Genomic DNA, 53,061 nt, shown 5'->3' with positions numbered 1-53,061 from the left:
ATCTAACCCGATGTACAACCCTTCTGTGAGATTTCCGCGAGAGAGGCATATTTTTGTGCGTCAGCTAAAAAAATATGTGTTTGGTATATTGCAACCGTATATTACAGCCTGTTGAAAAAATTGATCGGCCTGATGTGCTTTAACTTCTGTCTTTTCAATCAACCAATTAAGAGAAAAAGTATTCTTTCCTGCTGCGTGTATAGATATAAAAGGCAGCAAGTCAGGGATCTGTGGTTGGGTCTTTTAACCAAGGAAAATATTTTTGCCTGTTTCAGCTCTACCCTCTCTTAGTGTGGTTGTGCCTTGCTATAACGAGCAGGTTGTTTTGCCAGAATTCCACCAGCGGTTATCGGCCGTGATGGATCGTATCGGGCGGCCGTGGGAGGTGGTGTATGTGAACGATGGTTCCAAAGACCAGACTCTCACCATTATGCGTGGCCTGGAGCAGCAGGATAATCGGGTCTCCAGCGTAAATCTTTCCCGTAATTTTGGTAAGGAAATAGCGCTGACAGCCGGACTGGATCACGCGCGCGGAACTCATGGCGTTATTGTGATTGATGCGGACCTACAGGACCCGCCAGAAGTTATTCAAGATCTGGTGAGCGCATGGTCTGACGATGTCGATATGGTCTATGCCCGCAGGCGTGCGCGGGAAGGAGAGAGTGTTCCCAAGCGCTTGACGGCATGGATGTTTTATCGCGTCATGGCGAAACTGGGGAACCGTATTGTCATTCCTCCAGATACTGGCGATTTTCGACTTTTAAGCCGCCGGGCGCTGGATAGCCTGTTGCAGATGCGTGAACGGCATCGGTTCATGAAGGGGCTGTTTGCGTGGGTGGGGTATCCCTCCAAGGCGGTGTTGTATGATCGTGCGCCACGGGCCGGTGGAACCACCAGCTTCAATTATTGGTCCTTATGGAACTTCGCGCTGGAAGGCATTACCTCGTTCTCCGTTGTGCCCTTGCAGTTGGGAACATATCTGGGGTTTGTCATTTCCTTGCTGGCTGTCCTGTATGGGGGATGGATTGTGCTGAACACACTTTTGTTCGGTTCCCATGTGCCAGGCTATCCAAGTCTGATGAGTGTGATCCTGTTTCTGGGCGGTGTTCAACTCATGACGTTGGGGCTGATAGGCGAATATATTGGTCGCATTTTCAACGAGACAAAAAATCGTCCTCTCTATTTTGTTGAGTCCTACCACGTGGAGGGGGTGCGACAGGAAGGCGTGAAGACCGTTTGAGCCTTACCAATAACAGAGTTGCCGCAGGTGGGGTTTATCGGTCCTGTTTCAGAAGGTTTACTGCTTGAAAGGAAGCAAAGGAAAAGGGTGGTTCATTGTCTGAAGGAGCAGAACTGGCGGAAACGCTGACACTTATCGTGCCCTGCTATAATGAACAGCCCATCCTGTTGCAGTCTGCTCATGTTCTGGAAAAACAGCTTCAGGCACTGATTAAGGCTGGCTTGGTGGCGCAGCAGAGCAAGATCCTGTTTGTGGATGATGGCAGCACGGACCAGACATGGGCCGTGATTGCTGATCTGGCGGCCCGGTCCTCTTCTTTTTCTGGCGTGAAGCTGTCACGCAATGTAGGGCACCAGAATGCGCTTCTAGCTGGGCTGATGGCCGTGCAGGTCGGGGCCTGTATCACCATAGATGCAGACCTGCAGGACCCTGTAGATGTAATGAATGATATGGTCGCGCATTATCGGGGTGGCTGCCAGGTTGTGTATGGCATTCGTCAGGACCGAACCTCTGACACGTTTTTCAAGCGCACCACTGCGCGCTTTTTTTATCGGTTCATGACCATAATGGGCGTGGAAAGCATTGAAAATCACGCGGATTATCGGCTGTTGGGGCCGAAGGCCCGCAAGGCAGTCCTCTCCTTTACGGAAGAAAATCTGTATTTGCGCGGTATTGTTCCCTTGGTCGGGTTCCAGACAGCAAGCGTCTATTATACGCGAGCCCCCCGAGTGGGCGGAAAGTCCAAGTATACCTTGCTTAGAATGGTGGCCCTGGCCCTACGGGGCGTGACATCGTTCTCTGTCGTGCCGTTACGGATGATAGCTCTTCTGGGTGTCAGTGTTTTTCTGCTGGGGCTTTTGAGTATGGTCTGGAGTGTGGTGGACAAGCTGTTTTTTCAGCCTGCGGTGGGATGGGCTTCTCTTAACGCAGTAATCTGTCTGATTGGTGGGTTACAGATGCTGGCGCTGGGGATTGTTGGAGAATATATCGGCTGTATCTATACCGAGGTGAAGCGCCGCCCCCGTTTTTTTGTGGAGCAGACCCTCTGAGAGCGGGCTGAACGCCTTTTCCCACTCCGTCTCTGTTTTCGGTGCAGGGCGGGGGGAAGGGGCTCTGATGGTCATGCGGTATGCCATTTTCCGCCTTGACGCCGCACGGTTCCGGCCTCATTCCTCCCGTCATGCGAGTTGCTGCCATTCTTCTGGCTGCCGGAACAGGCAGCCGTTACGCCGCTACCAGCGGGTCTGATACGCCAAAGCAATATGTGCTTCTGGCGGGCCTGCCGGTTATCCGTCACGCTGCGGAAGCCCTGATGCCGCATGTGACCTGCCTGCAACCAGTCGGGCATCCGGACTCCCTGCGGGATGCGCTGGACGGGCTTGAAACCCTGCCGCCGGTAGCGGGGGGAGAAACCCGCCAGGCCAGTGTACGGGCCGGGCTTGAAGCGCTGGACAATCTGCCGGAAGATCAGAAGCCTGATCTGGTGCTGGTGCATGATGGTGCGCGTCCCTATGTGACCGCGACCGTAATCCAGAACGTGATTTCAGCTCTGAGCGAACATCCGGGGGCAATACCGGCGGTGCCGGTGGCTGATACGCTCAAGCGGGAAGAAAATGGCGTGATTGCGGGCACAGTCTCGCGTGATCATCTGTTCCGCGCGCAAACACCTCAGGGGTTCCGCTTCGGGCTGTTTCGTGACCTGCATCGTTCGGCTTCTTCCCAGAGTGCGACGGACGATGCCAAGCTGCTGGAAGATGCCGGGTTCAGCGTGGCGCTGGTGCGTGGCGATGAAGACAACATCAAGCTGACTTATGAGGATGATCTCGTGCGTCTTGAACGATTGATCGGCCCGACCCTTTTGCCGCGCGTGGGGCTTGGATATGACGTGCATGCGTTTGAAGAAGGGCGTCCGCTTATTCTGTGTGGCATTACTGTGCCGCACACCAAAGGGCTCGCTGGTCACTCTGACGCAGACGTTGGGATACACGCGCTGTGTGATGCCATTTATGGTGCGCTGGCTGAAGGCGATATCGGGCGCCATTTTCCGCCTAGCCAGAACGAATGGAAAGATGCCGACAGTGCGCGTTTTCTGGTGCATGCCGGTCAGCGTATTCGTGAGCGCGGGGGCATGCTGATTAATGCGGATCTGACGTTGATCTGCGAGCGTCCCAAAATTGGCCCGCATGCAGAAGCCATGCGCCAGCGGTTGGCGGATTTGTTGCAGGTGGATATTGGCCGCATTTCCGTGAAGGCGACAACCTCCGAGCGTCTGGGCTTTACGGGACGTGAAGAAGGCATTGCCTGCACGGCGGCGGTTTCCGTTCTGGTGCCCTGATCCGAAGGGCATTTTTGCGCTGCTTGAGGCCAGAAAGGCACTCTGCTCCGTAAGGAGGAGTGCCTTTTTTCTGTTGAAGAGGCCTGAGCAAGATAGTCTTGAAGCTGGCTGGCCAGGTGACTATAACCCGCGTTACAACATGTAAGGCCCGGTTATAAAACCGTTGGGAAACTGAGCTTTTTGTTGTCCTGAAGCGTTAGAATGTTTCGGATATAAAAGATTGATTCCGGGGCGGGAAAACGCTATTCCTGCCTAAATCATAGGCAATGTGGAAAAGATAGTGCAAACGCAACCGTTAGTGCGGCCTATTGAGTTGGGCGGCGGCATCCGTATTGAAACGCCTGTTATTCTGGCCCCCATGTCTGGCGTGACAGATCTGCCGTTTCGGCGTCTGGCGCGCAAGCTGGGTGCTGGGCTTGTGGTTTCAGAAATGATCGCCTCCTGGGCCATGGTGCGTGAGAACGACACAACCCTCCGCATGGCCGAGGTTGCAGACGCGGGCGGCCCCAATGCCGTGCAGCTTGCCGGGTGTGATCCTGATGCCATGGCGGAAGCAGCACGCATTGCCGTTGGCCGCGGTGCGGACATGATTGATATCAATTTTGGCTGCCCGGTGAAGAAAGTGGCCGTGGGCCAGATGGCCGGTTCGGCCCTTATGCGGGATGAGGTGGCTGCGGGCCGCCTGCTGGAAGCCACGGTCAAAGCCGTAGATGTGCCAGTAACCCTGAAAATGCGGATGGGGTGGGATCATCAGCATCTGAATGCGCCGGTTCTGGCCCGTATTGCGCAGCAGGCTGGTATTCGCATGATCACGGTGCATGGGCGTACCCGGCAGCAATTCTATAACGGCACGGCAAACTGGGCCTTTGTGCGCACAGTGAAGGACGCCGTTGATCTGCCTGTTATTGTGAATGGCGATATCCTGACCCTTGATGATGCCAGAACCGCCCTGGCGGAATCAGGTGCGGATGGAGTGATGATCGGCCGTGGCTGCTATGGACGGCCGTGGTTTCTGGCACAGGTGGCGCAGGCCCTGCTTACGGGTGAAAATGTGCCTGACCCTGACCTGCCTACAGAAAAAGCCATTGTGCTTGAACATTATGACATGATGCTCCGCCATTTTGGCGAACGTCCGGGCCTGCGGTTGGCCCGTAAACATGTGGCCTGGTATTCTGCTGGCCTGCCGAATTCCGCCGGTTTCCGGGCTGCGTTCAACCGGGTTGATAACGCGCCAGAAGCCATTGCCATGATGACTGATTTTTACGATCAGCAGATTGCAGCAGGCGCCGTGCGTGAGCCACGCGTTTCCCGCCATGCAGAAGCGGCGGAGCAGGCTCAGGCCTGCGCTGCGTGATCAGGTCTGCATGAAACCCGGCGCTCTTTCAGCAACAGAAAGGTCAGACCCCGGCATTCTTCTGGATAGTCTGCCTGTGCCAGTGCTGGAACTTGGCCCGGATGATGGCATTCGTTTTGCCAATTCAGCGGCGGAAGAGTTTTTTGCCATGTCCCGGCATCAGTTGTGTCAGGGCGCCTTGCAGGATCTGGTTCCTTCTGATCACCCGCTTTTTCTGTTGGTGCAGCATCTCCGGCGTGAAGGTGGAAGTGTAACCGAGCATGAACTGGCCTTCAGCAGTCCGCGCTTCCATCGGGAAGGGGTGACGGTGCAGGGGGCGGATGTGCCCGATTGCCCGGGTTCCATCCTGTTGACGGTGTATGACTCCTCCACGGCCCGCACGCTCGACCGGCAGATGGCGTTTCGGTCTGCGGCGCGTAGTGTGTCAGGCATGGCGGCCATGCTGGCGCATGAAGTGCGTAATCCCCTTTCAGGCATAAAAGGGGCGGCGCAAATTCTGGAAAATGCGGTTTCCGATCAGGATCGGGAACTGGCTACCCTGATCTGTGATGAAGTGGACCGCATTGATGCGCTGGTTGAGCGGATGGGGATGTTTGGAGAAGCGCCAACCGAATATCGTTCCCTCAATATCCATCGTATTCTTGAGCATGTGAAGCTGCTGGCCAATCAGGGTTTTGCGGCCGGTATTCGTATTGTGGAGCGGTATGATCCCTCCCTGCCACATGTGTGGGGTGACCGCGACCAACTTGTGCAGGTGCTCATCAATCTGGTGAAAAACGCGGCCGAAGCCATTCGGGAAACGGGCAAGCCGGGCGAGATTACGCTGATGACAAGCTATCGCCCCGGTATTCGCATGGCCGTGCCGGGCACCACGCAATGGCGGCATTTGCCATTGGTGGTCACTGTGCGCGATACCGGACCGGGCATCTCCGAGACTATTCGTCCCCATCTGTTTGAGCCGTTTCTGAGTACCAAAATGAGTGGAAGCGGCTTGGGGCTGGCGCTTGTGGGCAAGATCATGGATGACCACGGCGGCGTGATCGAAGTGGAAAGCCGTCCTGGCCGAACGGAAATAAGCCTGTATCTGCCTATTGTGTCTGAAGATCACGTAATCGCCTGAACGGGGCCTTTTCCCGGCTTCCCGAGTTAACTGATTTCAACGTTGCTGAATGTGACCCTCCCGCCATGACGCCTCTGCCCACTATTCTTGTTGCTGATGATGACCGCTCCATTCGTACCGTCTTGGGGCAGGCTTTGGGCCGGGCCGGGTATCAGGTGCAGTCCACCCCCAATGCAGCCACGTTGTGGCAATGGGTGGAGGAAGGCGAGGGAGATCTGGTGATCACGGATGTGGTCATGCCGGATGGTAGCGGTCTGGATCTCATCCCGCGTATCCGACAGGCCCGGCCTGATTTGCGCATTATTGTCATGAGTGCGCAGTCCAACCTGATGACTGCGGTGAAGGCTACTCAGCGGGGAGCTTTTGAATATCTGGCAAAGCCCTTTGACCTGAAAGAACTTCTCAGCGTTGTGGGGCGTGCCTTGGCTGCCCCTGCGCAGGAAGCAGACAAACCTGCGGTAAGCGCCAGCCCGGAAGAGCGCCTGCCATTGATTGGTCAGTCCGTGGTGATGCAGAGCATTTATCGCAGCATTGCCCGCCTGACCACGTCTGATCTGACCGTAATGATCAGCGGGGAAAGTGGCACGGGCAAGGAACTGGTGGCTCGCGCCCTGCATGAATACGGGCGCAGACGTGGGGGAGCATTTATTGCTGTCAATATGGCTGCTATCCCCCGGGACCAGATTGAAAGCGAACTGTTCGGGCAGGAACGGACAGCAGGCGGACGCAGTCCCGGTCGGTTTGAGCAAGCTGCTGGCGGCACGCTGTTTCTGGACGAAATTGGCGATATGCCGCCGGAAGCCCAGACACGTTTGTTGCGCGTGTTGCAGGATGGTGAGTTCACAACCGTGGGGGGGCGCGCGCCTATTCGGGCCGATGTGCGGATTATTGCTGCAACGCACCGTGATCTGCGGCAGGCCATTCGCGCCGGAACATTCCGTGAGGATCTTTACTACCGTCTGAACGTGGTGCCGGTGCGTCTGCCGCCGCTGCGGGAACGGTTGGAGGATATTCCGCTGCTGGCCCGTCATTTTCTGGTGCAATGCCGGGATGCAGGCGGTCCCTCCAAAGTGTTGGATGAGTCCGCTATCGAGCGTTTGCAGTCCTGGCGCTGGCCCGGCAACGTGCGGGAACTGGAAAACCTCATCCGCCGTATTGTGGCCCTTTATCCCCAGGAAACAATCGGCAGTGATCTGATTGATGCGGAACTTGCCGAACCTCTGGCAAACGAAGCTCTGGTGGAAAAACCGGCCGTGGAGGAACCTCTGACGGATGCGGTTTCCCGCCATATCCTGCGCTATCTTGTCGCGGGGCGGGAGGGGATGCCTCTGAACGATCTGTACTCCCGCGTGATTACGGAAGTGGAGCGCCCTCTTATTCAGATGACGTTAGCTGAAACGCGCGGCAATCAGATCAAGGCTGCTTCCATGCTGGGCCTGAACCGCAATACGCTGCGCAAAAAGATACGCGAACTGGAAATTCCGGTTGTGCGCGGCGTGGTCTGACGCTGGCGCATGAAGCATTTTCTCTCCGTGCTGAAGGCGCTACTCTCCCGCACCCGGCTACATTGGCTTCTGCGGTCTCTGGAGCGGAAGAGTGTGGCGCTGACATTGGCCGCACTGGCTCTCTGTCTGGGTTTTGCAACCTTTGTGGCCCTTTCTGGCGGAATGTCTTTTGGGCATTACGCCATCATAGAGCCGCTCATTCTGCTGGTGAACAGCCTTGTGCTGGGCTTGCTGGTGCTGGCGTTGGTAATGCGCGTTGGGCCTATGTTGGCAGAACACCGCAAAGGGTTGGCGGGAGCACGCCTGCATGTGCGGCTTGTCACCCTTTTTGGTATTGTGGCGGTGGCCCCCACGCTGGTTGTAGGCGTGTTTGCCACATTGTTCTTTCACTACGGTATTCAGATCTGGTTTGCAGACCGGGTCAATACGGCGCTCACAGAAGCTCTTGAGGCATCCCGCGGCTATCTGACGGAACATAACGCCAATATCCGGACAGATGCGTTTTCAATGGCCAACTATATTACCAGTGCGGAAAACGAACTGGCGGCCAGCGGCATGAACCTGTTGCAGGACCCGGATGCGCTGGGCCAGATGCTGGATAGTCAGGCGACAATGCGTGGGCTGACTGAAGCCTTGGTGTATGATCCCATCACCAACAAGGTGGTGGCAGCGGGTGGGTTAATGAGCCGTACCGGCTATATGCAGGACCTCCCACCGCCGGCTGCTACGCTTATGGCGCGCACCAATGATGTGGCTATTCTGGATTCACCCGATGAGCGGCGCGTGCGGGCCGTTGTGGAACTCTCCCAGACTCCGGCGCTGATGCTGGTGATTACCCGGTTGGTGGACCCCACCATTCTGGAGCACATGCACCGTACTGAAAAAGTGGTGGCGGATTACAAGCGCCTGAATGACAACAAGGCGAAAATCCAGCTTACCTTCATCATGATTTTCGCGCTGGTGGCGTTGCTGGTGCTGGCTGCGGCGGCGCTGATCGGGCTGGCGCTGGCTAACCAGATTGCCAAGCCGCTGGGGCTTTTGATTCTGGCGGCACGCCGTATCAGTGAGGGCGATCTGGGTGTACATGTGCCTGAAGCCAACCGGGATGATGAAGTCACCAGCCTGTCCCGCGCCTTCAACCGCATGACGGAGCAGCTTGCCAGCCAGCGTTCAGAACTGATGGCGGCCTACGGACAGATTAATGAACGCCGCCGGTTTACGGAGGCGGTTCTGTCGGGTGTGTCCGCCGGTGTGATCGGGCTGGATGTAGAGCAGCGGATTGAACTGCCCAACCGTGCGGCCTGCCTGTTGCTCCAGACAGACCTGATGGATGCCATTGGGGAGCCTCTTTCCGTGCGCGTGCCGGATTTTGCGGATATTCTGATGGAAGCGCGCCATGCCCCGGATCAGGTCATTACGCGGGAAGTGCAGACAGGCCCGATAGCCAATCGCCGTATGTTGCTGGTACGTGTAGGCGCAGAGTTACGAGGTACGGTGACAGAAGGCTACGTGATCACGTTTGACGACATTACAGCCCTGCAGCTTGCGCAGCGCAAGGCGGCCTGGGCTGATGTGGCCCGTCGTATTGCTCATGAAATCAAGAATCCGCTCACTCCTATTCAGCTTGCGGCAGAACGGTTGAAGCGCCGCTTCCTGAGAGAGATTACGTCCGACCCTGAAACATTTGCCCAGTGTGCGGACACCATTGTGCGGCAGGTGGGCGATATCGGGCGGATGGTGGATGAATTTTCCGCCTTTGCGCGGATGCCTCAGCCTGTGATGACACAGGAAGATCTGTCCCGGATTGTGCGGGAAGTTCTGGTGCTGCAACGCAATGCCCACCCTGAGATCACCTACCATGTCAGGCTACCAGATAGGGGACCGATTGTCCGGTGTGACCGACGTTTGATCAGTCAGGCGTTAATCAACCTGTTACAGAATGCGGCAGATGCCATTGCCATGACGGCAAAACAGGGTGATGCTGAAGAACATGGCGTAAACGTGGCAGGCGCGATATGGATTGGTCTGCTAGAGGAGCAGGACGAGGTTGAAATTTCAGTTGCGGATAATGGCGTGGGGCTGCCTTCAGATGACAGGCATCGCCTGACGGAACCCTATGTGACACACAAGGCCAAAGGCACCGGACTGGGGCTGGCCATTGTGAAAAAAATCATGGAAGACCATGGGGGTGCAGTGCGTCTGGAAGACAGGGCGGAGGAAACAGGAACTGTGGCTATTCTGATGTTGCCGATGAAGGACGACCATGGCTCATGAAATCCTGATTGTTGATGATGAGCCTGATATTCGGATGCTCATTGAGGGCATCCTTGAAGATGAGGGATACGAAACGCGGGTTGCCGGGAATTCCGATGCGGCAATAGCGGCGTTTCGTGCACGCAGGCCGTCTCTGGTTGTGCTGGATGTGTGGTTACAGGGCTCCAAGCTTGATGGGCTTGGCATTCTCAATGTCCTGCACGCGGAAGAACCTTCCGTGCCGGTGATCATGATCTCCGGGCACGGCACGATTGAAACAGCCGTGGCGGCGTTACAGCACGGCGCTTATGACTTCATTGAAAAGCCGTTTCAGGCGGACCGGCTGCTGGTTGTGGTGCGGCGAGCGCTTGAAGCGTCCCGGCTGGCCAAGGAAAATGAAGAACTGAGGCTGCGTGCCGGGCAGGACACGGAACTGTTTGGTAACAGCGCCCTGATTTCAGCCGTGCGTGGGCAGATTGAACGGGTAGCCCCCACAGGTTCCCGCGTGTTGATTACGGGTGGCCCCGGTTCTGGCAAGGAAGTGGCTGCGCGGATGATCCATGCGCGCTCACGCCGGGCTGATGGTCCTTTTGTGGCCCTGAACTGCGCGATTCTGGCTCCGGGCCGGTTTGAGGAAGAACTGTTCGGGCTGGAAGGCGCGCCCGATGGCACGGGCCGCCGCACCGGGGTTCTGGAACGCGCCCATGGCGGCACGCTGGTGCTGGATGAAGTGGCGGATATGCCGCTTGAGACACAGGGCAAGATTGTCCGTGCCTTGCAGGACCAGACATTTGAGCGGCTGGGCGGTTCTACGCGTGTAAAGGTCGATGTGCGTGTTCTGGCGACCACAAACCGGGATTTGCAGGCCGAAATCATGGCGGGGCGCTTCCGTGAGGACCTGTATTACCGGCTGGCGGTTGTGCCCCTGAGCGTGCCGGGCCTGCGGGAGCGGCGGGATGATATTCCGGGCCTTGCGGAACTGTTTCTGCGGCGGGCCGCTGAAATGGCCGGGTTGCCCAAACGGGAACTCTCGGCCGATGCCATAGCCGCCCTTCAGGCATATGACTGGCCCGGTAACGCGCGTGAACTGCGGAACCTGATGGAACGGGTGTTGATCATGCTGCCGGGCAATACGGTGGAGCCCATTCGGGCGGACATGTTGCCCTCCACCATCGGGGAGGGCGCGCCAGCCCTGCTGAAGTTTGATGCCGCGGCGGATGTCATGAGCCTTCCGCTGCGTGAAGCGCGAGATATGTTTGAAACCCAGTACCTTCAGGCGCAGTTATTACGTTTTGGCGGCAATATCAGCCGTACGGCCATATTTGTTGGCATGGAACGCAGCGCATTGCATCGCAAACTGAAACAGCTTGGTGTAACATCTGAAGAACGAGGGGCGGGCTAGGGCGATTGCAGCGTACACTGCACGCGGGTTCCGACTTTAACAAAAAACGAGAATAGGGCCTCACACTGTGGAAAAGGAAACCGGGTATAACGTGCAAGATGCGTTCTTGAGCCAGATTCGTCGCTCACGTGCGTCTGTTACGGTATTTTTGGTCAATGGCGTCAAATTACAGGGCAACATTACGTGGTTTGACGAGACGACCGTTCTGCTAAAGCGGGACGAGCATACCCAGCTCATTTACAAGCATGCCATCAGCACGGTCATGCCTTCCATACCAGTCAATATATTTGAAACCCCGGCGTCTGGCGCGTCGGCAGACAGAGAAGCAACTCTTGGCGACGACTTTATCTGATACAAAACCCTCCGCCACGCGCGGCGCCGTTATCCTGCCGTGGGAAAAATCCTCCCATGATCAGGATATCCGGGCGGCAGAAGCCCGGCTTGAAGAAGCTGTGGGCCTTGCAGCCTCCATCGGTCTGGTCATTGTCCGGCAGGCAGTGCTGCTGGTACGGGCCAAACGGTCTGCCACCCTGTTGGGAAGCGGGCAGGTCGACTCGCTCAAGGTCGCCGTCAAAGCGGACAAAATTGATGTTCTGGTGGTTGATGCCCGGCTTACCCCCGGCCAGCAGCGAAATCTGGAAACGGAATTTGGCTGCAAGGTGATCGACCGGACGGGCCTTATTCTTGATATTTTCGGGGCGCGTGCTGCCACCAAGGAAGGCACGCTTCAGGTTGAACTGGCGCATCTGGAATATCAGCGCTCGCGGCTGGTGCGGCTGTGGACTCACCTTGAACGTCAGCGCGGGGGCTTCGGCTTTCTTGGTGGCCCCGGTGAAACGCAGATTGAAGCTGACCGCCGGATGATTGGTGACCGCATTGTGCGGTTGAAAAAGGAGCTGGAGCAGGTTCGGCGTACCCGCGGCTTGCACCGGCAGGCCCGTAAGCGTGTGCCTTTCCCGGTTGTTGCTCTTGTGGGCTATACCAACGCAGGCAAATCGACCCTGTTCAATGCCCTGACCGGGGCTACGGTGTATGCCAAGGATCAGCTTTTTGCCACGCTGGACCCTACCATGCGGGCCATTACGCTTCCATCTGGCAGGCGTATCATCCTTTCCGATACTGTGGGCTTTATCAGTGATCTGCCAACAGAACTGATTGCGGCGTTCCGTGCCACGCTGGAAGAAGTTGCGGAGGCAGATATCATTCTGCATGTGCGCGATATTGCTCACCCTGATAGTGCTGCCCAGAAAAAAGACGTGTTTGGCGTGCTGGATGGCATGGCGCGGGATGACATGATTGAGTCTGACTGGGCCAGTCGCATGATTGAAGTCATGAACAAGGCCGATCTTCTGGGCGGGCCCGATGCCGTGCCCCAGACAGAAGATACCGTTGCTATTTCCGCCATTACAGGGGATGGCCTGCCTGCTTTGATGGACGTAATCGATCGGCGCATTACCTCTTCCATGGAGACAGTGCGGTATCGGCTTCCACTTTCTGATGGGGCTGCTTCAGCATGGCTCTATCAGCATGGTGAAGTGACGGACCGGCAGGATGATGACGCTTTCACAACCATTACGGTGCGATTATTGACAGAAGACCGTGCCCGGTTTGAAAGCCTTTTCAAACATGCTGAACCACTGATTGCCTGATTTTTCCCTCAAGGTACGACAATAGGAATACAGCCAGTTCCTATAGGAGCTGGCTGTTTTTTTGTTCTAGGCTCTCCATAACGTCTGCCTGATGTCCGAGCGTGGAACCGCCGGATGAGAGATCAGTTCATCCGAAGGGGGCATGTACAACCAACATCAAGGTCTCCCATGCAAGGGAAGATGGTTATGACGCTAGCAAAAAAGCATTGAGCGCACGCAGCACATTGCCGTCGATATGGATAGCCGACTGATTCTGGTCAGGCTGACCACTGCCGATTATTTTTCGGAGCGTGCAGGGTGACTGATAATTTGGGATGCCATCCGTAAATGTTGGCCGTCAAAAGTTTCATGCCGCGCCGAAACACTCATCTGTGAATTTCCAAAAGGGTTCTTAGGCAAAGAGGGTTTGCCCTTGAACAGAGAAGGCCTCTTGCCTCGATGTTTTTGGTATTCACACAAAAGCAAAGAGGAGGGCTGTTTTCATGGGGAATGGCAAGCTTGCCTCTTGTAAAATGGGTGTAAGGTTTTTCTGAAAACTTGACAGCAAGGGAGAGAAGCGATGCGCATTGCAGTCATAGGGGCAGGGGCAGTTGGCTGTTACGTGGGTGGCCTGCTGGCCCTTGCTGGGCATGATGTTACGTTACTGGGTCGTGCCGTGCATGTTGATGCAATTCAGGCGCATGGGCTGTCGCTGGATATGCCTGATGGTACAAGGCGAATTGACGTAAAGGCTGTAACCAGCGCGGCTGATCTTTCTCCTGCAGATGTTGTGCTGGTGTGTGTCAAATCAGCAGATACGGAAGAGGCCGGGCGTGAACTTGCCCCCGCTTTGCAGGAGGGAACCGTTATTCTCAGCCTTCAGAATGGTGTTGATAATGCTGAAAAGCTGAGCGCTGTTACCGGGCGTTTGGTTATCCCCGCAGTAGTGTATGTGGCGGTGGATATGACGGGGCCGGGCCATGTGGGGTACCATGGAGGAGGCCGGTTGTTGATTGGAACCACTCCGCAAAGTGAGGAGATTGCTTCTGTATTTACGCAGGCTGGGGTGCCGACCATTGTGTCGGGTCATGTCATGGATGCGTTATGGACCAAGCTGACAATAAACTGTGCTTATAACGCCCTTTCTGCGGTAGCGCAGATTTCCTATGCCTCTATGCTCACAGTGGAAGGTGTGACCGGAGTCATGGCGCAGGTTGTGCAGGAATGTCAGGATGTGGCGGCTGCATGCCAAGTCTGGCTACCCGAAACACTACTTGCGCAGGTACTGGATATTGCAAAGCTCATGCCAGATCAGAAGTCCTCCACTGCGCAGGATCTCAAACGAGGCAAACCTACAGAAATTGATTTTCTGAATGGCTATGTTGTTCGCAAAGGCGCGGAGTTTGGTATTGCTACTCCTGTCAATCAAGCCTTGCAGGTGATGGTCAAACTGGCAGAAAAAAGCCGCAGTGTTGCCAAGCCGTGAGCCGTAAAAAGAAGAATAAGCACGCTCAATTTTTAGGGTGGTGGAAAAAAGTTCTCTGCTTTATGCGCCCGTATCCCGATGCGGGCTGGTGCACTTTCCCTGAAGAGAAGATCATCCTTTTTAGATAATGACTTCTGAAATAATGGTGCCTCCTACCTGACAAAATAAACGAACTGCTCGCCGTTGGGTGGGGTTTTGCCTCTTAACAGCAGGTGTATAGCCTTACATAAGCAGGGTTGGCGTTAAGGCTTGTGGGAGTCTGACATTCCTCTGTAATCAGTCAAACTCTGTGGGCAAGCTTGGGTCTGCGTGGTGCGCAAACAGGCGTTCAATCTGGTGCGGTAAGATGCGGCCTGTAGAAAGATCTTGTGGAATCTGATCTTTTGCAAAGAAGCGGACTTCACTGGTCTCAACGCTGGTTGTGGCTTCTCCGCCTGTAATGTGGCCCAGAAAGAAAAGCTTGGTTACGGAAAATCCTTCTGGCGGCTGGTGGTCTTGGGTTGAGCGGTCAAGCACCATAGCCAGTTTTGTTATGTGCACGGTGTATCCCGTTTCTTCCCACACTTCCTTGGCGGCACATTGGCTTGCGGTCAGGTTCACATCTGTCCAGCCGCCCGGCACGGTCCACCGGTTTTTATCCAGCACTTCACGCACCATCAGAATGCGGCCCTCAGCGTCAAACACGCCAACACGTACTTCCAGCTTGGGGGTAGCGTATCCATCCTGCTGGCTGAACAGGGTGAGAAGCGTATCTTCCAATTCTGCACTGCCTGCCGTCATCATGCGGGCAGATAAAGCCCGCAGCATTTCATAGCGTTCTTTGTCAAAGGGATCTGTGGCGTATGTCAGCCCGGTTTGAGAAATGGCCTGAATTTCACGTGCCCAGACAAGCCATGCGGGTTCTGACATTCTTCTCTCCTTAAAACAGGTCAGTGGTGCATCATGGTGTAAGGCAAGGATAAGGCACTTGCGCGCTACAAACAAAAAACGGGAAGGCCGAGGCCCTCCCGTTTTACTAGACATATCTGGCTGATCTTATCAGGCCATAACGGCTGCGGCTTCCTGACCGTTGATCAGCAACCCATCTCCGTTAGCCGAGATGGTGATGGTTTCACCATCATGGATGGTGCCTTGCAGCAGCAGTTCAGCCAGCGGGTTCTGCAGGCTGCGCTGTATAACCCGTTTGAGCGGACGGGCACCGTAAACCGGATCATACCCTTCATTGGCGAGCCATGCGTGGGCCAGTTCATCCAGCTTGAGCGTAATCTTGCGATCATCCAGCAGTTTCTGAAGACGACCGATCTGGATATCGACAATCTTCGTCATGTCCGCTTTCTGCAAGCGCGAGAACAGGATGATTTCATCAAGCCGGTTCAGGAATTCCGGGCGGAAGTGCTCACGCACCACCTTCATGACCTGCGCCTGCACCATATCCGTAGATTCACCATCTGGCTGATGAGCCAGAACATCCGAACCAAGGTTACTGGTCAGCACAATAATGGTGTTACGGAAGTCCACTGTCCGACCCTGACCATCCGTCAGGCGACCATCATCAAGAACCTGAAGCAGAATGTTGAAAACGTCCTCGTGGGCTTTTTCAACTTCGTCAAACAGGATGACCTGATACGGCCGCCGCCGCACGGCTTCTGTCAGCACGCCGCCTTCTTCATACCCCACATAACCCGGAGGCGCACCAATCAGACGGGCTACTGCGTGTTTTTCCATGAATTCACTCATGTCCACACGCAGCAGCGCTTTTTCGTCATCAAACAGGAAGCGGGCCAGCGCTTTGGTCAGCTCGGTTTTCCCGACACCCGTTGGGCCGAGGAACAGGAAGGAGCCAATCGGGCGATTGGGGTCCTGCAAGCCTGCACGCGCACGGCGCACCGCGTTGGAAACAGCCTTGAGGGCGGGTTCCTGACCAACCACGGATTTCCGCAGTTCATCTTCCATACGGAGCAGTTTGGCGCGTTCGCCTTCCAGCATGCGGTCAACCGGCACACCCGTCCAGCGGGAGACAACGGAGGCCACACCCTGGTCTGTCACGGCTTCAGATACAAGATCGGTCTTGCCGGCTTCAGACTGGGTTTCCTGCGCCTGCGCAATCTGGGCCTGAAGGTTGGGAATAACGCCATACATCAGTTCGGATGCTTTGCCGAGATCGCCTTTACGTTGCGCGACTTCCACTTCAGAACGCGCCTGATCAAGCTGTTCCTGAAGTTTCTGCACAGCGTTCACACGGTCTTTTTCCGCATGCCAGGATGCGCTCATGGCATCGGATTTTTCTTCAAGGTCGGCCAGTTCCGCTTCCACGGCTTCCAGACGGTCCTTGCTGGCGCTGTCATCTTCCTTGCGCAGAGCTTCCCGCTCAATCTTGAGCTGGATGATACGCCGATCAAGTTCGTCCAGTTCTTCCGGCTTGCTGTCAATCTGCATGCGCAGGCGGCTGGCCGCCTCGTCAATCAGGTCGATGGCTTTATCCGGCAGGAAACGGTCTGTGATGTAGCGGTTGGAAAGCGTTGCCGCTGCCACCAGTGCGCCATCCGTAATACGGACCCCGTGATGGAGTTCATATTTTTCCTTGATGCCACGCAGAATGGAGATGGTGTCCGCAACTGAAGGCTCACCTACAAATACAGGCTGGAACCGGCGGGCAAGAGCCGCATCCTTTTCAATGTATTTGCGATATTCATCCAGCGTGGTCGCGCCAATGCAGTGCAGGGTGCCACGGGCCAGTTCCGGCTTGATGAGGTTGGAGGCATCCATGGCGCCATCCGTCCGGCCAGCGCCCACCAGCGTGTGCATTTCATCAATAAAGAGAATGATCTGCCCCTCGGCGGATTCAATCTCTTTCAGCACGGCTTTCAGGCGTTCTTCAAACTCACCGCGGTATTTGGCACCTGCTACCAGGGCGCCCATGTCGAGTGAGAGCAGCTTCTTGTTTTTCAGGGCTTCCGGAACGTCACCGTTTACAATGCGCTGGGCAAGCCCTTCCACAATGGCGGTTTTACCCACACCGGGTTCCCCAATCAGCACGGGGTTGTTCTTGCTGCGGCGGGCCAGAACCTGAATGGCACGACGAATTTCTTCATCACGACCAATAACAGGGTCCAGCTTGCCTGCCTGAGCAACTTCCGTCACATCGCGGGCATATTTTTTCAAGGCATCAAAATTGGCTTCAGCGTTTTCGCTGGTCACGGTGCGTCCTTTACGGATGGCGGCAACGGCTTTTTCCAAAGCATCAGGCGTTGCGCCGTTTTCTTTTAAGGCACGGCCTGCTGGCGTGTCAGACTGGGCAATACCAATCAGCAGACGGTCCTGTGCAACAAAGGAATCCCCTGCTTTCTGGGCGGCCTGTTCGGCTCCATCCAGCACGCGCACAAGGTCTGGTGTGGCCTGAGGCTGGCCTGCGCCGCCGCCCTGTACCTTGGGCAGCTTGGCCAAAGCCTGTTCCGTTGCGGCCTTTACGGCTTCCGGCTTACCACCTGCCGCGCGGATAAGAGAGGAGGCAGCGCCTTCCTCATCATCCAGCATGGCTTTCAGCAGATGTTCGGGTGTAAGCTGCTGGTTGAAGTCACGAATGCAGATGGTTTGCGCAGCCTGCAGAAAACCCCGTGACCGTTCTGTAAATTTTGCGATATCCATAGTTCCCTCGTGTCCCTTTCTCTTAGGCGACTGAAGGCCGTATCACCGCCCCATTCTGGCAACGGCAACATGGTCTTTTCTCGCTAACAAAGATTGGAACGCTCGTTGCAACAATCAAGAGGGAAGTGGGCAGGTCTGACCAGAAGAAAATGAGGGCAAAGGCATGCCCCATACCCTGCGCGCTTCTGCTTCCGGCCTATTCTGCGGGCCGGAAGTGACTGAGATCATAGAAAAAAATCCGACATGCTTGATAGTCAGAAAATCAGGCGTGTTACTGGCCGGGCTCTCCAAACAGGGTGCCGACAATGTGTGCGATATCTGTTTTGCCGGGCTGTAACCCCTCTGGATTGACCTGAGCCAGAAGCATTATCCCCTCTACACATGCCAGCAGAAATGTGGCGCGGGCGGCATCATTTTCCGGGCTTTCCTCCGGGTTGGAGACAAGGCGGCTGTTTATCCATGTGGTCCAGGACCGCACGACCGTTCGGGCGATGTCATCATACGGTTTCAGGCCACGTGCGCCGTGGGCAATGACATCTGTCCATATCTGCATGAAAGGCGCAATGGCGGGATCAGACACCATGGGCATAACGCGGGAGAGAAACTGGGTAGCCGTTACACGTGGCCCGGTACTCTGCGCTGCAAGGATGGTGGTCAGCCGGTTATTGACTTCGTCCAGAACTGTACGGACCAGAAGATCTTTGGTCTTGAAATAATACAGCAGCATTCGGTCGCTTGTGTCCATCCGTGCGGCCAACGCCCGCAAGGACAGATTATTGAGCCCCTCGGCCAACACGATATCCGCCATCTGCGTGATCATCTGTTGCTTGCGCAGCGTGGGGTCGGTGTCTGACTGATGGCGTGGCGAGATGGGAGAGGAGGATGTCTTGTGCATCGGAATCTTGTAGCACGTGCTACATGGCGTGTGCTATGTAGTGACTGCTACATTGAAAGGAAATGATGATGACGCTCACATTCCGGCAGGTCTGCATCTGCGTTCTTCTGGCGACCATTTTCTGGGGGCTGGCGACGTTGTTCATACGGTTTGTTCCAGACTCGTTCACTGATCCTGTCTGGGGAACAATGGGCTTTATAACGGCGCTTCCTGTGGGGTTCTTCTGTGTCTGGCTGATATGCCGGCTGGCGAATCTGTCACCTGAGCAAAGTCTTGCCGGATGTTTTGTGGTTATTGCCGATTCCATGCTGATGGACGGTATCGCCCTACGCTGGTTTCCGGCCCTGTATGCGGCAGATGATCATGTGGCGCGGCTGGGGGCTGCCTGGTTGCTATGGGGTTACGGTGCCAGCGCATGGATTGGTTTGATGAGCGCAACCTTCCGGCAGAGGATGGCATCAAGTGGGGTCCATGCAGGTGGATGATCCTGTTCTACCTGTTGTTGGTTCCAGCACATGCATGGACGGCCCACGTCAGGCTTGAGGTTCTGTGCTGTAGCGCGGCAGGAAAAATCCTGCCCGTTGGCAGAGCAGAAAAATGCGTCTGCCCTGTAAACTGATGCCTATCATGACGCCAAGGCTGACAGTGCCGATAACGGAACTGAGCATCAGGGCGCGGGGCAATGGAAAATAGGTTAGAAGCCAGAAATACAAAATGGCCTTGGCTGCGAAATAGAAAGCCCAGACAAGCGTAAGAGATTTAAAATAAGCACGGATTTCCTGCCGCTCAGGTGGAAAAGGAAAACCTTGCTGTTCCTCTACCAGTTCCTGAATGGGCGTAGTTGCACCGAACGCACCAATAGCAAAGGAGAGGGCGATAATCAGGTTTGTCAGCACGCCTTCATACCGGATCATGAAAGGGGTGATCGAGATCAGATCAATCACCCCAAACACGATGGCCAGTGTATTGCTGATAATCCATAAGCGCGGAAAAGTCCGCTTGCCCAGATAACGGTGCACGCCATCACACAGAATGAAAATAAATGTGCCGGCAATGGCGATACGCACGGAATAAAGCGAGGCCAGCACCCAGAACACCAGCAAACTTCCGAAATCCAGTACTATTCTGGAAAAAAGAAAAAAGCGGGCCATGACTATTCCTTTGACGACTTTGAGGCGTGCCTGTTCCTCGTGGCGCGGGGTATGGAGATGTGACCGTGTGTCTGTCATATTTACATTGTAAAGACTAATGGTGCCTTGATGGGTGTCAAGAAAAATATACACTGTAAAGTTTGAGGGGGAAGCTGAAAAAATATGGTCAGAGCGACGACGGAGCGTAGCAAGGAAGGGTATCATCACGGCAATCTGCGGGTTGCCCTCTTGGCTTCAGCGCGGGAAATGCTGGAGACGCAAGGTGTCGGTGCGCTGAAACTGCGCGCCATTACCCGGCAGGTGGAGGTGTCTCCCATGGCCGTAGCACCGCATTTCGGGAACTTACGCGGTCTACTGACAGCACTTGCCACCCAAGGGTTTGAGGAACTGGCTCATGCCATAAAAACGGGGAAGGCTCGGTCCCTGAAAGATGCGGGATTGGCCTATATTTATTTTGCCATCCGTAATCCGGGCTTGTTCACGCTGATGTTTCGGGGAGATGCAATAGACAGAAGCGATCCTGCATTTGCTGGGGCTGCGAGTGACAGCTTTGCGTTACTGGACACTTGGGCAGGCACAAGTGGCAAAGCGGCAGGGTTTGCCCCTCAGATTGCGGAAGCGGTGATGTGGGGGAAAGTGCATGGACTGGCGATTCTCGCCATTGATGGGCTGCTTACACCGTTGGTGCAGGCTACAGATCCACACATTGATCTGGAACAGTTTCTTGAACAGGCGCTGGATTATATGAATACAGCAACCAGCGGATAATCTGCCATCAAGATCAAATTATCAGAGAATAATAATACCAAGGGCGTTTATGGCCCCGGAGGGGCCGGACTCCGATAGCGGAGTCCGGCTTTGACTCAAGCAGCGCTCAGTTGCGCTTCAGCGAATTCATAGTTCGCCAGCTTGTCCAGATAGTTGGTGATGTAGTCCGGGCGACGGTTGCGGAAATCAAGGTAGTAAGCGTGTTCCCACACGTCCAGACCCAGCAGCACCTTGCCCTGGCCTTCGGCCAGCGGGTTGGAGCCATTGGCCGTTTTGGTCACAGCCAGCTTGCCGTCCTGACCCAGAACCAGCCATGCCCAGCCGGAGCCGAACTGCGTGGTGGCGGCCTTCTTGAATTCTTCCTTGAAGGCATCAACGCTGCCGAAGTCACCGTTGATCTTGGCGGCCAGTTTGTCCGGAATGGCACCACCAGCCGGGGAGAGGTTCTGCCAGAACAGAATGTGGTTCCAATGCTGGCCAGCGTTATTGAAGACAGGAGCCTGGCTGCTGTCGCCTTTTACGGCCAGAATGATTTCATCCAGGGACTTGCCCTGAAGTTCGGGCTTGGATTCAACAAAATTGTTCAGCGCCGTGACATAAGCCTGATGGTGCTTGTCATGATGCAGTTCAAGCGTTTCCTGGCACATGCCACGTGCGGCCAGTGCATTGTAGGAATAGGGAAGAGCTGGCAGTTCAAAAGCCATGACATACTCCGTTAAAAATCAGGGCGCAAATACGCCGTCCCCCAGAGCTATGGGGCGATGGCGGATGCGTCAAGGGACCACGGCGTGACAAATGCCGCTTAATGGCCGCCTCACACATTCTTGCCCATGGGCGTGGTGTGTCCTGCTAACGCATAAGGTAGAAAAAGGATGCGGCAGGGCTGGTCTGCCTTTGGCGCGGTGAAAAATGCCTATGAGGCAGGAAAGACAGGTGCGGGAGCAGAATGACAGGGTCCAGACAGCAAAAGAAGGCTCTGACAGCCATGCCGCAGGGGCAGGAATTGGAAGATCGTGTAAGGCGGGTTGATCCTGACCGGGCCCTGTGTGCCCGCTTTTTGCCAGATACGGTGCAGCCAGCCGTATTTGGGCTGATAGCGTTTCATGATGAGTTGGTGCGGGCCTTGGCACCTGCGCGGTCCGCTGCGGTAGCAGGCCCTATGGCAGGATTCGTACGGCTGCAATGGTGGCGCGATGTGCTGGAAGGTACGCGCGCGCCGGACCATGAAGTAGCCCCTCCGATTATATCGGCTCTCAGAAACGGCACCTTCCAGCCGGACACTCTGCTCCGGGTGATTGACGCGCGTGAAGCTGAACTTGCGCCGAAAGCGGATGTTTGCATTTGGCGGAACATGATGCGGAACGGGGCAGGCGCTTTGCAACGGGCGGTGGGAGAAGCTCTTGGTATTGAAGATGAAGCCCTGTTGGACCGAATTGAGGCGGCAGGTGCGGCATATGGTGCAGGAGCCATGGCCCGGCATTGGCCGAGAATGCAGCAGAGCGGCCGGTATCTTTTTCCGGGTGATGAGGCTGCCCTCATAAAGGAGGGGCATGCGTTTCTGGTAGAAGCGGATGTGCGGTCTCTGCCCCGCAACGCACGTCTTGCCGCGTTGTCCGCAGTGTTAGCCGCGCGGGATTTGGGGCGGGACAGCAGGCAGGCAGGCCTGCCGCGTGGAGTGGGGGACAGACTGGCCGTTATGGTGGCAGCGTTGAAGGTAGGCTGAGAAGGGGGCTTTCACTTAATGAGCAAACATGCCTGATAGCCGTTATCTGTAAAGGTAAAGCGGCCCAGTCCTGCATCAGGTCTTTCCTGCATGAGCCAGCCATTGCTCATGGGGGAGAATGGCTGGCGCCTCAATCAGGCATCGTTGGCGACAATTTTTTCCATCACGCCAATCAGAGCGGAATAATCAGCATCTTCGGCGGCGCGGCGGGTGAGGGAAAGCTGTTGCGTGGTGGCGGCCAAGGTAGGCGCCGGTACAGCCAGACGGGCTGCGGCATCCATCAGCAGCCGCATATCTTTCTGCATGAGGCGGGTTGGGAACTGCGGGGAGAAATCTCCAGCTTTGGCTGCGCGGATTTTACGTTTGTGGTGCGGGGAGATCACGGCCACTTCATCCAGCGCATCAAAAAGCATGGAGCGGTCAAGCCCGGCAGCCAGACCATAGGCAATGGTTTCTGCCACAGCCGCCAGCCCGGCGCCCATAATGCCGTTGATAACCAGCTTCAGCCGTGCGCCGCTGCCAGACGGCCCTGCATGGATAGTGGTTTTGCCAATGGCGTCAAAAATGGGTTTGGCGCGGGCAATGGCAGCATCTTCGCCCCCGGCAAGCACCACCAGGTTGCCGCCCTCGGCTTCAGGCGTGCTGCCGGAAACCGGACAGTCAATAACAACATAGTTTTTCTCTTGTCCGGCTTTTAACAGGGCATCCGCTGCTTCCGGTGAAACAGAACTGGTATTGAGCAGAAGCTGATCAGCCTTCATGCCTGCCAATGCGCCTGTGGGGCCATACATGGAGGCCGCCAGTGCGTCATCATCCGGCACGCAGACAAGAACAATATCTGCTTTCTGTGCCACCTCGGCAGGAGAAGCCAGGAAAGGCGTGTTCCCATTTCCACCTTTGCCGGAGGGAGTATAGGCAATGGCTGCGTATCCGGCTTTTTCAAGGTTGGCAGCCATGCGGCTGGCCATAGCGCCAAAGCCAATAAAGCCAATGGTCTGTTGAGTAGTCATTTTTGAATAAATCCTTTCTCTTTCTGCCTTGGTTTGTGCCACAAACGAAAGATACGCCAGCCGGGTTTCTTGTCCAGCATGCGTGGCTCAGGGGCGTCTGCCTTTTCCTGAGATGTAATTTTATAGTGAATTAAAGGGCTTACAGCTATGGCGGCTTATCGGTACCCTCAACCGAGGGCTTCAGAAATTACGCCACGCTCATATTTTCTGTCCCGCCGGGCAGTTATGGCCGGGGTTGTCGGCACCACACTTGCTCTGGCAGGCAGCGAACAGGTTGCACAGGCTGCTACCGGGACGGCACAGAACGCCTCCGGCTGGCCCGCACCAGAAAAACCCACACCTCAGAATGATGTTACACACTATAACAATTTTTACGAATTTGGTACGGATAAGGGAGATCCTGCCGAATTGTCAGGTGCGTTCAAACCTCTGCCGTGGAGTGTGCAGATAGATGGTCTGGTGGATAATCCGCGCACATGGGCTCTTGAAGATCTGCTCAAACAGTTTGGGCAGGAGGAACGTCTCTATCGCATGCGGTGTGTTGAAGCATGGTCCATGGTTATTCCGTGGAATGGCTTTTCTCTGGCCGCGTTATTGAAAGCTGCGGCACCAAAAATGGGTGCACGATATGTGGCGTTTACTTCTGTCCTGCGTCCTTCTGAAATGCCGGGTCAGCGAAGAGGCCTGTTTGCGCTGAAATGGCCTTATGTAGAGGGATTGCGGCTGGATGAGGCTATGCATCCTCTCACATTGTTGGCAACAGGGGTCTATGGCGAAGCGCTACCCACTCAGAATGGCGCTCCCATTCGGTTGGTGGTGCCGTGGAAGTACGGATTTAAAGGAATTAAATCCATTACACGCATTACCGTAACGGACAGACAACCCCCTACAAGCTGGAACCTAATGGCGCCGGAAGAATATGGATTTTATGCCAACGTGAATCCTGCGGTGGATCATCCCCGCTGGAGCCAGGCGAGCGAACAGATTATCGGCGAGGGCAGCCTGTTCCATACGGCCAGAAAACCAACGCAGCTTTTCAATGGTTATGCTGAGCAGGTGGCGGGCCTGTATCAGGGAATGGACTTACGGAAGGATTTTTAAGCCGCATGTCTTCTATACCGTCCCCGCGCCGCAGGCGTTCCCGTTTTTCGCCTGTCACGCGGCAGGTTTTGCTGTATCTGTTTTTTCTGCTTCCGGCGGCTATGGATATTGCGCAGGGCATGGCGGGAACACTGGGGCCTAATCCCACTTCGGCGTGCCTGCATGATTTCGGGCGATATGCGTTTCGTTTTTTGTTGGTCTCTCTGGCTGTCACACCGCTCAAGCGTTTTGTAGGCGTGGATATCATGCTGTATCGGCGGCCTTTGGGGTTGCTGGCGTTTACCTATGCAGCGTTGCATGTCTTTTTTTATGTTGTTGTCGCACGGCATCTTGATACGCATATCCTGTGGCAGGACTTCAGCTCCCGTCCATTTTTGACCTTTGGTGTGCTGACTTTTCTGATCTTGGCTGCATTGGCGTCCACCTCTACGCGGCGTGCTATCCGGGCATTGGGCCGAAAATGGTCCCCCCTGCATAAGTTGGCTTATCTGGCCATGATTTTTGCCTGTATTCATTATAGCATCGCGTTTAAAACCTGGCATGTAGAGCCGTTTATTTATACTGTTATTGCTATCTGTGTTCTGGCGTTGCGGATGGTGCCCCGATCTGCGCGTAGAAAAGTATGAGAAAAGAAAATACTTTATCTAGAAAATAAATTCTTGAACCCACAGTATAAAGAGAACCTGATAGCTATTCTTCAGAATGATCCTGTCAGGATGAAGTGTTTGCATCTGGTAAAGGCTCTCACCTTACCAGACTGTTGGGTGGCCGCCGGTTTTGTCCGTGATGCCGTGTGGGATTCCCTGCATGGTCTTTCTATGATGCCCCCTTGGGGCGATAGTGATGTTGTGTGGTTTGATGCCGGGCAAACACAGGTGGCAACGGACGGCTTGATAGAACGGGCCTTGCGGAAGCAGGCACCTGAGAGACGGTGGTCGGTAAAAAATCAGGCACGGATGCATATCCGCAATCATGATGCCCCTTATACAAATGTGGCGCATGCCATGCGCCATTGGCCGGAAACAGCAACAGCGATTGCTGTACGCCTGAATAATGATGGACACATAGAGGTGAATGCGCCGTTTGGGCTGACGGATCTTTTTCAGTTGACGTTGAGGCCCGGCCCCCCTTTTCAAGGCACAAAGAAGCCGGTTTTTGACGAACGGGTGAGAAAGAAAAAATGGCTTTTCCGGTATCCACAGCTTCAATTAGTCCGCGAGATACCCTGATCGTCACCCTACAAGGCAACCGCCTCCCTGCATGAACGTCCTTGTTCAGAGAGAGTTAACTCGTGAGGGGCCGTCATGAACAAGGCGTATGACCTGATAGTTATTGGCAGCGGTCCATCAGGGCGGCGGGCAGCAGTGCAGGCCTCCAAGTTCGGGAAATCCGTATTGGTAATAGAGCGGGAGGGCAGAATAGGGGGTGTTTCTGTTCATACTGGCACTATTCCCTCCAAAACCTTGCGGGAAACGGTGCTTAATCTGACCGGCTGGCGGGAGCGTGGCATTTACGGCTTCAGCTATCGCGTCAAGCAACATATCAATGCGCATGATCTGGGCAGGCGTATGGGTAAAACACTTTCTGATAAAATTGATGTTCTGGAGCATCAGTTTTCACGCAATGGAATTGAGGTGGCGTACGGTGCAGCCCGTTTTGTTGATCCGCATACAGTTGAGATTACAGGAGACGGGGTAGCACCTCGGCGTGTGAGCGGCAGGGCTGTGGTGATTGCTGTAGGCTCAGTTCCGCATCGGCCTGACCATATTCCGTTTGATGGAAAATATGTCATTGATAGCGATGGCATGGTCTGTCTGGAGCACATTCCGCGCTCTCTTGTTGTGATTGGGGGTGGCGTGATCGGAATTGAATATGCCACCATTTTCAGCGCTCTTGATGTGCGCGTTACCATTGTGGATCAGCGTGACCACATTCTGGATTTTATAGACCGGGAAATTGTTCAGGATTTTGTGCAGCAGTTGCGAGACAGGGGTGTGAATTTTCGTCTCGGATGTGCTCTGGAATCAATCGTGATTGAGGACGAGCAGCCTGTAGCTCTGCTTGAAGGTGGGCGGCGCGTGCGCGGGGAACTGCTTCTTTATACCGGTGGACGCCAAGGGGCGACGGCTGACCTTAATCTGGCTGCCGCGGGTTTGAGCGCGGACGGGCGAGGACGTTTGAAAGTGGATGCCCACTCCTTTCAGACCGAAGTGCCACATATTTATGCAACAGGAGACGTGATTGGCTTCCCGGCCCTGGCATCCACTTCCATGGAGCAAGGGCGGATAGCGGCCTGTCATGCCTGTGGATACGCTGTGCCGCCAGCACCAACGTTTTTCCCGTATGGTATTTATTCAGTGCCAGAAATTTCCACGGTTGGTTTGGCAGAAGAAGAAGTTCAGAAAAAGAAGATCGCTTATGAAACCGGTATAGCGCGTTTTCGTGAAACATCGCGCGGCCAGATCATGGGAGAAACGGCAGGGTTTCTGAAAATTATTGTCTGTCTTGAAACTCATCGGCTTCTTGGTGTGCATATTGTAGGAGAGGCAGCAACAGAACTGATCCATATCGGCCAAGCTGTTCTGAACTTTGGTGGCAGTTTTGAATATTTTATTGAAGCCACCTTCAATTACCCAACATTTGCCGAAGCTTATAAGATTGCCGCATTGGATGTCTGGAACCGTATGACACCTCGGCAGGATGGAGAGCCGCCTGCCATAGCCCCAGAAACATCTGCGCCTGAAAGAGGTGCAAAAATGGACTGAGAAGATCAAGAACAATAAGAAAAGCCGGACCACGCGGGAAACATGGTCCGGCTTTTTTGCATAAGAGAGGTATGTAGGCTGTTTTTTACGCGGCCTGCGTATCAGCCAGCAACGTCTCATGCCCCAGCGCCTTTAGTAAGCGGGCTGCGCGTTCATCCGCATGGATAATCTGCACAGTTTTTCCGCGAGCCTGTAGACGCGAGACCAGTTTTTCCAGAGCATCTGCGGCGCTGATGTCCCATAGGCGGGCAGCGCCTAAATCCAGGATCACATGCGGGGAAGCATCCTGAAAATCAATGGCATCTGTCAGAATGGTTGTGGATGCAAAAAAGAGTTGTCCGTGAACATGATAGGTTCGCGTCCCTCCGTCCGGGCTCAGGCTGGCATTAATCTGCAAAAGCTGCATGACCTGAAAGGAAAAAAACAGGCCGCTTAGCAGAACGCCGCAAGCGACGCCGGCTGCAAGGTCATGCGTCAATACCACCACTATGACCGTTGCCAGCATAACTGTGGAAGACAGCCGCGGGTGGCGGATAAGATCATGCAGGGAAGACCAGGAAAATGTGCTGACAGATACCATGATCATAATGGCAACCAGCGCTGCAACGGGCACCTGAGCCACAAAATTATGGAGCACGACAAGCAACAGAAGAAGAAAAGCCCCTGCGGTAAAGGTGGAAAGCCGTCCCCGTCCCCCGTAGCGTAGGTTGCCCACCGTCTGCCCGATCATGCCACATCCAGCCATGCCGCCGAACAGACCAACCAGAATATTGGAAAGACCAAGCCCGGTGCATTCCATGCGTTTATTGCTGTGCGTGTCGGTCATTTCATCAACTACGCCTGCTGTCATGAGAGATTCCAGCACACCCACCATGGCCATGGCGAATGCGTAGGGCAGCACAATTTTGACTGTTTCCAGCGTGAGCGGAACATGCGGCATGGTGAAGGAAGGCAGCCCTGTTGGCAGCGGGCCCAGATCAGCCACCACATGCACGGGCATGGGGTACGCCATGGTCAGACCGGTTAGCACCACAATGCAGATGAGCGGGGAGGGGATGCGTGTTGTAAGGCGCGGCAGCAAATAAACAATGCCAAGCCCCAGAGCGATCAGTGCATAAGTTTGCCAGCTTACATGGATCATTTGCGGAATCTGGGCCGAAAAAATCAGGATGGCCAGCGCGTTGACAAAGCCGGTTGCCACTTCACGCGAGACAAAACGCATCATGTTCTGAAGTTTGAACAGGCCGAACAGGACCTGTATAGCCCCAGCCAGTAACGTGGCCAGCAGCAGATATTGAAAACCATGGCCGTGCACCAAATCTGCCGCCACCAGAGCAACAGAACCCGCCGCGCCTGAAATCATGCCTGGTCTACCACCCGTAATGGCGATGGCGACGCTGATAACAAAAGAAGCATACAGCCCAACTTCAGGCGCTACACCGGCAGCATAGGAAAACGCAATGACTTCCGGAATAAGTGCGAAGGTGCCCACCATGCCCGCAAGCACGTTTCTGACGGGATCTTCCGTCCACTCTTTCAGGTATTGGCTAACAGTCACGAGAGTCCTTTCTCAGGAAATGGAGCCGTTAAGGTCATGGGCGTAAAAGGAGGCTCTGTTTATCTTGGAACAGCACGAAATGTAAGGGAAAGCACTGAATGGCCATTTTGGTGTTTCCATGGAATAAAGTGAATGAACAGTGCTCATTCACTGTCTCAGGATGCAGAGGTCAGGCCGGATTTCAGAATGACACCCTTCTTTCTTGTTTATTATGAGTGGGTTTTAGTGTCTGCCATCATCAGGGACATGATAAGCCGCAAGAGAGACATCCTGTTTCTCATTGTGCTTCTGGTTGTAAGCAGTTTGGGCGTGGTAGCTTGGTCTGCCAGCCAACCCCGTCATTTCATTCCTGCTGAAGTGGTGTTGGCTGTGTGTGCTGCCACAAACGTGGTGGCGAATATGATGATCACCTCCCGAGTACGACGCTTGGAGGGGCATTCTGTTGTCACCGTTGCCATACTGAATGTGCGGCAGCGGATGGCCTATCGTATCGTGGCAAATATAGGGGCATTTGCATTTGTGAGCACGGCTGCTTGTTTATGGCATGTTTCCATAACGGCACCTGTGGCATCGGGATGCCTTGGGGTATGGTTTTTCGGTCTGGGATTTTTTCTTGCGCTGGAACCACAGTTTTTCGCTCAGAAAACGGGCAGAGTTCTTCCTTCTGAGGATAAATCTTCTCAGCCTAATAGGCAGTTTAGGGTACAGGGCCTGCCTAAATGGACTTCTTTGCCATGGATGTGTGGCGTTACTGCCTTCATCGCGGTGGGATTGGGGATAACGGGGCAGTGGTATTTTACTCATTCCCTTTGGTTAGTGTTCTTCATCGGATACGGGGTCATTCCGTTTGTTGTTCTTCCGGCACAGAGTGGGGAGCGGGCTGCATTTGGTACCATGATGGGTGAACCAATGGCCACGGTTGTCAAAGCCATGGTGAAGCGGCTGGCTGTAGTAAGTGGCGCTGCGCTTCTCCCGGTTATTCTGTTTCCGGCCTGCCTTCTGGTGGCCGTGCAGGCATGGCTTGTTCTATCTGGTCTTGCGCTGTTCTTTTCCGTTTTTGTGACCCTTCATTATCGTGTTTTTCCAAAAAAACCGAGCAGAAATGGCCCTTGGGTTTTCTGGTGCCTTAGCTGTCTTGTGTGTGACTATTTCCTCTGGTCTGCTGGTTTTGGTGGCGTTTTTCCGACTTGCTTATCTCTGGCGGCGGAATCAGCAGCGTTTATGGATGGCCCTTTCATGACTGCATTTCCTCCTTCGCTAACAGTAGTGCTGCATGATGTGATCTGCGGGGCTGGTGGCCAGGCGCTGGTGCAGATTGAGCAGCTTGAAATGGCAGGACCGGGCTGGGTCGGTATTATTGGGGCCAATGGGTCTGGTAAAACGACTTTGTTGAAGACACTTGGTGGCCGCCTTTCCTTGCTATCGGGCAGTATTCTCCTCGACGGAGAAGCGCATGAGGCATCCCGTAGCGCGCTGGCGCAGCGGATTGGATTCATGCCAGACGCAGCGTGCCTCCCGTCTGATCTAACGGGCCGTATGGTTTCTGATCTGGTGGCGGCGCAGACGGCAGAGGCAGATCAGACACAGGCTCTTGCGGCATTGCGGGAGGCCTTAGGGCTCGAACGGTTCTGGGCGCGGCCCGTGGCACATTATTCCGCAGGCATGAAACAGAGGCTGGCGCTGTATTGCGCGTTTGTGGGCGGGCAACGCATTGTGCTGCTGGATGAGCCTTTCAACTGGCTGGACCCTGTCTCGCTGTTTGATCTGAAGCAGGTTTTACGGGACATGGCGCAGTCAGACTATTTGCTGATTACAACCCTGCATGAGCCCACAATCTTACTAACATCCTGCACCTATGGTCTGCTTCTGGAAGGTGGGCGTGTGCGCATGACATTGAAGCAGGCAGATTTACAGCGTTTCTCCCAGAATCCGGCAGGATTTGAGGCGTATGTGGTTTCGGCCCTGCGCACGGGGGTACCGGGTATGGAACGGGCGGTCATTGCCTGACCCCATTGTGCCATGCCGGACAGCACTTTATGGCTGAAGGTATGGCAGACCAATCTTCTTCTCCCCTGATCTGGATTCTGGCAGGCGAGGCCAGTGGTGATGTATTGGGCGCACGCCTGATGCAGGCTCTGCGCACACGTAATCCCGCTGTGCGGTTTGTGGGTGTGGGCGGGGTGCGGATGGAGGAGCAGGGGCTGCGTAGCCTGTTTCCCATGCGTGATCTGGCTGTCATGGGGCTGGTGGAAATACTGCCCCGGCTTCGCGCACTTTCCGCTCGGCTGAACGAGGCTGTAGATGATATTGCTGCCCGAAAGCCTGATCTGGTAATCACCATTGATAGCCCCGGTTTTGCGTTGCGGTTGCTTAGGCGTATTACCGATAAAGGGATTTTGCGGGTTCATTACGTGGCTCCGCAGGTTTGGGCATGGCGGCAAAAACGCGTCAAAGAGTTCCCTGGCCTGTGGGATGAACTGCTGTGCCTGCTTCCCTTTGAAGAAGCGTTTTTCAGTCGGCATGGACTGTTGACCCGTTTTGTGGGGCACCCCGTTCTTCAGTCTGGCGCGCAGGATGGAGATGGTGCCCGCTTTCACCAACGGCACAAGCTGGAGCCCACGGCGCGCGTGCTGGTGTTGATGCCGGGCAGCCGACGGTCTGAAGCCCCGCGGCTGTTGCCGGCTTTTGGCAAGATGCTGGCTCTGCTCCGTAAGGATATGCCCGATCTGGTGCCGGTTATTCCTGTCTCTCCCGTGGTGGCTGCCACCGTTGAGCGTGAAACGGCAAACTGGCCTGTAAGGCCGGTAATTGTGACGGATGTTCAAGACAAGCATGATGCGTTTGCGGCAGCAGGGGCTGCGTTGACCAAATCAGGCACATCCACCCTTGAACTGGCGTTGGCAGGCGTGCCGATGGCGGTCACGTATAGGGTCAATCCCATTACGGCCTTTATGGCGCGGCGGCTTATCCGGGTGCCGTATGTGGCCATGGTCAATCTACTGGCCGGGCGAGCAGTGGTGCCGGAGCTTTTGCAGGAGCAATGCACGCCTTCCGTTCTGGCTAACGCGGTAAAGGCCCTTTTTGAAAACCCTGACATGGCAAACAGTCAGAAAGAGGCTTTCAAAACGGTTCTGAATGGTTTGCAGGGGCCAGGAGGAAAATTGCCTGCGGATGCTGCTGCCGAGGCTGTGCTGACCCTAATGGCGGAACGACGGGGGTGAGTAAAATATGATCTTAGTTTATCGAAATATCGAATGGAAAGTAATTGGAATATAAATTATATAAATACTTTGAAAATGCAATAAATTTCACTTTATAAAGGATAATGATGATGGGTTTATAATAGAATCTAGTAGGAAAACGGATTTAAGAATATGATCTGCTTGATAAGTAAATATAAAGACAAGGAATTATTTTTTATATGTTAGCCAAATATCATTTAAAAGCTCTTGATGGTATACGTGGGATTGCATGCCTGTTGGTTATAATGGCTCATTATATGATACAGGCAGGCGTGAAAGGGCGGTATGGGCAGCAGACGGGCGCATTAGGGGTTATAATATTTTTTGCGCTGTCTGGTTTTCTTATGATGCATGTAACAAGAAATTTGGAATTCAATGTTAAAAACATCAAAATATTTTTTGTAAAAAGATTTTCACGGGTCATTCCCTTATTTTATATCTCTTTGCTAATTTTATATATTTATCAGAAAATATTCATCGCATTAGGTGTGGATAGTAGTTTTTTTTGGCCTTTAATGAATTAGTATCTATTAAAGAAGTTTTATTAAATTTTATTTTGATAAAGGGGGATGTTGTTTTTTGGAGTATTGGTCCTGAAATAGTATTTTATTTAATATTCCCTATTTTGTGGTATTTTAAAAAATTTGGGAATATGAAATTTCTAATGGTGTGTTTATTTCTTTTTTTATTTGTTAGATCAACTAATTTTTATACATATTGGCCTTTTAATTTTACCAGGATAGGATTTACATTCCAATATTTTCTGTTTGGGTCTTTCTCTTATATCTTTTTTGATGAAAATAGAAATGAAAGAGGAGGTAAGAAAAACTTAATTTTTCTTGTTGCTTTATTTCTTATTTTACCTTTTTCTCCATATTTTGGTGGTAAAATAACGGGTTATGATTGCATGCCAATGGAATACAAAGATTTATATGTAAAGCAGCCATATTTATATTTCATGGTGCCATTTCTTATTGTTTCAGCTGCTAACTCGAAAGTTTCTAATGTGCTTTTTGGTAATGTAATATTTTCTTTTTTGGGAAAAATATCATTTTCCATGTATATTTGGCATTATGTGGTTATAAAAATGTTTTCAAGTTTTATTGGAAATCCTGCGATTAATATTACATTGTTTTTTATATGTGTTTTGATGCCAGTTGTGTCATTTTTAAGTTATCTTTCATATAGATTTGTAGAAACACCCTCATCAAAATGCGCATCACGTATTTTTACAAAAATAGTGAATAAAAATGCATAATTTCTCATTGTGGTGAGCGGGGGATATTTCTTAAAGCGTTCCTGCATCCTGCATCCTGCATCCTGCATCCTGCATCCTGCATCCTGCATCCTGCATCCTGCATCCTGCAGTCTCGTATTCTAGATTTTAATTAGTAAAAATTGTTTGTAATAAAATAACATCATCAAAAAAATCCTTTTACAAACCTGTATTCACAACAGGGGTAGCTTCGCGGTCTCCTATCAGGACAATCAGGAGGTTGGAGATCATGGCGGCGCGTTGTTGGGGGGCGAGTTGATGATCCATGCGGGCTTCAAGGTCTGCCAGTGCATCGTCAATAATGGAGACAGCACCCTGGGTGATGACGCGGCGAGCGGCTATAACGGCGTTGGCGGCCTGTTTGCGCAGCATTGCGCCTGCAATTTCCGGTGCATAGGCCAAGTGAGAAATGCGCGCCTCCACAACATCTATCCCAACGGCTGCCATGCGGAGTTGCAATTCCTGCAGGAGAATACTGGCCAGAACATCGCTTCCATCACGCAGGGTTATTGATGAAAGCGCTTCAGTAAAAGCCGGTGTGCCAGTGCCAGTGCCAGTGCCAGTGCCAGTGCCAGTGCCAGTGCCAGTGTCCCTCGTCGGTAGCGCATCCTGTTGTTCGGTGGGGTCATAGGGGTGGCGGCTGGCAAGCAGGCGGAGGGCTGTTTCGCTCTGGGCGGAGACGTAAAGGCCGTAATTATCCACTTCCAGCGTAGCGCGCGCTGCTTCTGATACACGCCAGATGATAACAGCACCAATCTCTACCGGATTCCCTACGGCATCATTCACTTTCAGGGGGCCGGTTTCCTGGGTCTTGAGCCGCAGCGAGAGTTTCTGGCGTGTATAAAGTGGATTAAGCCAACAGAAACCGGCCTGCGTGAGCGTGCCCTTGTAGCGGCCAAACAACAGGCAGACTGCAGCTTCATTCGGTTGAAGAATGATCAGGCCCTTGAGTAGGAAAAAAGCCAGTAGAAAGCAGGCAATGCCGATAATGGGGAGGCCGGGTGAGGGCACAATGTGCTGGCCCACAAGATAGAACAGCCACGCTCCGGCAATACCCAATGCCAGACACGTTGCCAGAACAGGCCATGCGCTGATGGCGCGGAACGTATGTTCAGTAATGTGTCCGGACCGGATGGTCGTGTTGCCCTCGGGCCGTCCTGTGGGAGGGGACTGTGTGGCTGAGGGCATGGGGCACATCCTTTAATTATAACGGTGCAGAGATGAGGTGTTCAGGCTCCCGCATCAGGAATGCGTGTGCCCATAAAGTTGGTTGGGATCAATTTCCGGTTTTGTCAGTTCTACCAGTCCATCCTGCTCAAATGCACGATAAAAGCAGCTTCTTCGCCCTGTGTGACAGGCTACGCCAATCTGGTTGACCAGCAGCAGCACGGCGTCTGCATCGCAATCCAGACGGGCTTCATGCAGATGCTGCACCTGCCCGGATGTTTCGCCTTTGCGCCAGAGCTTCTTGCGGCTGCGGGAGTAATAACAGACGCGGCCTGTTTGCAGGGTTTCCTGCAGGGCTTCACGCGTCATCCATGCAATCATCAGCACCTCGCCCGTGTCGTGCTGCTGGGCAATGGCGGCAATCAGGCCGGAGGCGTCAAACGAGACGGCATCCAGCATGGTTTCAAGTGCTACGGAGGCAGGAGGAGTGTAGGTCATGAAGGCTCGGGAGTTTCTGGGTTGGAGGAGGAATTGGCGGCATCCAGCGCAGCCGCCAGCCACGCCGGAGGGCGAGGGACCAGCTTATGACCATCACACAGCAATGTCTTTTCAAGTGCTGCTGTTTTCAGGAGCGCGAGCCCGATATGATCCTGTGAGGACCGCAGCGTGCCTACTTCCACCCCATCGGCCAGAACAGGCGTACCCGGTGCAGGGAGTGGAGCCGTGCTGGCAATAGGCACCAGCCGCTTTTTGACCAAGGTGCGGTAATGCATGCGCGCCGTAACTTCCTGGCCCATATAGCATCCCTTCGTCCAGGAAACCCCGCCGAGAAGATCCATATTGGCTTCTGCCACTAGCGTGCGGCCAACTTCACAGTCTTGCACACCATCGGGCAGCCCCAGCACCAGCCTGTGCAGATTATAGTCCTGCTCTGTGGCTGTCAGTGTGGTTTCGGGGGGAGCATCCAGCAAACGCCAGCCTGCGGCTTCCACACGGGGGTCCGCAAAGGTAATGGCGTTTTCCAGCAGGGCGGCTTCCGGGCGTTCGCCCCATGCGGCCAGCACACGCATACCAGTGGGTTCCAGTTGCACATCAGACCTCAGGCGGAAACGCAATAACTGGCTGCGTAGGCTTTCAGCCTGTTCGGTTGCGCACTCCAGCAGCAGGCAGGTGTCGTCCGGGTCTGCCAGCACAAAAAAATCCGCGTGCCAGCGGCCCTGCGGAGTCAGGCAGGCAGACCATGCGGCGCTCCCCGGTGTTAAGGCGGCAATATCGGCTGTAACCAGTCCCTGCAAAAACTTGACCCGGTCTGCGCCAGACAGCTTCAGAACGGTTCTGTTTTCAAGCAGGGCAACATGCGTGACGGATGGCATGGCGTCTTCTCCCAAAAGCATGATGGTCTTCTTGAAATGAGGTTACTGGCTTAACGTTTCAAATACATCCCCGGTGGGGGCAAGGCCACGTATGTGTGTGCGGTGCCACAGGGCATAGAACAACAGCGTCCATGCGGCATGGCCGGTTTTCCGGCCGCCGGCGGCTTGAAACAGGGCACGTACACGTTCTGGCCGGGCAATTTCCTGAATACAGTCCTGCTGCGCTACCAGAGTGCCAAGGCGTTCACCTTGTTCCGCAATCCAGGCCCCGATGGGCACGGTGAAGCCCTGTTTGGGGGCAAACGGTTTTGCTGCCGGACAATGCTGTTCAAGCCAGCGGCGCAGAAGCCATTTGCCCTTGTCTCCGCGCACCCGCAATGTGTCTGGCAGTCGCCACGCAACATCCGCCACCACCGGGTCCAGAAGGGGCGTGCGGCCTTCCAGCCCGTGCGCCATAAGGCAACGGTCCAGCTTGAGGAGGAGGTCGTTCGGCAGCCATTCCGCACAATCAACTGCCTGCGCCGCAGCAAGACGTGATGGCTCACTGGCGGCGTTGACCTCCGCCGCCATAATGCCATCCCGCCAGTCAGCGGGGTGGGTGCGCAGCACATTCAGGCCATCAAACATGCCGCGCCGCCATATGCGGCGCCCCCCGCGCCACCACGGGCGGATGGCGGACCGATACCGGCCATAGCCACAGAACAGTTCATCCCCGCCTTCACCGGAGAGGATAACCCGCACATCCTGCGCTGCCTTTTGGGCCAGAAACCATGTGGGGATAATGGCGTAATCGGCGGCTGGGTCATCCATGCAGGCAACAATGGCGGGCAGATGTTGCCAGACCATGGAGGCTGTAATCCGCACGGTTTCATGCTCCGCCTGCACGCCACGGGCTAGGTCGGCTGCGGCATCCGCTTCATCTGCCGCATTGCGGGCTTCAAAAACTGCCGTCCATGTGCGGAGTTTTTCTGGGCGGGGGAGCCGCGCCATGGCTGTAAGAAGGCTGGCGCTGTCTATGCCACCGGATAGGAACAGGCCAAACGGCACATCAGACCGTTCATGCGCCTGCACGCTGTTCATCAGCGCGGCATCAAGCTGGTGAAGTGCATCTTCCTCTGTCAGCGGAGGCTGATTGGGCACTAGGTCGGGCAGGGGCGAACGGTGTTGCCGGTCCAGAATGCGGCCTTGCACCACGCGCACTGTTTCTCCGGGCATAACGCGGTGAATGGTGCTGAAAATGGTTTCCCGTCCGGTAGTGAACTGAAGTTGCAGCAGTTCATCCCGTGCGGAGGGGCGCATTGTGCGGGGAGCAAGCCCTGCGGCCAGCAGAACGCCAGGTTCTGATGCAAATGCCAGGCCACCTTCAAATTCCGTGACATAGAGTGGCTTTATGCCAAACGGATCACGGCTAAGCAGGAGTTCTTCCTGTGCGCTGTCATACAGTGCAATGGCGTACATCCCTCGCAGGCCACGGGCGTAGTCCGTGCCGTTGCGTTCCCATAACAGGAGGGGGGATTCACAGTCACTGCCGGTTTTGAAATGGCTTTGCCCGATCTGCTGGCGGATCTGGGGGTCATTATAAATCTCGCCATTGGCAATAAGGGTGCCAGTGCCTGCGGAAAGTGGCTGATCTCCTCCTGCCAGATCAATAATGGACAGGCGGGTATGAACCAGATCAGCATGCGGCAGGCGGGCAAAATGCGCACCGTCTGGCCCGCGATGCTTCAGGGCTGCGGCCATGCGGTCCAGCACATCCTGCGGCTTTGGGGATGTGCCGCGGGTATAGACCAGTCCGCCAATGCCGCACATCAGGGGGCCTCCACTGAGGAGAGAAACTGCTGCCAGGCGGTTAGAACCGGGCCAGTGGCGAAGATCTGGTCATAATCCGCGCGCCCTGCAAGGGCCAGCTTGTGGGCAAGGGCAGGATCTTCCAGCGCCGCGCCAAGCTGGCGGGCAAGAGCCTGCGCATCCTCAACAGGAGCCAGCAGGCCGTTTGCTCCAGAACGGATCAGTTCCGTTGGCCCTTGAGAGGCTGCCGCGACGACGGGTTTTGTGGCGGAAAAACCTTCAATCACAACGTTGCCCAACGGTTCATGGCGTGAGGGGCAGACCAGCACGGAGCACGCACGGATCAGCCTGCCCGGTTGTGTGGACCACCCCGGCATCAGCACACGGTCGGCCACGCCTTCCTGTCTGGCGAGCGTTTCAAGAGCTTCACGTTCTGGGCCTTCTCCGCAGATAACCAGCCATTGGCCGGGCAGATGGCGCATGGCGCGGATCAGCACATCAAACGCCTTGTTCTTGTGCAGGCGGCCCAGCGCCAGAATAAAGGGCGCATCAGGCGGCACGCCATCCGGACGGACGGGAGCAGTGGTGGCAAGGTCCGTGGCGAAATTGGGTAGATAGTGCACGCGGTTTTCGGGCCAGCCCTGTTCTTTCATCCAACGGACTAACCCACGGGTGTTGCCAATCAGATGGTCGCATCGGCGATAATAAGAAAGATCATAAAACCCGCCGAGCCGCCCCGCCAGAATCCAGTTGCCTTGTGGCGTGAAACGGGCCGCGCGATTCATCCACGCCACTGTCACACGTGGTGCAAAGGATGTGAGCGCCTGTTTTAGCCGCAAGCGCGTGGTTAGATCAGCCAAACCGCCAAAGCGGAGTTCCGTTGGGGCAATGCCTCCGGCCCGCATCCGCTGTGCGCGGGCGCCTTCCCGTCGGATAATGGGAAGCACCGAGAGGCCGGAGGCCGCCTGCGCTATGCAAAGCCGTTCAAAAAACAGCTCTGCTCCGCCTGTTGCCGCGCCCGCCATAACATGCGCTACCCGGAGCGGTTGCGTATTGGGGGAGGGGGCATGGGCAGAAATGGGGGGCATTGTGGGGCTCATGAGTGTGTTTCTGCCAGCAGGCGTGCAGCAGCTCGGGCGACGGTGGCAACGCTCAGGCCCGCAATAGGGGCCTCACCTTCTGGGCCGGGAGCAACTACCCATGCCGTCTGTTTGCCTGACGGCGCATATTCTGATGCGCGAGAGGGGCCAAATAGACCCAGTGTGGGGGTACCTGCGGCAGCCGCCAGATGCATCAGCCCGGAATCGTTACCGATATACAGGCGGCAACGGGCCAGCATGGCGGCAACCTGCGGCAGGGAAAAATGGCCCCTTGCATCAACAGCATTTGGCAGTGCGTTCAGAACCGGGGCAGCCAGCGCCTGCTCCTGTGGGCCAGGACCATAAAAGATGACAGGCTGGGCATTGGGTATGGCGGCAGAAAGAGCTTCCCATAACGGCAGATAACGCTCAGTCGGCCAGATTTTGCCGGTCCAGTTGGCAGTTGGGCCAAGAGCAATCAGGGGACCCTGTGCCGGCAAGGTTGTGGCAGCAATAGCGTGATCCGCCTTGCTGAGCCAGACGGTGGGCAACGGGGGCGGGGTAAGGTTCAGCAGTTTGGCTAGATGGGTAAGGCGCAAACCTGGCCGCCGTCCGCCGCGCATGATCAACCGCTTGCGCGAGCGCAGGAACAGTGTGGTGGCTGAACCGCGCAGATCTATCGTCAGATCCCATTTCTGCCCCACACAGGCTTTCCATAAATCCAGCCAGTGCAGATCATATTTGCGCTTGTCCATTACCAATACAGCATCGAGTCCCGGCAGATTCTCAAACAGCCCGGCAGCAACGGGGCCGCAGGCAATGGTAAAGCGGGCATCCGGGATGGTGCGTATCAGATGTGCCAGCAGGCCTGTGGAGAGCACGGCATCGCCCAGGCGTGTGGCCGTGATGAAGAGAATACGCATTAGGCCACTGTTATACCGCCCTTTTGTTTTTTCCAAGGCGGGGGATAAGCAGAGAGAAGCGCTCATGCATCAGGAGCGGTATGGACATTTATGCCATGTGTGCCATGAACCCGGCGTTGCAGCGGCCGCCTGATTTTTACCTTTGTGGTGTGTCAGGCAGGAGTGGTTGCTTATCACAGGGAATAAAAAGAATGAGGAAAGGTTTTTTTCTGGTATGTGGCGCGGCCCTTATGGCTGCTCTGCCGGTTGTATCAGGTCAGGCTCAGGCCGCCACCACTGCTTGGACGGCATCCGCCTGCGGTGCGGAACCCACCATGCCTTCCATGGATGTGTCTTCTGTCGAACATTATAACGCGAGTGTTGACAAAGCCACGACATACGAGAAAGCCGCCCGCGCTTATAACGGTTGTGTCGCGCGGACCGCCAACAAGGAAGAAACGGCCATCAGCAATGAAGCGCGTGAAAAAATTGCGCATATTCATGAAGGAAGTGCCGCGGTACAGAAGCGCATTGCCACCAATTTCAGCCGTATGACAGCCGCCCTTAAGGCTGGCAGCAGCAAATTCGGTGGGGGGTCTCACTGAAGTAAAGCCTGCGTAGGGCTCTCTGGCCGGGAGAATGCCCGGCCAGCAGAAGCAGAAAAACGCACGGGATGCACGGCTGTTAGGGACTGTCTTTCCGGGCTGGTGCCTTGTATGATGCGCGCAGGTAGGGCAGATATGCCCGTTACGCACTTATTGAGTTAGCCAGAACGGGAACGGGCCAGACGTGGCAGAAGATGTTTTCAAGGAAGTTGATGACGAACTGAAGGCAGAGCGCCTGCGGCAGGCCGCCCGTCGTTACGCGGGGCTGGGGCTTGGGGTGCTGGTGGTAGTTCTGGCGGGTGCAGGCGCATGGTCCTGGCATCTTTCAAGCCAGAAATCCGCCTCTCTTGCTGCGACAGGGGCTTATCTGACCGCCCTGCGGCAGACGGATCATCTCCCTCCTGCCTCCGCAAATCTCACCCCCTTAGGTGAAACCGCCAAGATAGGCCTTGCCTCCCTTCAGCAGCTTGCAGCGAAAAGCCCCGGTGGCCTTGCAAGCTTGGCACGTTTGCAAGAAGGCGCGGTGCAGGCGGCTCATGGTGATATAAAAGCGGCGCTGGCGGCATGGGATGCCGTGCAGACTGACCAGAAGGCAGATCCGCTTTTGCGCCAGCTTGCCATGTTACTGTGGTGCCAGAAACAGATTGATGCGGGAGACATTCCAAGCCTACGTTCCCGCCTTTCCCTGCTGACGGGTAAGGATAAGGCATGGCATGGGCTGGCAACGGAAGCGCTTGCTACGCTGGATGTGCGAGAAGGGCATATGGATGATGCCCGTAAGAAATTTGCAGAACTGGCTGCGGCGGATGATGTGCCCTCTGGCGTAAGAAGCCGGGCGCAGGCAATGACCCAGGCACTGGATCCTTCGGCAGGGTGAGGCACTTCATGACCAAGACGCGCTCTTCTAACATAGTGCGGGCTCCGCTGGGGCGCCGGAAACTTCTGGCGGGAGCGGCTCTTGCGCCTGCTCTGGCCGGATGCAGCCTGTTTGATGAGGATGAAAAGCCAATTCTGGCCGGGCACAGGACAGATGTACTGTCCTCAGGTTCCGGGTTGGAAGTGGATAAGGAAGACCACACCCCCATTACGCTGCCAGAGCCGATTACGGTTTCTGACTGGCCGCTGGTGGGCCGGGTTGGGTCTCATGTGGGCAGCAACTATAAATGGGCGGGCCTGCGTGAGCGGTGGTCCAAATCCATTGGTGCCGGTATTTCCGAGCCTGATATGCTGGCCTGGGCGGCTCTGGGTGGTTTTGGCCGGGGGCTGATCCAGTCTTCGCCGGTTATTCTAAATGGCCGTCTGTTCATTATGGATGCGCAGGGCGTTGTGCGTGCGTTCTCGTGGCCGCGCATGTCTCATCTGTGGACCATTGACCCCAAGCCGAAAAAGATGCGGTCTAGCAATCTGGGCGGTGGCGTGGCTGTGGATGGAGACACTGTCTATATTGTCAGTGCTATTTCAGAAGCGCTGGCGGTGGATGCGACAACAGGGAAAGTAAAGTGGCGTTCAGATATCGGCACCCCCGGCCGTTCTGCTCCCACGGTTGTTGATGGCCGTGTCTTCTTTGGCACGATTGATGAACGCTTTTTTGCGCTGGATGCCGCAACGGGCCGTCAGCTCTGGTCCTATGGGGCCACGCAGGCAGACACAACGGTGTTTGGGCTGCCGGCACCAGCCTATGCCAACGGGGTGGTGATTGGCGGTTTTGGCGGGGGTGATCTTATCGCTTTCCGTGCTGAAACTGGTGAGGTTGTCTGGAGTGAAATGCTTGGCAACGTGAACAGCCAGGCCAGCACCCTGAACCTGACCTGTGTACGTGGCCTGCCTGTAGTGGTGGACAGCACGGTCTATGCTGTCAGCATGGCGCAGGTTCTGGCCGCCGTGGATATCCGGACCGGGCGTCGGCTGTGGGAACGTGCGGTTGCAAGCCAGAACAGCATTCTGTGCGTAGGGGACTGGCTGTTTGTGGTGTCTCTGGACGAGCAGTTGACCTGCATTGATCGTCTTTCCGGCCATGTGCGCTGGATTACGCAGTTGCGCCGCTTCCGCCGTGTGGATGTGAGCAAAGATATCATAACGTGGATTGGCCCCGTTATGGCTGGTGGGCAACTGGTCTGCATCAGCACTCTGCCGGGTAATGGTGTGGTGCGGGTTAACCCAGTAACTGGCGGTATTATCTCCGTTGATTCTTCTGATGCGGTTTCTTTCGTGCCGCCTATTGTTGTTGATGAGCAAATGTTGATTGTAACGAACGACGGAAAGCTACGCTCTTATGGCTGATCGCCGTCGGCCTATGCGGCCAGTGGCGCCGCTTCCTTCGGGTGACCTCCCGGTTGTGGCCATTGTAGGCCGCCCCAATGTTGGAAAATCCACTCTTTTTAATCGGTTGGTCGGGCGGCGTCAGGCTCTAGTGGCAGATACCCCTGGCGTGACACGTGACCGTAAGGAAGGCCTTGCCATTGTGCGCGGGCGGCATATCCGCCTGATTGATACCGCCGGGCTGGAAGAAGCTGCGCCTGATACGTTGTTTGGCCGTATGCGGTCTTCTTCAGAAGGCGCAATGGTTAATGCGGCTCTGGTGCTGTTCTGTGTGGATGCCCGTGCGGGCATTACACCTGCAGATGAACATTTTGCCCAATGGGTGCGCCGTCAGGGCCGTCCAGTGTTGCTGGTGGCCAACAAGGCTGAAGGCCGGTCTGGTGCTGCTTCTGCCATGGAAGCCTATGCACTTGGGTTGGGTGAACCGGTTGCGGTTTCTGCCGAGCATGGGGAAGGTCTTGCTGACCTCATGTCTGAAATTGTGGAGCATTTGCCTCCCGAACCGGAACCGGAAGAAGAAGAGCTTCCGGAAGATGGGTTTTCTGCTGAGGGAGTGGATGTGCCAGAGGGTGAGGAGGTTCTTGAAGCTCGCCCCAAAGGCCCTATGCGTCTTGCCATTGTTGGCCGTCCTAATGCGGGAAAATCGACTCTGATGAATGCCCTTCTGGGCGAAGAGCGGATGATTACCGGCCCGGAACCCGGCCTGACCCGCGATTCGGTTGCTGTTACGCTTTATGATGATGGCGATGAGTTCGAGGTTGTTGATACAGCCGGTCTGCGCCGAAAGGCGCGGATTGATGAGGCGTTGGAAAAAATGTCCGTTTCGGCTTCCATCGAAGCGCTGAAAATGGCGGAAGTGGCTGTGCTGGTGCTTGATGCCACGCTGGGCGTGCATGAGCAGGATTTGCAGATTGCTCGCCTGATTGAGCGCGAAGGCCGTGCATGCGTTCTGGCGCTCAATAAATGGGATATGGTGGAAGACCGGATAGGCACCCGTAAGGCCATTCTGGATCGGCTGAGCATTTCTCTGGCGCAGATGCGTGGCGTGCCCGTGGTGACTTTTTCCGCCCTGACGGGTGCAGGTCTGCGCCGCCTGTTGCCAGCCGTGCGGGATGCCTGGACAGTCTGGAACGCCCGTGTGCCGACAGGTGAACTGAACCGCTGGTTTGAAGCTGCGCTTGAACGCCATACGCCCCCCTTGGTGGAAGGTCGCCGCCTGAAGCTGCGTTATATGACGCAGGTGAAGTCCCGTCCGCCAACGTTTGTTATTTTCGGCACCCGTGCGGAATTGCTGCCAGAAGATTACAAGCGGTATCTGGTCAATGGCCTGCGTGAAACGTTCGATCTGCCGGGCGTGCCCATTCGCTTGCAGTTGCGTGGTACAAAGAACCCTTACGCAGACCGCTGAGCGAGTGCGCTTCTCATTCTAGGTTTTTCTGAAAAATGCTTTCTTCCGATGGGAGGAAAGCATTTTTCGTTTTTGAGCAGATTTTCCTGAAAGAACATCTCAAAATTTAAACCGTTTTTATGGCAGGTGATGAAGCCATATTAAGGAAGGATATTTTTATGGGATATGACGTCACCATTACCCGTGAAGCCTTTATGTGGCCTGATGCTGGCCGGCCTTTGTTACAGCTTACGCAGGATATGGTTTATGCTGTGGTGGCTACAGATCCGTCGCTTGCTTATGAAGCAGAGAGAAACAAAGACGGTGTCGAAATTGAGGGCCAAGGCACTATAATCTATGTCGGCCACCCTGATAGAGAAATTGTGGAAAGAGGGGAAAATACTCTTTGGTATTATCCTGGCACGATATCCGCCAAGTATCCAGACGATCATCTTATCAAAAAAATGGCCGAAATTGGCGCCAAATTAAAGTGCTTTGTGGTTGGAGATAACGCAGAGGCTTATTTTATAGATGATAAAGGTGAACTTGTTACTGATGATACAGGAGAAAAATTCAAATATATTGTTGGGGATACAGGCAAACGATATGAGATTGATGGTGAGGGACGGTTTGTAAACCTCAACCAGATACCGGATTATCTTGCTGAAAACCGTCATTCCTTTACCCCGGAGGATCAGGCACGATTTATAACGTCAGCACCGCCCTCCCAAGAAAGTCCGAAGATATACGGTTTGGGCATTACGCGATGCGAAGAATTTGCCCAGATGCATGAGCAAAAGAAAATGGACGGAGTGTATTATTATTACACTTGGTACCAGGGCTTCATAAGTGGGCTCAATGTGGTAAGTGGCGCGTACAAGAAAAAAGCGCTGAATTATGCAACGTCTAACCAAGTGTTGGATGAAGACATTACCTTCTTGTATGCCTACAGCAAAGCCAATCCTAAAATGAGTTTTCTGAGTGCCTGTGAAGCCCTTCTGCGTATGCGGAATGCGCGCCACTCCTCTTGATGCGTGTGCTGGCTAGGGGCGTGTGGCAGCGCGTTAATGGATAATCCAAGACAAGGGCAGGCAGATCAGCAGCCCGAATATGGCGATCAGGGTTTCTATAACCGTCCAGCTACGTAGGGTCTGGCTGAGGTTCATGCCCAGATATTCCTTCATCTGCCAAAAGCCCGCATCATTCATCAGACTGAGTCCAACAGATCCCGCACCAGTCACCAGCACCAGAAGCTCGGGAGAGACAGTGGGGGAAGAGGCCAGAATGGGGCCGACAATGCCTGATGCTGTGGTGGTGGCGACGGTAGCTGAGCCTGTGGCAATGCGCACCAGCAGCGCGAGCAGCCATGCCAGCACCAGTAGGGGGACATGAGCCCCCAGCGCCATGTCCGTAATGGAATGCGACAGGCCACTATCAATCAGTTCCCGGCCAAAACCGCCGCCTGCGCCAATCAGCAGCATGATGGTGGCGGTGGGGGCAAGACATTCATTTGAAAATCGCAGAATGGTTTCGCGGGAAAGACCACTGATGCTGCCAAGCAGCCAGAAGGACATCAATGTGGCGACCAGCAGCGCAATATCTGTATTTCCGAGAAAGTGAAGTACACGATACGGCCATGCTGTGGCGGGCCAAATCATCTCCGCCACAGCGCCACCCAGCATGAGAACAACCGGCACTAGCAGCGTAAGGCAGGAAAGAGCGAAAGAAGGGAGCTTCTGCGGTGTGGAGGCACGGGAAAACTGGGCGGCCAGAGCCGTGGGGGCAATGTCTCCCAAGCGTGGCACAATGTAATAGGCGTATAGCGGGCCAGCAATTGCGGCGATAGGTGTGCCGATCAGGATGCCCCAGAATAACGTGCGTGCCGTATGGGCATGGTAGGCCGAAATGGCCAGAAGCGTGGCGGGGTGCGGGGGTACCATAGCGTGCGTGACGGAAAGCGCCGCCGCCATGGGAAATGCCAGCATGGGCAGGGGCAGGCTGTTCTGGCGGGACAGAACAACAGCCAGCGGGATAAGCAAAACGAACCCGACCTCATAAAATACAGGCAGGCCGACTAGCAGACCAATGATCATCATGGCCCAGTTCAGCCGTTTTTTGCCCGCGAGACGGGAGATGGTGAGCGCAATCTGATCAGCTCCTCCGGTTTCGGCCAGAATTTTCCCCAGCATGGTGCCCAGCGCCATGACTCCTGCCACATGCCCGAGCACATGACCCATGCCCGTTTCAAACGAGGCAATGGCTTTTTCCGCAGGCATGCCCGCCACCAGAGCTAACCCGACCGAGACAATAAACAATGTCATGAATGGGTTAAGGCGCACCCATCCAATCAGTAAGACCAGTGTCAGGATGGCGGCGGCTGTCAGCACCGTAGCGAGAAGAGGCGTCATGGTCTGAGGATGGAGCGAGCCGGGAGGGCGCTGTCAACTCCTTGATTGAAGGGACGATGCCTCTGATGCGGCGTTGTGTGACAAACTTCGGGCACAAGGGCGTGAAAACGCGGAGAATACTCCATCGGGGAAAACCGGGCGTGTTATAGCAAGCCTGTTGCACGTTTTCGTGTGAAGGGATGCCTCACAGGCGCGGCGGATAAAATACTTTCTCTTTCGGAAGAGGAATGGCACAGAGGCGCGCAGCGCAAGATCATGACGTTAATGAAACAGGAGCTTTGTAGCCCATGGCAGACCTTGCGCATCCGGATGAGCGCTTAAATACTTCTTCTTCAGCGGATGGCCTGCAAGGGTCGGCGCGCACAATGGCTGTGATTGCCGTCTCTCTTTCCGTGCTACTGGCCTTGCTTGATTACGCCATTGCCAATGTGGCGTTGCCCGACATAGCACGAGACCTCAAGGCATCCGCCTCCGCTTCCATCTGGGTGGTGAACGCCTATCAGCTTGCCAGTCTGGTTTCCCTGCTGCCTCTGGCGTCCTTGGGGAACAAGGTCGGGTTTTCGCGGTTGTGCCGGGCCGGGATCATGGTGTTCATGGCATCTTCCCTGCTGTGCGCCACCGCAACATCTCTGCCCATGCTGGCGGGGGCGCGGGTGCTTCAGGGTATTGGCGGCGCCTGCATCATGAGCGTGAATATTGCGTTGCTGCGCTTTATTTATCCTCATGCGGAAATCGGGCGCGGTATTGCTCTTAACGGGGTTGTAGTGGCTGTGGGCGTGGCTCTTGGCCCTACGGCAGCAGCGGTTATTCTCAGTGTCGCGTCCTGGCCGTGGCTGTTCTGGGTCAATCTCCCCTTGGGGGCTTTGGCGTTGATTATGGCTTTCAAAGCCCTGCCGGAAACACCCCGCAGTAACCAGAAATCTGACACTCTGGGCAGTTTTTTGTGCATTCTGGGCGTAGGTGCCTTGGTGATGGGGTGTGACGAACTTTCCCATCACGGTAACGTGGCACTTTCCGTCTGCCTGATTGTCATAGGACTTGGTGCAGGTGTGGTGCTGGTGCGGCGCGAGGCAGAAGCGCCTCAGCCCATTCTGCCCGTTGATCTGCTGGCCAGACCGGACTTTGCCGTGGCGTTTGCTACAGGCTTTCTGGGGTTTGTGGCCTCCAACTTCTACATCATTTCCATGCCGTTCACCTTGCATGATGAACTGGGCCTGAGTGCTGCGCTGACAGGCTTGCTGATTACCCCATGGCCTATTGGTATCATGTGTGCGGCCCCTGTAGTAAGGCGGGTGGCGGATAGTGTTTCTGCCGGTGTGCTCTCATCCATCGGGCTGTCTGTTACCGCCACGGGCTTTCTGTTGTTGTGGCTCCTGCCATTGCAGCCGTCCGTTTTGGATATTGCCTGGCGTACAGCCCTTGCCGGGTGGGGGTTCGGTTTTTTTCAGCCACCCAATAATCGCGCCATGATGGTTTCTGTCTCCCATGCCCGTGCCGGCGGAGCCAGCGGCATGGTGCAGGTGGCCCGGCAGGCAGGGCAGGCATTCGGCGCGATGGGGGTGGCAGCGTTCTTTGCCCAGTTCGCGCATGAAGGCGCACGGGCCTGCCTGCTGGCTGCCACCTGTGTGGCAGCCAGTGCGGCGGCTTTAAGTGCAAGCCGCCTGTTTATGCGTGGGTAATCAGATCTCGCTTTCCAGGAAGATACGGTTGGTATCGCCCATCCATGCGCCGTAATAGCGGTCCAGCCACCGTTCAGCCTGCGTGGGGGCACCAGCGGCAAGAGCGGTGAGGGGGGCCAGATAGGCCCACTCTTCCACGCCATTGTCATCCACAATGCCGCGGCCTTGCAAGCCATCCATGGCAATGCCGATCATCTGTGCGGCCAGATCGCGCACCGTGCCGTCGCCCCATGGTGTGTCCAGTGCCTGCATGGGCACAAGGCTGCGCAGCTTCACGTAATCTTCCCACGGGCGTTCGCGCACCAGTTCGTAAGCGGCTTCCAGCGCGGCGTCATCATACAGCAGGCCCACCCACAGGGCGGACTGCGCCATCATCATTTCAAAGGAGCCTGCATCGGCTCCCCGCATTTCCAGAAACTGTTTAAGGCGCACATCCGGGAAGGCTGTAGTCAGGTGATCTTCAAAATCACCCAGCGTGGGGGTGACATCATCCAGTCCGTCCTGATGCTCTCCATTCATCCAGGCACGGAAAGACCGGCCCGCCACGTTGCGCATTTTGCCATTGCGCATGATGAAATACATGGGAACATCAAGCGCCCATTCCGCATAGCGTTCAAAACTGAAGTCTTTTTCAAACACACAGGCGGGCATGCCGGAGCGGGCGTTGTCCGTATCTGTCCAGATTCGTGCCCGGTTTGAGAGAAAGTTATTGGGCTTGCCCTCGACAAACGGCGAGTTGGCGAACAGCGCGGTCGCCACAGGTTGCAGGGCCAGCGAGACCTGCATCTTGCGGACCATGTCCTGTTCCGAAGCAAAATCCAGATTGACCTGCACAGTGCAGGTGCGCTGCATCATGTCCAGTCCCAGTTTGCCCACCTTAGGCATGTAATCCCGCATGATGGCGTAGCGTGATTTGGGCATCCAGGGTTGGTCGTCACGGGAGGCAGTGGGGTGGAAGCCCAAAGGGGCAAAGCCCAGCCCCAGCTTGCGGGCCAGTGGGCGCACGGCCTCGTAATGGTCGTTTAGTTCCTGCGCAGTTTCATGCAACGTTCGCAACGGCGCGCCGGAGAGTTCAAACTGGCCTGCCGGTTCAAGGGAAATGCCCGCCCCTTTGGCGTCATTCTGCCCTTTCAGGCCGATAATGCTGCCGGTATCCAGAATAGGCTGCCAGTCATCTGGCGCGCTTTTCTGTAGCCCGATCAGCAGGTCCTCAATGCCAGCAGGGGCATAGGGTGGGGCGGCGTAGGCCGGGCGGCCCCCCTGTGGGTTACTGCCATTGCTGGCGGCTTCCGGGCGGATGAAGCCAAATTTCTCATGCTCGGTGCCAATGCGCCATGCGTCTCGAGGTTTGCATCCCTGCGCCAGAATTTCGGCCAACTGCGAAACAGAGCGGACAGGCGTATCGTCTAGGGCACCAGCGTTGGACATGAGAGCGTATTGTTCCTTGAAAGTCGATCCGTGGCGCTGCACGGCTCAGAACGGAGAAGTAAGGTTATTGTGACTGATCCTGTGTAGAGCGCAAGCCGTCACTCATCAAAGCCAGTCCCGACGCCACGGCGGTATCCGCACGCAGCACCAATGGGCCGAGCGAGACAGGGGCAACAAAGGGGCGCGCAAGGAGGGCCTGACATTCCGCATCACTCAGGCCGCCTTCCGGACCAATCAGCAATCCATCCCCGGCGCGGGCATCCCGAAACGTTACGTTTGGGGCGAGCCCTCGGTCCTGTGTGCGTTCTATTGCGGCAAATAGGCGGTGGTTTTCCGGCCAGGAACCAAGCAGCGTTGTCAACTGGCATGGTTCGGCAACATGCGGAATATCCATCCGCTCACATTGCTCGGCGGCTTCCGTGGCAATGGCGGTCAGCCGGTCAAGATTGACGCGATGCGTATTGGTTCGCTCTGTTATCAGCGGTTGGAAGTTGGTCACACCAAGCTCCGTGCCCATGCGCAGTACCAGATCTGTGGCATCCCGCTTCAGGAGAGCAAAGGCAAGCACAAGGGCGGGTGGGGGCAGCGGTGCGCGTAAGCGTTCTGCTAACAGGAGGCTGCCTTTATCCTTGCGGATGTGGTTGAGCGTTGCCAGCCATTCGCCCATGCTGCCGTTGAAAATGCGTACGGAATCGCCTGCCTGCTTGCGCAGCACAGTCCCCAGATACCGGGCCTGCGCAGGCGGCAGCGGGCAGGACGCGCCCGGAGCGGCTACCGGCAACGTGTCGGCTGGTATGTAAAGGCGAGGAAGGTGGGCGTGGGCGCTCATGCTCTGATGATCTGGCTGAAAAAGGGGAGCGGGCAGGGTACCCACAGAATGAGGAGGTCACATTTAGGCGCGAACGGCCTGTTATGCAAAGGTCTTCATGAGGAACCAGTTTGTGACATCCCTTCAATCGTCGTATGAGGGCCGGGATAGGGCTTTCTGCATTCGCTATCATGCGGAGGGATCAGGATAGCCCCGTCATGGCGTGTTCTCGGCCCCCGCAGCATGTAGGCTCTGGGTTTGCAGGGTGGGTGGGGCTGTAAAGGGTGCTCAGGCAGTTTTTTACGGGAATTGCCCATGGAAATGTTTCAGCAATCAGGGATAAATCAGCCCCGTGTCCGTATCAGCCTCCTCTTCTCATACTGATATCAAAACCACGGGGTGGATTAGCCGCCTTCCTGCTGGCTTGCAGGCGTATGCCCTGCTGGCGCGGCTGGATCGGCCCATTGGCACGTGGTTATTGTTCCTGCCCGGCGTGTGGGGAATCCTGCTGCCGCGTGATGTGATGGTGGCGGAGCGGGTGCGGCTGATCATCCTGTTTGGCATTGGCAGTCTTGTCATGCGCGCTGCGGGCTGCGTGGTGAATGACATGTGGGACCGTGATATTGACCGTCAGGTGGTGCGCACGGCAGGCCGTCCGCTGGCGTCCGGCGCATTGAGCATGCGGCAGGCGGTCCTGTTCCTGCTGCTGCTGCTGCTGATCGGGCTGGCGGTTCTGGTGCAGTTGAACGGATTATCCTGTCTGCTTGGTGTGTCTTCTCTGGTGCTGGTGGCCCTTTATCCGTTGGCAAAGCGGTTTACGTGGTGGCCGCAACTGGTGATGGGCTTCACGTTCGGGTTTGGCGCGCCTATGGGTTATGCTGCCGCTGCGGGTGCTCTTTCCTGGGCGCAGGCGGCGCTCTATGGCGCGACCATTCTGTGGCAGCTGGGCTTTGACACCATATATGGTTTTCAGGACATGGAAGATGATGCCCGCATTGGTGTGAAGTCTACGTCCCGACTGTGGGTGTCACAGGCGCGCGGATTTATCGGGGCGTGCTACGCAGGTATGGTAGGGCTGCTGGCTGTTGCCGGTGGGCTGGCGGGAGTTGGTCTGCTGTTCTGGCCCGCGCTGCTTCTGCCGGCTGTGCTGCTGGCGCGGCAGGCGACCACGGTAAACCCCGCAGATCCGGCTCTCTGCCTCACGCAATTCCGCTTCAGCCGCGAAATTGGGCTGGCTGTTGCTTTGGCGCTCGTGTTGGGGCGTGTCGCTGTCTGAGGAATACGTGGGAAGAAGGTCCTGTGGTGGGTTTAAAGGGCACGAAAGCAGCCGTGTTATGCGGCGCGCTTGCTTTGATGTTCGCGTAATGGCTTTACCTTAGTCTTTCTGAGAATTTTCCCTTCCCATACATCCGACATTGTCTGCATGGCGCGTTAGACCGGGGAGGGAGGAGGTACGATTAGCGTATGGCCCAAGAATGTCATGCCGCAGGAAGGGATTCCCGAGAGTGCCGCCATCGTCCCTGTTACAGTTGGCGGGAGAGTGCCATAATAATGGCGTGAGAGGACGGTCTGATAGCGGGCTCCGTCCTCAATAGGTCCCAGTAGGAATATCAGAACATATGACCATGGTTTCACGCGCCTTTTCCTCATTTCGGCATGAGTTGGTGGCTGGTGCGGTGCTCCTGCTGCCGGTTATTGCCGGAGGCAGTGTTTCTGTGGCGTCAGCCCAAGAAGCTGGCGCGCGGATGTCCGTGCCGCAGCAGGAGGCTGCCGCCCCAGAGTCTGCGCCGCTTTCCGACTCTGATCGGGCATGGTTGGTAAAGATTGAGCAGGCGTTGAACAGCGCCACCACCTTTCAGGCGCGGATGCAGCAACTGGATGCCGACGGCAAACGTACAACGGGTGTGGTGTGGATGAAGCGGCCTGGCCAGATGCGTTTGGCGTATGATCCACCCACCCCGCTTTTGCTGGTGGCGAACGACGGAAAGGTAGTGTTCCGTGATAACCAGTTGGATCAGACCACGGTTATTCCCATGGAGCGTACTCCGTTAGGCTTGCTGTTGCGTCAGCATGTCAGCCTCTCTGACGATGTGACCATTACCGGCTTCGCTCATGAAGGCGGGCTGGTGCAGGTCTCATTGGTAAGAACATCCTCTCCGGGCGATGGCAGCCTGACATTGGTGTTCCATGACAAACCTGTGTCACTGCGCTCATGGAGTGTGTTGGATTCGCAAGGACGGGAGACACGTGTGACACTGTTTGATGTGCATACTGGCATCAGCATTCCCACTAATACATTTACTCTCCCCGCTCAGCCTGAATAAAAAACGGCAGGAAGAGCCTTCAGGGGCTTCGGCTTCCGTAGTTTGCAGCCGTTGATTTTGCCTCTGGGTGGCGTGGCAAGGAGCGTCGAATTCGGCTTTTTCATAGCCGCCCTGAGCGTGTTTGGGTCGGAGTGGGCCACTATAGGCTGGCGGTGTGAACCCAGAGCAAAATCTGCTTGCTACCGTCCTCACACTCCAGATTCGGAAAGATGCGGACAGCCATGCGGGAGAGAGGCCAGTTTTCTGGGCCAGTGTGACTGGAAAATGCCGGGCCTCAGAGCGATATAAGAAGCCGGAATGGTAATCCCCCCATAAAAAGAGTGACTTTTGAATGAGA

The 53,061-nt window shown here is 55.5% G+C and carries 46 protein-coding genes; 30 read left to right on the top strand and 16 right to left on the bottom strand.

Going from position 1 to position 53,061, the window contains the following annotated elements; genetic code table 11:
* Window positions 1-262: 262 nt before the first annotated feature.
* From AD944_RS08725 to AD944_RS08675, 11 genes are all read left to right on the top strand, one after another.
* Window positions 263-1,240 carry a glycosyltransferase family 2 protein gene (locus tag AD944_RS08725; RefSeq protein WP_187668528.1) on the top strand — a complete coding sequence of 326 codons (978 nt, stop codon included), beginning with the start codon at window positions 263-265 and terminating at the stop codon, window positions 1,238-1,240.
* A gap of 95 nt (window positions 1,241-1,335) precedes the next feature.
* Complete coding sequence (locus AD944_RS08720; protein ID WP_201785460.1) at window positions 1,336-2,289, top strand: glycosyltransferase family 2 protein; 954 nt, start codon at window positions 1,336-1,338, stop codon at window positions 2,287-2,289.
* Window positions 2,290-2,420: 131 nt separating this feature from the next.
* Window positions 2,421-3,575, top strand: a complete 1,155-nt coding sequence (gene ispF / locus AD944_RS08715; protein WP_045543575.1) for a 2-C-methyl-D-erythritol 2,4-cyclodiphosphate synthase — start codon at window positions 2,421-2,423, stop codon at window positions 3,573-3,575.
* A gap of 280 nt (window positions 3,576-3,855) precedes the next feature.
* On the top strand, window positions 3,856-4,929 hold the full coding sequence (gene dusB / locus AD944_RS08710) for a tRNA dihydrouridine synthase DusB (protein ID WP_035381003.1): 1,074 nt from the start codon (window positions 3,856-3,858) through the stop codon (window positions 4,927-4,929).
* Window positions 4,930-4,939: 10 nt separating this feature from the next.
* A complete protein-coding gene (locus AD944_RS08705) occupies window positions 4,940-6,049 on the top strand; it encodes a two-component system sensor histidine kinase NtrB (RefSeq protein WP_045543576.1) in 1,110 nt (369 codons plus the stop codon).
* 65 nt (window positions 6,050-6,114) lie between these two features.
* Window positions 6,115-7,554, top strand: coding sequence for a nitrogen regulation protein NR(I) (gene ntrC, locus AD944_RS08700; protein ID WP_035381001.1), 1,440 nt, complete (start codon window positions 6,115-6,117; stop codon window positions 7,552-7,554).
* A gap of 9 nt (window positions 7,555-7,563) precedes the next feature.
* Window positions 7,564-9,828 carry a sensor histidine kinase NtrY-like gene (locus tag AD944_RS08695; RefSeq protein ID WP_045543561.1) on the top strand — a complete coding sequence of 755 codons (2,265 nt, stop codon included), beginning with the start codon at window positions 7,564-7,566 and terminating at the stop codon, window positions 9,826-9,828.
* Window positions 9,818-11,209 (top strand): nitrogen assimilation response regulator NtrX, encoded by a 1,392-nt coding sequence (ntrX, locus tag AD944_RS08690; RefSeq protein WP_006559673.1) that lies wholly within the window; start codon window positions 9,818-9,820, stop codon window positions 11,207-11,209. Before AD944_RS08695 ends, ntrX begins: the two co-directional genes overlap by 11 nt.
* A 67-nt stretch (window positions 11,210-11,276) precedes the next feature.
* Window positions 11,277-11,561 carry an RNA chaperone Hfq gene (gene hfq, locus AD944_RS08685; protein WP_006559672.1) on the top strand — a complete coding sequence of 95 codons (285 nt, stop codon included), beginning with the start codon at window positions 11,277-11,279 and terminating at the stop codon, window positions 11,559-11,561.
* A complete protein-coding gene (hflX, locus tag AD944_RS08680; RefSeq protein ID WP_035380997.1) occupies window positions 11,542-12,858 on the top strand; it encodes a GTPase HflX in 1,317 nt (438 codons plus the stop codon). The genes hfq and hflX overlap by 20 nt, the downstream gene beginning before the upstream one ends.
* Window positions 12,859-13,417: 559 nt before the next feature.
* Window positions 13,418-14,323, top strand: coding sequence for a ketopantoate reductase family protein (locus AD944_RS08675; protein ID WP_045543562.1), 906 nt, complete (start codon window positions 13,418-13,420; stop codon window positions 14,321-14,323).
* Between the two features lie 276 nt (window positions 14,324-14,599).
* Here AD944_RS08675 and AD944_RS08670 read toward each other — a convergent pair whose 3' ends face one another.
* The 3 genes from AD944_RS08670 to AD944_RS08660 form a co-directional block, all read right to left on the bottom strand.
* Window positions 14,600-15,232, bottom strand: coding sequence for an NUDIX hydrolase (locus AD944_RS08670; protein WP_045543563.1), 633 nt, complete (start codon window positions 15,230-15,232; stop codon window positions 14,600-14,602).
* Window positions 15,233-15,361: 129 nt separating this feature from the next.
* On the bottom strand, window positions 15,362-17,968 hold the full coding sequence (gene clpB / locus AD944_RS08665; protein WP_006559008.1) for an ATP-dependent chaperone ClpB: 2,607 nt from the start codon (window positions 17,966-17,968) through the stop codon (window positions 15,362-15,364).
* A gap of 271 nt (window positions 17,969-18,239) precedes the next feature.
* Window positions 18,240-18,863 (bottom strand): TetR/AcrR family transcriptional regulator, encoded by a 624-nt coding sequence (locus AD944_RS08660; protein WP_052427290.1) that lies wholly within the window; start codon window positions 18,861-18,863, stop codon window positions 18,240-18,242.
* 62 nt (window positions 18,864-18,925) lie between these two features.
* Here AD944_RS08660 and AD944_RS08655 point away from each other — a divergent pair, with 62 nt between their 5' ends.
* The gene (locus tag AD944_RS08655) at window positions 18,926-19,348 is read left to right on the top strand and encodes a DUF5367 family protein (RefSeq protein WP_045543564.1); all 423 of its coding nucleotides are present in this window, start codon (window positions 18,926-18,928) and stop codon (window positions 19,346-19,348) included.
* Window positions 19,349-19,396: 48 nt separating this feature from the next.
* Here AD944_RS08655 and AD944_RS08650 read toward each other — a convergent pair whose 3' ends face one another.
* On the bottom strand, window positions 19,397-20,014 hold the full coding sequence (locus tag AD944_RS08650) for a septation protein IspZ (protein ID WP_045543565.1): 618 nt from the start codon (window positions 20,012-20,014) through the stop codon (window positions 19,397-19,399).
* Between the two features lie 162 nt (window positions 20,015-20,176).
* On the opposite strand from AD944_RS08650, the gene AD944_RS08645 reads away from it, so the two are divergent.
* Complete coding sequence (locus AD944_RS08645; protein WP_045543566.1) at window positions 20,177-20,782, top strand: TetR/AcrR family transcriptional regulator; 606 nt, start codon at window positions 20,177-20,179, stop codon at window positions 20,780-20,782.
* A gap of 95 nt (window positions 20,783-20,877) precedes the next feature.
* Here AD944_RS08645 and AD944_RS08640 read toward each other — a convergent pair whose 3' ends face one another.
* Complete coding sequence (locus AD944_RS08640; RefSeq protein ID WP_045543567.1) at window positions 20,878-21,486, bottom strand: superoxide dismutase; 609 nt, start codon at window positions 21,484-21,486, stop codon at window positions 20,878-20,880.
* A gap of 242 nt (window positions 21,487-21,728) precedes the next feature.
* Here AD944_RS08640 and AD944_RS08635 point away from each other — a divergent pair, with 242 nt between their 5' ends.
* Window positions 21,729-22,505: a squalene/phytoene synthase family protein gene (locus AD944_RS08635; protein ID WP_035380983.1), complete on the top strand. Its 777-nt coding sequence runs from the start codon at window positions 21,729-21,731 to the stop codon at window positions 22,503-22,505.
* 134 nt (window positions 22,506-22,639) lie between these two features.
* On the opposite strand, the gene AD944_RS08630 is transcribed toward AD944_RS08635, so the two are convergent.
* Window positions 22,640-23,557 carry an NAD(P)-dependent oxidoreductase gene (locus AD944_RS08630; RefSeq protein ID WP_261763926.1) on the bottom strand — a complete coding sequence of 306 codons (918 nt, stop codon included), beginning with the start codon at window positions 23,555-23,557 and terminating at the stop codon, window positions 22,640-22,642.
* A 105-nt stretch (window positions 23,558-23,662) separates the two neighbouring features.
* On the opposite strand from AD944_RS08630, the gene msrP reads away from it, so the two are divergent.
* The 4 genes from msrP to sthA all read left to right on the top strand — a co-directional run bounded on the left by msrP (window position 23,663) and on the right by sthA (window position 27,381).
* Window positions 23,663-24,616: a protein-methionine-sulfoxide reductase catalytic subunit MsrP gene (msrP, locus tag AD944_RS08625; protein WP_045543569.1), complete on the top strand. Its 954-nt coding sequence runs from the start codon at window positions 23,663-23,665 to the stop codon at window positions 24,614-24,616.
* Window positions 24,617-24,621: 5 nt separating this feature from the next.
* Window positions 24,622-25,242, top strand: coding sequence for a protein-methionine-sulfoxide reductase heme-binding subunit MsrQ (locus tag AD944_RS08620; protein ID WP_045543570.1), 621 nt, complete (start codon window positions 24,622-24,624; stop codon window positions 25,240-25,242).
* A 90-nt stretch (window positions 25,243-25,332) separates the two neighbouring features.
* Window positions 25,333-25,845, top strand: coding sequence for a nucleotidyltransferase family protein (locus tag AD944_RS08615; protein WP_045543571.1), 513 nt, complete (start codon window positions 25,333-25,335; stop codon window positions 25,843-25,845).
* Window positions 25,846-25,920: 75 nt separating this feature from the next.
* Complete coding sequence (sthA, locus tag AD944_RS08610) at window positions 25,921-27,381, top strand: Si-specific NAD(P)(+) transhydrogenase (protein ID WP_045543572.1); 1,461 nt, start codon at window positions 25,921-25,923, stop codon at window positions 27,379-27,381.
* An 85-nt stretch (window positions 27,382-27,466) separates the two neighbouring features.
* Here the strand turns inward: sthA and AD944_RS08605 are convergent, their stop codons facing one another.
* Window positions 27,467-28,939, bottom strand: coding sequence for a SulP family inorganic anion transporter (locus AD944_RS08605; RefSeq protein ID WP_045543573.1), 1,473 nt, complete (start codon window positions 28,937-28,939; stop codon window positions 27,467-27,469).
* A gap of 186 nt (window positions 28,940-29,125) precedes the next feature.
* On the opposite strand from AD944_RS08605, the gene AD944_RS08600 reads away from it, so the two are divergent.
* The 4 genes from AD944_RS08600 (at window position 29,126) to AD944_RS16370 (ending at window position 33,439) form a co-directional block, all read left to right on the top strand.
* Window positions 29,126-30,946: an ATP-binding cassette domain-containing protein gene (locus tag AD944_RS08600; protein WP_052427291.1), complete on the top strand. Its 1,821-nt coding sequence runs from the start codon at window positions 29,126-29,128 to the stop codon at window positions 30,944-30,946.
* 41 nt (window positions 30,947-30,987) lie between these two features.
* Window positions 30,988-32,160 (top strand): lipid-A-disaccharide synthase, encoded by a 1,173-nt coding sequence (gene lpxB, locus AD944_RS08595; RefSeq protein WP_045543580.1) that lies wholly within the window; start codon window positions 30,988-30,990, stop codon window positions 32,158-32,160.
* A 200-nt stretch (window positions 32,161-32,360) separates the two neighbouring features.
* A complete protein-coding gene (locus tag AD944_RS17575; RefSeq protein WP_061474821.1) occupies window positions 32,361-32,705 on the top strand; it encodes an acyltransferase family protein in 345 nt (114 codons plus the stop codon).
* Window positions 32,687-33,439 (top strand): acyltransferase family protein, encoded by a 753-nt coding sequence (locus tag AD944_RS16370; protein ID WP_082784190.1) that lies wholly within the window; start codon window positions 32,687-32,689, stop codon window positions 33,437-33,439. Before AD944_RS17575 ends, AD944_RS16370 begins: the two co-directional genes overlap by 19 nt.
* Before the next feature lie 177 nt (window positions 33,440-33,616).
* Here AD944_RS16370 and AD944_RS08585 read toward each other — a convergent pair whose 3' ends face one another.
* Genes AD944_RS08585 through AD944_RS08560 form a run of 6 tightly spaced genes read right to left on the bottom strand, consistent with a single transcriptional unit; the run spans window position 33,617 to window position 39,787 of the window.
* Window positions 33,617-34,645, bottom strand: a complete 1,029-nt coding sequence (locus AD944_RS08585; RefSeq protein ID WP_052427135.1) for an SPFH domain-containing protein — start codon at window positions 34,643-34,645, stop codon at window positions 33,617-33,619.
* Window positions 34,646-34,699: 54 nt separating this feature from the next.
* A complete protein-coding gene (gene hisI, locus AD944_RS08580; RefSeq protein ID WP_045542025.1) occupies window positions 34,700-35,122 on the bottom strand; it encodes a phosphoribosyl-AMP cyclohydrolase in 423 nt (140 codons plus the stop codon).
* A complete protein-coding gene (gene ygfZ, locus AD944_RS08575) occupies window positions 35,119-35,997 on the bottom strand; it encodes a CAF17-like 4Fe-4S cluster assembly/insertion protein YgfZ (RefSeq protein ID WP_045542038.1) in 879 nt (292 codons plus the stop codon). Before ygfZ ends, hisI begins: the two co-directional genes overlap by 4 nt.
* 42 nt (window positions 35,998-36,039) lie before the next feature.
* Entirely contained in the window at window positions 36,040-37,806 is a 1,767-nt protein-coding gene (gene asnB, locus AD944_RS08570) for an asparagine synthase (glutamine-hydrolyzing) (RefSeq protein WP_045542026.1), read from the bottom strand.
* Window positions 37,806-38,873: a glycosyltransferase gene (locus AD944_RS08565; RefSeq protein WP_045542039.1), complete on the bottom strand. Its 1,068-nt coding sequence runs from the start codon at window positions 38,871-38,873 to the stop codon at window positions 37,806-37,808. Before AD944_RS08565 ends, asnB begins: the two co-directional genes overlap by 1 nt.
* 8 nt (window positions 38,874-38,881) lie before the next feature.
* The gene (locus tag AD944_RS08560) at window positions 38,882-39,787 is read right to left on the bottom strand and encodes a glycosyltransferase family 9 protein (protein WP_045542027.1); all 906 of its coding nucleotides are present in this window, start codon (window positions 39,785-39,787) and stop codon (window positions 38,882-38,884) included.
* 191 nt (window positions 39,788-39,978) lie between these two features.
* Between AD944_RS08560 and AD944_RS08555 the strand changes: the two genes are divergently transcribed.
* The 5 genes from AD944_RS08555 to AD944_RS08535 all read left to right on the top strand — a co-directional run bounded on the left by AD944_RS08555 (window position 39,979) and on the right by AD944_RS08535 (window position 45,108).
* Complete coding sequence (locus AD944_RS08555) at window positions 39,979-40,371, top strand: hypothetical protein (protein ID WP_045542028.1); 393 nt, start codon at window positions 39,979-39,981, stop codon at window positions 40,369-40,371.
* 184 nt (window positions 40,372-40,555) lie between these two features.
* The gene (locus AD944_RS08550; RefSeq protein ID WP_045542029.1) at window positions 40,556-41,248 is read left to right on the top strand and encodes a tetratricopeptide repeat protein; all 693 of its coding nucleotides are present in this window, start codon (window positions 40,556-40,558) and stop codon (window positions 41,246-41,248) included.
* An 8-nt stretch (window positions 41,249-41,256) separates the two neighbouring features.
* A complete protein-coding gene (locus tag AD944_RS08545; RefSeq protein WP_045542030.1) occupies window positions 41,257-42,651 on the top strand; it encodes a PQQ-like beta-propeller repeat protein in 1,395 nt (464 codons plus the stop codon).
* Entirely contained in the window at window positions 42,644-44,098 is a 1,455-nt protein-coding gene (gene der / locus AD944_RS08540; RefSeq protein WP_082741189.1) for a ribosome biogenesis GTPase Der, read from the top strand. Before AD944_RS08545 ends, der begins: the two co-directional genes overlap by 8 nt.
* Window positions 44,099-44,217: 119 nt before the next feature.
* A complete protein-coding gene (locus AD944_RS08535) occupies window positions 44,218-45,108 on the top strand; it encodes a hypothetical protein (protein WP_045542031.1) in 891 nt (296 codons plus the stop codon).
* A 33-nt stretch (window positions 45,109-45,141) separates the two neighbouring features.
* Here the strand turns inward: AD944_RS08535 and AD944_RS08530 are convergent, their stop codons facing one another.
* Window positions 45,142-46,485: a GntT/GntP/DsdX family permease gene (locus AD944_RS08530; protein ID WP_045542032.1), complete on the bottom strand. Its 1,344-nt coding sequence runs from the start codon at window positions 46,483-46,485 to the stop codon at window positions 45,142-45,144.
* 287 nt (window positions 46,486-46,772) lie between these two features.
* Between AD944_RS08530 and AD944_RS08525 the strand changes: the two genes are divergently transcribed.
* Window positions 46,773-48,164 (top strand): MFS transporter, encoded by a 1,392-nt coding sequence (locus tag AD944_RS08525; protein ID WP_045542033.1) that lies wholly within the window; start codon window positions 46,773-46,775, stop codon window positions 48,162-48,164.
* Here AD944_RS08525 and AD944_RS08520 read toward each other — a convergent pair whose 3' ends face one another.
* Together AD944_RS08520 and AD944_RS08515 are read right to left on the bottom strand one after the other, a co-directional pair.
* Window positions 48,165-49,592: a glutamate--cysteine ligase gene (locus AD944_RS08520; protein WP_045542034.1), complete on the bottom strand. Its 1,428-nt coding sequence runs from the start codon at window positions 49,590-49,592 to the stop codon at window positions 48,165-48,167.
* Window positions 49,593-49,656: 64 nt separating this feature from the next.
* A complete protein-coding gene (locus tag AD944_RS08515) occupies window positions 49,657-50,421 on the bottom strand; it encodes a 16S rRNA (uracil(1498)-N(3))-methyltransferase (protein ID WP_045542035.1) in 765 nt (254 codons plus the stop codon).
* A gap of 331 nt (window positions 50,422-50,752) precedes the next feature.
* Between AD944_RS08515 and ubiA the strand changes: the two genes are divergently transcribed.
* Window positions 50,753-51,676 (top strand): 4-hydroxybenzoate octaprenyltransferase, encoded by a 924-nt coding sequence (gene ubiA / locus AD944_RS08510; RefSeq protein ID WP_045542036.1) that lies wholly within the window; start codon window positions 50,753-50,755, stop codon window positions 51,674-51,676.
* A 469-nt stretch (window positions 51,677-52,145) separates the two neighbouring features.
* Entirely contained in the window at window positions 52,146-52,724 is a 579-nt protein-coding gene (locus tag AD944_RS08505) for a LolA family protein (protein WP_045542041.1), read from the top strand.
* The last annotated feature ends 337 nt before the right edge of the window (window positions 52,725-53,061 follow it).

It is taken from the genome of Acetobacter tropicalis (assembly GCF_001580915.1).
GTDB lineage: Bacteria > Pseudomonadota > Alphaproteobacteria > Acetobacterales > Acetobacteraceae > Acetobacter > Acetobacter tropicalis.
This window is presented reverse-complemented; position numbering and strand designations above follow the sequence as displayed.

What these genes read in the sequence shown, in the direction of transcription:
- ispF (WP_045543575.1), top strand. Translation starts at nt 2,421, where the DNA reads ATGCGAGTTGCTGCCATTCTTCTGGCTGCCGGAACAGGCAGCCGTTAC.
- AD944_RS08705 (WP_045543576.1), top strand. Translation starts at nt 4,940, where the DNA reads ATGAAACCCGGCGCTCTTTCAGCAACAGAAAGGTCAGACCCCGGCATT.
- ntrC (WP_035381001.1), top strand. Translation starts at nt 6,115, where the DNA reads ATGACGCCTCTGCCCACTATTCTTGTTGCTGATGATGACCGCTCCATT.
- AD944_RS08695 (WP_045543561.1), top strand. Translation starts at nt 7,564, where the DNA reads ATGAAGCATTTTCTCTCCGTGCTGAAGGCGCTACTCTCCCGCACCCGG.
- ntrX (WP_006559673.1), top strand. Translation starts at nt 9,818, where the DNA reads ATGGCTCATGAAATCCTGATTGTTGATGATGAGCCTGATATTCGGATG.
- AD944_RS08675 (WP_045543562.1), top strand. Translation starts at nt 13,418, where the DNA reads ATGCGCATTGCAGTCATAGGGGCAGGGGCAGTTGGCTGTTACGTGGGT.
- AD944_RS08670 (WP_045543563.1), bottom strand. Translation starts at nt 15,232, where the DNA reads ATGTCAGAACCCGCATGGCTTGTCTGGGCACGTGAAATTCAGGCCATT.
- clpB (WP_006559008.1), bottom strand. Translation starts at nt 17,968, where the DNA reads ATGGATATCGCAAAATTTACAGAACGGTCACGGGGTTTTCTGCAGGCT.
- AD944_RS08660 (WP_052427290.1), bottom strand. Translation starts at nt 18,863, where the DNA reads ATGCACAAGACATCCTCCTCTCCCATCTCGCCACGCCATCAGTCAGAC.
- AD944_RS08655 (WP_045543564.1), top strand. Translation starts at nt 18,926, where the DNA reads ATGATGATGACGCTCACATTCCGGCAGGTCTGCATCTGCGTTCTTCTG.
- AD944_RS08650 (WP_045543565.1), bottom strand. Translation starts at nt 20,014, where the DNA reads ATGGCCCGCTTTTTTCTTTTTTCCAGAATAGTACTGGATTTCGGAAGT.
- AD944_RS08645 (WP_045543566.1), top strand. Translation starts at nt 20,177, where the DNA reads ATGGTCAGAGCGACGACGGAGCGTAGCAAGGAAGGGTATCATCACGGC.
- AD944_RS08640 (WP_045543567.1), bottom strand. Translation starts at nt 21,486, where the DNA reads ATGGCTTTTGAACTGCCAGCTCTTCCCTATTCCTACAATGCACTGGCC.
- AD944_RS08635 (WP_035380983.1), top strand. Translation starts at nt 21,729, where the DNA reads ATGACAGGGTCCAGACAGCAAAAGAAGGCTCTGACAGCCATGCCGCAG.
- msrP (WP_045543569.1), top strand. Translation starts at nt 23,663, where the DNA reads ATGGCGGCTTATCGGTACCCTCAACCGAGGGCTTCAGAAATTACGCCA.
- AD944_RS08620 (WP_045543570.1), top strand. Translation starts at nt 24,622, where the DNA reads ATGTCTTCTATACCGTCCCCGCGCCGCAGGCGTTCCCGTTTTTCGCCT.
- AD944_RS08615 (WP_045543571.1), top strand. Translation starts at nt 25,333, where the DNA reads ATGAAGTGTTTGCATCTGGTAAAGGCTCTCACCTTACCAGACTGTTGG.
- sthA (WP_045543572.1), top strand. Translation starts at nt 25,921, where the DNA reads ATGAACAAGGCGTATGACCTGATAGTTATTGGCAGCGGTCCATCAGGG.
- AD944_RS08600 (WP_052427291.1), top strand. Translation starts at nt 29,126, where the DNA reads ATGACACCCTTCTTTCTTGTTTATTATGAGTGGGTTTTAGTGTCTGCC.
- lpxB (WP_045543580.1), top strand. Translation starts at nt 30,988, where the DNA reads ATGGCAGACCAATCTTCTTCTCCCCTGATCTGGATTCTGGCAGGCGAG.
- AD944_RS17575 (WP_061474821.1), top strand. Translation starts at nt 32,361, where the DNA reads ATGTTAGCCAAATATCATTTAAAAGCTCTTGATGGTATACGTGGGATT.
- AD944_RS08585 (WP_052427135.1), bottom strand. Translation starts at nt 34,645, where the DNA reads ATGCCCTCAGCCACACAGTCCCCTCCCACAGGACGGCCCGAGGGCAAC.
- hisI (WP_045542025.1), bottom strand. Translation starts at nt 35,122, where the DNA reads ATGACCTACACTCCTCCTGCCTCCGTAGCACTTGAAACCATGCTGGAT.
- ygfZ (WP_045542038.1), bottom strand. Translation starts at nt 35,997, where the DNA reads ATGCCATCCGTCACGCATGTTGCCCTGCTTGAAAACAGAACCGTTCTG.
- asnB (WP_045542026.1), bottom strand. Translation starts at nt 37,806, where the DNA reads ATGTGCGGCATTGGCGGACTGGTCTATACCCGCGGCACATCCCCAAAG.
- AD944_RS08565 (WP_045542039.1), bottom strand. Translation starts at nt 38,873, where the DNA reads ATGCCCCCCATTTCTGCCCATGCCCCCTCCCCCAATACGCAACCGCTC.
- AD944_RS08560 (WP_045542027.1), bottom strand. Translation starts at nt 39,787, where the DNA reads ATGCGTATTCTCTTCATCACGGCCACACGCCTGGGCGATGCCGTGCTC.
- AD944_RS08555 (WP_045542028.1), top strand. Translation starts at nt 39,979, where the DNA reads ATGAGGAAAGGTTTTTTTCTGGTATGTGGCGCGGCCCTTATGGCTGCT.
- AD944_RS08545 (WP_045542030.1), top strand. Translation starts at nt 41,257, where the DNA reads ATGACCAAGACGCGCTCTTCTAACATAGTGCGGGCTCCGCTGGGGCGC.
- der (WP_082741189.1), top strand. Translation starts at nt 42,644, where the DNA reads ATGGCTGATCGCCGTCGGCCTATGCGGCCAGTGGCGCCGCTTCCTTCG.
- AD944_RS08535 (WP_045542031.1), top strand. Translation starts at nt 44,218, where the DNA reads ATGGCAGGTGATGAAGCCATATTAAGGAAGGATATTTTTATGGGATAT.
- AD944_RS08530 (WP_045542032.1), bottom strand. Translation starts at nt 46,485, where the DNA reads ATGACGCCTCTTCTCGCTACGGTGCTGACAGCCGCCGCCATCCTGACA.
- AD944_RS08525 (WP_045542033.1), top strand. Translation starts at nt 46,773, where the DNA reads ATGGCAGACCTTGCGCATCCGGATGAGCGCTTAAATACTTCTTCTTCA.
- AD944_RS08520 (WP_045542034.1), bottom strand. Translation starts at nt 49,592, where the DNA reads ATGTCCAACGCTGGTGCCCTAGACGATACGCCTGTCCGCTCTGTTTCG.
- AD944_RS08515 (WP_045542035.1), bottom strand. Translation starts at nt 50,421, where the DNA reads ATGAGCGCCCACGCCCACCTTCCTCGCCTTTACATACCAGCCGACACG.
- AD944_RS08505 (WP_045542041.1), top strand. Translation starts at nt 52,146, where the DNA reads ATGTCCGTGCCGCAGCAGGAGGCTGCCGCCCCAGAGTCTGCGCCGCTT.